A 55,893-nucleotide genomic window follows, 5' to 3' on the forward strand; every position below is an offset into this window, starting at 1 on the left:
GGGGCGAACGGGTCGGCCGGAGGCGGCGGGGCGACCTCGAGACCCAGCGGATGCACCGGAGCCGGCTCTTCGTTGACGACGTTGCGCGGTGTTGCGGAGGAGAGCGGCCCTCCGCAGCTCGGCCACGCGCCTTTGCCTTGTGACGCCAGCACCCGTTCGGCGACGGCGATCTGCTCGTCTTTGGTGGCCAGGTGCGCGGCGGGGGCGAACTCGCCGCCGCCGTGTCCGGACCAGGTGCCGGGCGCGAACTGCAGACCACCGTGGTAGCCGTTTCCGGTGTTGATCGCCCAGTTGCCGCCGGACTCGCAGCGGGCGACCTGATCCCATTCACTGTCTGTGGCCGCGCCGGCGTTACCGGCCATGGCCATGGCCCCGCCGGACAGCACGGCGCCACTGAAGGCGATCTTGGCGACGTTCACGGCTGAAGGGGCAGGCTTGCGATGCCGTCCACTCATGAGTGCGTGTGGTTCCTCTCGTCGAGCGCCCGCGAGGTCAGCTGTCGGGTTCGGGCCGGAGAGGTAGCCCGGCCGACGTCATGACGTCGGCTTCACCCCTAGGAGCCGTGAAGCTCCAGGTCCTGTTGGGTGGACCGGTGGGTCCCCCGCCTCCATCCAGGTGTGTCTCGGTGTCCCGCGCGCCAACGGATGGAGTTCGGCGCGGCTGGTGCGCGGCAGGCTCATCGTGTGGGGGATCGATGACCCGTTCAAGACGGTAACGGCTCTCTAGACGCCCGTCATCTTTTGCTCGCCGCCGTGTCGGAACGATCGGCAAATACTAAAAAAACTCTAAATACGCAGGACGGATCGTTGTTCCTGCAGGTGCGAGAGGCCTTGATCGGCATGTAGCCACCCCGTGATAGTTATGTCATGTGACACAAATCACGGAATAGGTGATGTTTATTCGACGGCCTAGCCGCCGGCGAACGGGGGGAGGACGTCGACGGTCTGACCGGCATCCAGCGGGCAGGTCAGGTCACGTACGGCGATTCCGTCACGCAGGTATGAGCACCGCTGCAGGACCTTGGCCAACCCGTCGTCGCGCGCCGACAGCAGCTCGATCAACTCGGCCACCGTGGTCCCGGAGTGCACCTCGACGCGCTCGGACTCCGCACCGGCTGCCGCGCGGGCCGCCGCGAAGTAGCGCACCGTGACCAGTACCGAAACGTCTGACCGCATTCTCAACCGCCTATCGCACTCATCGGCCGGGCCGGCTGCACGAAGTTCGGATCGTTTATGCCGTGCCCGGCGGCCTTGCTCCACATCGCCTGACGCCACGCTGCTTCCAGTGCCGCGTCGTCGGCGCCCGCACGCAGCAGCGTCTTGAGATCCGTCTCGTCCTGCGCGAACAAGCAGTTCCGTACCTGTCCGTCGGCCGTGAGCCGGCTTCGATCACACGCAGCGCAGAACGCCTGTGAGACCGAGGCGATGATCCCGACTCGGCCGAGGACCGTCGTCCCCTCGAAGACCTGCCACAACTGCGCCGGCGCGGACCCGCGCGGCGTCGGGTCCGGTTGCAGAGCGAAGTGCCGACGCAGCGCGTTCAGAATCATGTCGGCGCTCAGCACGCGGTCGCGCTGCCAGGAGTGGCCCGCGTCGAGCGGCATCTGCTCGATGATGCGCAACTGATAGCCGTGGTCCAGGCAGTACCGCAGAAGCCCGACCACATCGTCGAGCCCGGACGCCGGATCCAGCACGGCGTTCACCTTGACCGGGTGCAGTCCGGCGTCCTTGGCTGCGCGCAAGCCGGCCAGCACGTCGTCGAGCCGGTCGCGGCGAGTGATGGCCGCGAACCGCTCGCGATCGACGGTGTCCAGCGACACGTTGATGCGGTCCAGGCCGGCTCTCTTGAGTGCGGCGGCACGTCTGGCCAGGCCGACGCCGTTGGTCGTCAACGTGATCTCGGGTCGTGGACGCAGCGCCGCCGTGGCCGCCACGAGGTCCTCGAGATGCGGCACCACCAGGGGTTCTCCGCCGGTGAACCGGACGCTCGTGATGCCCAGGCGGGTCACGGCCACCGTCAGCAGGCGGATGAGTTCGTCCGGGTGCAGCTTCTGGTCCGCGGGCAGCCAGTCCAACCCCTCGGCAGGCATGCAGTAGGTGCAGCGCAGGTTGCACAGATCGGTCAGCGACACCCGCAGGTCCGTCGCGACGCGGCCGAAGGTGTCCACGAGGGGTCCTTCGGTCGGCGCGGGGCCGAGCGGTCGCTGCACCGACGGCACCCCGAGGGAGACGACAGTCACCGGGCGACTCCGTAATAGGTGTCGTTGACCGCGTTCACGGAGTCCACGGGCACGATCTCCTTACCCAGGGGCATGAGCGATACGGGGATCATCTTCAGGTTCGCCAGCGCCAACGGAATCCCGATGATCGTGATGGCCATCGCCGCGGCGCTGATGATGTGCCCGATGGCCAACCAGACGCCGGCGACGATGACCCAGATGACATTGCCGATCAGCGCGCCGGGCCGGGGACCCGGCTTGTCGACGATGGTGCGTCCGAACGGCCACAGCGCGTAGACGGCGATGCGCAGCGACGCGAAGCCGAACGGGATCGTGATGATCAGAACGAAGCAGATCAGCGCGGCGAGCAGGTATCCCAGAGCCAGCCAGAGCCCACCGAAGATCAACCAGATCACGTTGAGTATCAGGCGCATTATCTTCCTCCGGCGGTGTCAGCCAGCCTACCGACATAAGGGGGTGCTCGCCGCGCAGGCGTCCGAGTAGGATCTTGCACGGCGCGTCCCGGGAATGCGGGACGCTTACTTTATGTACCCGCCAGGTACAGAATGTTGGCTCCAGACAGACAGCAGGTGAGAGCAGTGCCGACCGGCCGGGTGAAGTGGTACGACGCGGAGAAGGGCTTCGGCTTCCTCTCACAGGAGGACGGTGAGGACGTCTATGTGCGTTCCTCGGCGTTGCCCGCCGGTGTCGAGGGCCTCAAGGCCGGTCAACGCGTCGAGTTCGGCGTGGCCGCGGGCCGACGTGGGCCGCAGGCGCTGAGCGTCAAGCTGATCGACCCCCCGCCGAGCCTGAGTCGCACCCGTCGAGAAGCCGCGGCCGCGGAGAAGAAGCACACGCCGGATGAGCTGCACGGCATGGTCGAGGACATGATCACGCTGCTGGAGAGCGCAGTACAGCCCGAGCTGCGCAAAGGCCGCTACCCGGATCGCAAGGTCGCCCGGCGCGTGTCGGAGGTCGTCCGCGCCGTCGCGCGTGAGCTCGACAGCTGATCTCGCGCCGTACACGCGAAGGTGCACTGACCGTAGTCGAACGCCGCCCGCGGCGACGCTGACGGCACTGTCGTGGGGTCGGAGCCCCCACGCGAAATGGGTATCACTGGGGTCATGAGTTATGTGGCCGACGCGTCGTCTGACGGCGAGTTCACCAGGGACACCGACTACATCACCACGCGGATCACCGCGGACGGGCGAGACGGATATGCCGTCGAGCGGGGCCGCTACCGGCTGGTCGTGGCGCGAGCCTGCCCGTGGGCCAACCGCGCGATCATCGTGCGCCGTCTGCTCGGCCTCGAAGACGTGCTGTCCATCGGTTTCTGCGGCCCCACCCACGACGAGCGCAGCTGGACCTTCGATCTGGACCCCGACGGCCGCGATCCCGTGCTGGGCATCCACTACCTGCGCGACGCGTACAACAAGCGCATCCCCGACTATCCGAAAGGGGTGACCGTTCCGGCGATCGTCGACATCCCCGGCGGGGCCGTCGTGACCAACGACTTCGCCCAGATGACCCTGGATCTGTCGACGGAGTGGACGGCCTACCACCGCGACGGAGCCCCGCAGCTGTACCCCGAACCGCTGCGCGACGAGATCGACGAGATCGCCCAGCGGATCTACACCGAGGTCAACAACGGCGTGTACCGCTGCGGATTCGCCGGCGCACAGCGCGCCTACGAGAAGGCCTACGACCGCCTGTTCACCGCCCTGGACTGGCTGTCGGAGCGACTGGCTGACCGCCGATACCTGGTCGGCGACACCATCACCGAAGCCGACGTACGGCTGTTCACCACCCTGGCCCGATTCGACCCCGTCTATCACGGCCACTTCAAGACCAACAGGACGAAGCTCTCGGAGATGCCGGTGCTGTGGGCGTACGCCCGCGATCTGTTCCAGACGCCGGGCTTCGGCGACACCATCGACTTCGTGCAGATCAAGCAGCACTACTACATCGTGCATTCGGACATCAACCCGACCGGTGTGGTTCCCAAGGGGCCGGACCTGTCCACCTGGTTGACGCCGCACGGACGAGAGACGTTGGGCGGCAAGCCTTTCGGGGACGGCACTCCGCCGGGTCCGGTCCGCGACGACGAACGCGTGCCGGCGGAGCACTCGGCAGGCTAGGACCAGACCGTCCGCACCGACCATTCGGCGTGCGGCACCGGGAACTCGTTGCCGTCCTGATCGCGCACCAGTGTCGGCAGTTGCACCGCGATGCCCGTGAGCCGTCCGCGGAACGGGTCGAGCGTCGGGATGGTCACCGCCAGCCGGGTACCGGGCCGAAACTCCTCGATGACGTCGTCGTCCTCGTAGGCGCTCAGCAGCACCCAGGGAGCGTCCGCGATCGCCGAGGGCAGTGAGAGCTGAACGGGGTCGCGTCCGTTCACCGGTAGTTCGCCTTGTTCGGCGGAGACGATGCAGTCGGTCGGGTTGAGCACCTTGCAGAACCGGTACGGCCCGACACGGGTGAGGTGGCCATGCGAGTAGGCCGAGATCTCCGGCAGGTCCGGACCGTGGTCGCGGGAAAGCTGCCAGATGAGCAGTCCGGTGGACACCGATGCGAGGACGGCAACCGCGATCAGCACGCTCAGAATGCGTTTCATTCGTGCGTCACCGCCGCCGCCTCGGTGCGCCCGCCTTCTTGTTCGGCGTGCACGGGACGGTTACCGCCGAGGCCGGGCACCAGGGATTCACCGCGGTAGCTCAACACCGTCTGGGCCAGCAGCAGGATCAGGATCGCGGTGATCGTGGTGAAGCCCGCGTAGAGCTCGGTGTAGATCAGCACCCCGGTGGCCCCGCCGGCCACCCAGGCCAGCTGCAGCAGCGACTCGGACCGTCCGAAGGCCGAGGCCCGCGACTCCTCGGGCAGATCGTCCTGCAGCGACGCGTCGAGCGACGCCTTGGCGATCGCGCTGGCGCCCGAGGTGACCAGCGTCGCGGCCGCGGCCACCAGCAGGTTGCCGGTCACCGCGGCAGCCAGGGCCATGCCCGTCACCGCCACGGCGCAGCGCACCACCAGCTGCGCCGGGTGGCCCAGCTCGAGCCGCGCCGCGGTGAAGTTGCCGATGAAGTTGCCGACGGCCGCCGCTGCGCCGATGAGCCCGAGGATGCGCAGCTGCTCCCAGCCGGTGGCGTCGTGGGCTTTGGCCACGAAGGCGGGATAGAGGAACAGGAAGCCGACCATCACCTTGATCGTGCAGTTGCCCCACAGCGCGGTGATGACGTTGCGGCCCAGCGGCTGCCGCGCTTTCTCCGGAGCCGGGGCAGGTGCATCGCGCCGGAGTTCACCGGTACGACCGTGGTAGCTCAAGGTGGCCGGCACTTCGCCTTCGGTGACCTCGACCCACTTCGGGATCCGCATGGCCAGCGCCGCCCCGGCCACCGATACCGCGACGACGATGTACAGGGCGCCCGGCATCGCGAAGAGCTGAAAGCCCCACTCGGCGGCCGCGGCGACCCCTCCGCCGATCATGGTGCCGCCCAACAGGCCGAACATGGTCAGACGGGAGTTGACCCGCACCAGATCGATGGTGGGCGGAAGCACACGTGGAGTGACGGCGCTGCGCAGCACCGAGAACGACTTGGACAGCACCATCATCCCGAGCGCACATGGGTAGAGCACCCACGACGGGAAACTGCCGGTGGCGCCGTCGTAGTTGGCGATCAGGACGAGCGCCAGCACGGTGCGCAACGCGAACGAGGTGGCCAGCGCGACGCGGCGGCCGTGCTGCAGACGGTCCAGGGCCGGACCGATCAGTGGGGCGATGATCGCGAACGGGGCGATGGTGATCAGCAGGTACAACGCGACGCGGCTCTTGCTCTCCCCGGTGGCCGCGGCGAAGAACAACGTGTTGGCCAGGGCCACGGCCATCGCGGCGTCGACAGCGAAGTTGGCGACCACCGGCCACGTCAACGCGGTCAGACCGGACTTGTCGGCGCCGTCGGCGGTGGCGGCCCGATGCACCAGGCCGTACATCTTCGACCCCATCTCGCGGCTGCGTTGCGCAGCGGCGCGCGTCACCGTCACCCGCTCGCCCGCTCCTGGGCGCGGGCGACCGGCATCGGCGTCGTATCTGCGGTAGGAGCGGTGCTCGCCGTGCTCGTCGAGCGGCGGCAACCACCGGTTTCCGCTGTGGTTGGGGCCGGGGCGTGGCCGGCGTGCGCCGGGGCCGGGCACCGGGTCGCTGGGGTAGTTCGCCATGCCGGGGTGCTCGCCCGCGGGTGGCCGCGGGGGATAGTAGCGAGCGCCGTGCCGACTCTCGGGGTCGTGATGGTCACGTCGCTCGCTCACGCGCTCGATTCTCCCCTATACCGACGACAGTCGGCGCGCAGCCGACCGGTGTGGCTAGGGCGGGTCGCCTTCGGGCAGTATTGGGGGCGATGGACAGCGTGACCGAGTCTCAGCCTGACGTGGCACCGGCCCCGGAGGTGTCGCCCGACCTGGCGACCGTGCTTCTGGGGGCGGTCGACGATGCACGCACCGCCATCGCGGAGCACAGCGGCGAAGACACCGTCGGGGAGTACCTCGGCGCCGGCTTCGAGGATCCGACCTCGGCGACCCATCGCTTCCTGGCCGAGTTGCCGGGCTACCGCGGTTGGCAGTGGGCGGTGGTCGTCGCCGCGTGTCCGGGCGCCCAGCGCGCCACCATCAGCGAGGTCGTGCTGGTGCCCGGCCCCACGGCGCTGCTGGCGCCGAAGTGGGTGCCGTGGGAGGAGCGCGTTCGTCCCGGTGACCTCAGCCCGGGCGACCTGCTGGCACCGCCGGCCGAGGATCCGCGCCTGGTGCCCGGCCATACGGCCACCGGCGACCCGCAGATCGACGACGTCGCTCTCGAACTCGGACTCGGCCGCCGTCAGGTGCTCAGTCTGTGGGGCCGCAACGACGCCGCGCAGCGCTGGCACGACGGCGACTACGGACCCAATTCGGCGATGGCCAAGTCCACGCGACGAGTGTGCCGCGACTGCGGCTTCTATGTGCGGCTCGGCGGAGCGCTCGGGGTGATGTTCGGGGTGTGCGCCAACGAGCTCGCCGCCGACGGACACGTCGTCGACGCCGAGTACGGGTGCGGGGCACACTCCGATACGCCGGCGCCGCACGGGGCGGGTTCGCCGCTGTACGACCCGTTCGACGACGGTGTCCTCGACCTCGTCGACCGCACCGAGAGCTAGCGTTCTGCGGCGGCCTTGATCCGCGACAGCGACGCGTTCATGCCTTCGACGAGCTCGTCTTCGAAGCTCGGCACCCCACCCATGAACTTGCTCACCAGGAAGTTCGACACTGCCGACGTGCCGTTCTCGGCGTTGCGGGTCTCGATCAGGCGCGTGCCGGCCTCGGTGGGCTCGAGCTCGTAGCTCCAGACGGTGTTGTTCTCGTTCACCCGGAACGCCAGCTTCTTCTCGGGGACGAACTCGGTGATGCGGCACGTGGTGGGCCAGAACAGCAGTCCGCGGCGGTTGAAGTTGATGGTGCGCGCACCGGGCCGCACACCGCCGATGGCCTTCATGTAGCGGCACTGCGGACTCCACTGCGGCATGTTGCTCACGTCCGATACCAGGCTCCAGACCCGTGCCACCGGCGCGTTGATGTCGATCTGGGCTTGCAGGATGGGTGCTGCCATGGGCTTTTCCTCCGCGTCGTCAGGTCAGGCCGCTCTGCGCGCCGCGCGAGCCGCGTCGCACGGCGTGACGTTGCCACAGAAATATCGATGTGCCAACCACCGCCACCCCGAGTCCGGCCAGCGTGACCGGCCGCCAACTGTGCAGCGCATCGACGGTGAACGCGAGCACCGCGGCCACCAGCCAACCCGTGCTGATCACCACGATCATCGGCCACGGCGACAGCAGGCGAGGCGGCAGGGCGGGCGGCTGCACGGTTTCGTCCATCGCGCACCAAGGTAACCGACGTCCGCGGCGGCCTGGGTAGTCTCGACGCCGTGAATCAGCCGGTGGCCTGCGAATCGTGATGACCGGCAAGCCCGTTGAGGTCGTCGACGTCGACGACCCCGCCGACCCCCGGCTCGACGACTTCCGTGACCTCAACAGCGTCGACCGCCGCCCGGACCTGCCGAGCGGCAAAGGCCTGGTGATCGCCGAAGGCGTGCTGGTGGTGCAGCGCATGCTGGTGTCCCGGTTCACCCCGCGGGCGCTGCTGGGCACCGACCGGCGCCTGACCGAACTCGGCGCCGACCTCGACGGCGTGGCCGCGCCCTTCTACCGCGCCAGCGCCGAGGTCATGGCCGAGGTGGTCGGGTTCCATCTCAACCGTGGCGTGCTCGCGTCCGCGTCCCGGGCGCCGGAGCTCACGGTGCCGGAGGTCCTCGACGGTGCGCACACCGTCGTTGTGCTCGAAGGCGTCAACGATCACGAGAACCTCGGCTCGATCTTCCGCAACGCCGCAGGGCTGAGCGTGGACGCCGTGGTGTTCGGCAGCGGCTGCGCCGACCCGCTGTACCGGCGCGCGGTCCGGGTGTCGATGGGGCACGCGCTGCTGGTGCCGTTCGCACGCGCGTCGAACTGGCCGTTGGATCTGGAGATACTGCGCGACAGTGGTTTTCAGATCCTCGCCATGACGCCGGACCCGCGCGCGGCGACCCTCGCCGAAGCGATGCCCACCCGGGCGGACCAGCCGGTGGCGATCCTGGTCGGCGCCGAGGGGCCGGGACTGCAGGAACGGACGATGCGCGCCAGTGACGCGCGTGTGCGGATCCCGATGTCGCGCGGCACCGACTCCCTCAATGTCGCGACCGCCGCGGCGCTGGCGTTCTACGAGCGCGACCGGCTCCGGACTACGGTGAGCCCGTGAGTGACGACGCCACCCCGTGGGGGACCGGGCTGACGGTCGCGGCCTTCGTCGCCGCGGTCGTCGCGACCGCGATCATCGTGCTCAGCGTCGGACTGGCCCGGGTGCACCCGTTGTTGTCGCTGGGGTTGAACCTGGTCGCCGTCGGCGGACTGGCCCCGACAGTCTGGGGCTGGCGCCGGCTGCCGGTGTGGCGGTGGTTCGTGCTCGGGGGCGGCGTGGGGGTGGCCGCCGGGTGGATCGCGCTGTTAGCGCTCGCCGCCACTGGAGCGAACGCCTAACAGCACGTCCTCCCAGGCCGGGACGGCGGGACGGGCCTTGCGGCCGCGTGCCGTCTTGGGCGCGGGGGCAGGTTCGGCTGCCGGCGCCGGCTCAGGCGTCGCCGACTGGGGCGTCGCCGGTTGGACGATCTCGGGCTTGGCTTCTGCGACCGGCTCCTGGGCCTCGGGCTCGGCTTCGGGCTCGCCGAGCGCGAGTTGAGCGACCGGCGCCAGTGGACGCAGCGTCCGGCTGAAGTTCGGGTCGATCAGTTCGGCGGCGTTCTGGTCGAACGCGGTCACGGTGCCCCCGTGGGCGCCGGGAGCGTAACGGAAGTGGGCCTGCAGATCGGACCGTCCGGCAGTCCAGGACAACTGCACCGTCCAGCGGCTGTCCTCGTTGCGCCAGGCGTCCCAGGAGGTCGCGTCGGGGTCCAGGCCCCGGGCGATCATCGCCGCGGTCACGGTTTCGAGCAGGGTCAGGACCGACGGGCCGTCGGCCAGTACCGGGTGGGCCGCGGTGGCCAGTTCCGCGGCGCGGGCGCGCTCGAGGAGCACCGGGTGGGCGAAGCGTTCCACTCGTGCGACGTCGACCCCGGCGGCCGAGGCGATCTGCTCGACCGATGCGCCGGCGCGGATCCGCGATTGAATTTCCCTGGGTCGCAACATGTTCGGGACCTCGACATCGAGCGTGGTTTGATTCGACGCGACCTTGTCACCCCGCACGGCGGCTCTGAGCCGCTCGTCGGAGCGCAGCACGAACTTCTCCGCGGGGTCGTCGGTCTCGCAGATGATGCGCGCGCCGTCGACATCGAGTCCGACGACTCTGAGTTCCCTCATTACGACCTCCTCCGGGCCGGCCGAGCCCGATACGTCGGTCACCCTACTGCGTTATCGATCCGTAACCGGGGTGACACGCGGCGGCGGCCTCACAGTCTTTCGACGACCCAGTCGATGCACGCGGTCAGCGCGCTGACGTCGTCCGGGTCGACGGCTGGGAACATGCCGACGCGCAGCTGGTTGCGGCCGAGCTTGCGGTACGGCTCGGTGTCGACGATGCCGTTGGCCCGCAGCGTCTTGGCGACGGCCGCTGCGTCGACGTCGTCGGCGAAGTCGACGGTGCCCACCACGGCCGAGCGCAGCGCCGCGTCGGTGACGAACGGGGTGGCGAACGACGACGCCTCGGCCCAGGAATACAGCCGCGACGACGAGTCCGCGGTGCGGTTGGTCGCCCAGTCCAGGCCGCCGTTGGCAAGCAGCCAGTCGATCTGTTCGGCCAGCAGCACCAGGGTGGCGATGGCCGGGGTGTTGTAGGTCTGGTTCTTGACACTGTTGTCGATCGCGATCGGCAGGGACAGGAACTCCGGCACCCACCGGCCGGAACTCGCGACGGCATCGACCCGCGCCAGCGCGGCGGGGGACAGGATCGCGATCCACAGGCCGCCGTCGCCGGCGAAGTTCTTCTGCGGCGCGAAGTAGTACGCGTCGGCCTCGGTGATGTCGACGGGCAGGCCGCCGGCGGCCGAGGTCGCGTCGATCGCGATGAGCGCGTCACCGGAACCGGCGGGCCGCGCCACGGATACCGCCACACCGGTGGAGGTCTCGTTGTGCGCCCACGCGATCAGGTCGACCGACGGGTCGGACTGCGGGGCCGGTGCGCGGCCCGGGTCGGCCTTGATCACGATGGGGTCGCCGACGAACGGGTTCTTGGCCACCGCGGAGGCGAATTTGGAACTGAACTCGCCGTAGGTCAGGTGCAGGGAGCGCTGGTCGATCAGCCCGAACGCCGCGGCGTCCCAGAACGCCGTCGACCCGCCGTTGCCGAGGATCACCTCGTACCCGTCGGGCAGCGAGAACAGCTGGCGGAGCCCGTCGCGCACGCGGCCGACCAGGTTCTTCACCGGTGCCTGCCGGTGCGAGGTGCCGAAGAGGTGGCCGGCGGCTGCCAGCGCCTGGAGTTGCTCCGGCCGCACCTTCGACGGTCCACAGCCGAAGCGGCCATCGCGCGGTTTGAGGTCGGCGGGGATCGTCAGGTTCTCGGCCATGACGGCCAGCCTAAAACCCACGGTCAGACGCAGGCCAATCGCCTCTCGGCGGGTGGCCGGCTGCGCGGTGACGCAGCTAACGAAGTGAACTGGGTCACATGTGAGCTGGGTAACGCGGTTCGCGCACAGCTGCGAGAAAGGCCTGGTTAATTCCTGGGACCGTGGGTACTGTCTTTAGACATCAAGCCGACGAATGTAAACCTCAGCCCGGAGGCTTAGGAGGCCAAGATGGCAGTCAAGACCCCGCGCACGCGCATCGTGCGCCGCTGGCGCAAGAACATGGAACTCGGTGACAGTCCGGAAGACCGCACGTACGCCGAGATGCTGCAGACCCTGTCCGAGGGATCGGTGCGGCGCAACTTCAACCCCTACACCGACATCGAGTGGGATTCGCCGGAATTCGCCGTCACCCCGGACGACGAACGCTGGATCCTGCCCGCGACAGACCCGTTCGGCAAGCACGAGTGGTACCAGTCGCAGCCCAAGGACAAGCAGATCCGGATCGGCATGTGGCGCCAGGCCAACGTGGCCAAGGTGGGCCTGCACTTCGAGTCCATCCTCATCCGCGGGCTGATGAACTATGCGTTCTGGCTGCCCAACGGCTCCCCGGAATACCGCTACTGCCTGCACGAATCGGTCGAAGAGTGCAACCACACCATGATGTTCCAGGAGATGGTCAACCGCATCGGCGCCGACGTGCCGGGCATGCCGCGCATGCTCAAATGGCTGTCCCCGTTCATCCCGATGGTGGCCGGCCCGCTGCCCATCCCGTTCTTCTTCGGCGTGCTCGCCGGTGAGGAACCCATCGACCACACGCAGAAGAACGTGCTCCGCGAGGGCAAGGCGCTGCACCCGATCATGGAGCGCGTCATGGCGATCCACGTCGCCGAGGAAGCGCGCCACATCTCGTTCGCCCACGAGTACCTGCGCAAGCGTGTCCCGCACTTGAAGCGCCGGCAGAAGTTCATGCTGTCGTGGGCCGTGCCGATCATCATGCGCGTGCTGTGCCAGGCGATCATCGTGCCGCCCAAGTCCTTCTGGCAGGAGTTCGACATTCCGCGCTCGGTGAAGAAGGAGATCTTCTTCGGGACGCCGGAGGCCCGGCAATTCCTGCGCGACATGTTCGGCGATGTCCGCATGCTGTGCCACGACACCGGTCTGATGAACCCGTTCGCCAAGCTGATGTGGCGGATCTGCAAGATCGACGGACCGCCCAGCCGCTACCGCAGCGAGCCCGCGCGTCAGCACGTCGTCAGCGCCGCGTAGGAGCGAGGAAGTCCCCGACATGCCTCATGTGATCACCCAGTCGTGCTGCAGCGACGGGTCGTGTGTCTACGCATGCCCCGTCAACTGCATCCACCCCACGCCGGATGAGCCGGGATTCGCCACCGCCGAGATGCTCTACATCGACCCCGACGCGTGCGTCGACTGCGGTGCGTGCGTCTCGGCCTGCCCGGTGGGCGCGATAGCCCCCGACACCAAACTGCAGCCGGAACAGCTGCCGTTCGTCGAACTCAACGCCGCGTTCTATCCCAAGCGGGATGGCAAGCTGCCGCCCACCTCGAAGCTGGCGCCGGTGCTGGAGGCCCCGGTCGTGCACCGTCGTCCCGACGGGCCGCTGCGGGTCGCGATCGTCGGATCGGGCCCCGCGGCGATGTACGCCGCCGATGAGCTGCTGACCCAGCGCGGGGTCGAGGTCAACGTGTTCGAAAAGTTGCCCACGCCTTATGGTTTGGTGCGTGCCGGCGTCGCCCCGGATCATCAGAGCACCAAGCGGGTGACCCGGCTGTTCGACCGCATCGCGCAATCGCCGGCGTTCACCTTCTACCTCAACGTCGAGGTGGGCACGCACATCACTCACGACGAGCTGCTGTCCCATCATCACGCGGTGCTCTACGCAGTCGGAGCGCCCAACGACCGCCGCCTCGACATCGACGGAATCGACCTGCCCGGCAACGCGACCGCGACCGAGGTCGTGGCCTGGTACAACGGGCATCCCGAATTCACCGATCTGACAGTGGATCTCAGCGGGGACCGCGTCGTCATCATCGGTAACGGAAACGTCGCGCTCGATGTCGCGCGCATCCTGACCACCGATCCGGACGAGCTGGCCGGCACCGACATCGCCGACCACGCGTTGTCGGCGCTGCGCGAGTCCCGCGTCGCCGAGGTCGTGATCGCCGCCCGGCGCGGACCCGAGGTGTCGGCGTTCACCTTGCCCGAACTGATCGGGCTGACCTCCGCGTGTGAGGTGGTCCTCGACCCCACCGACCACGAACGCGTGCTCACCGCGCTGGCCGAGACGGCCGACGAGCTGACCCGCAACAAACTCGAGATCCTGTCCAAGCTCGGCGACGCCTCGGCCCCGATCACCCGACCCCGGATCAGGTTGGCCTACCACCTGACCCCGCAGCAGGTCCTCGGCCCGCAGCGCGCGACGGGGGTGCGGTTCACCGTCACCGGCACCGGCCAGACCCACGACATCCCCGCCGGTCTGGTGCTGACGTCGATCGGCTACCGCGGCAAGCCGATTCGCGGACTGCCGTTCGACCAGACCGCAGCGGTGGTGCCCAACGAAGGCGGACGCGTCGTCGATCCCGCGAGCGGCCGGCCGGTTGCGGGGGCCTACGTCGCCGGCTGGATCAAGCGCGGCCCCACCGGTTTCATCGGTACCAACAAATCGTGTGCCGCCGAGACCGTGCGCAACCTGGTCGCCGACTACAACGACGGTCTGCTCGCCGCACCGGTGCACAGGCCGGGCGCGCTGGACCGCGCTGTGCGGAATCGTCAGCCGCAGCTCGTCGACAGGCAGGGGTGGGAAGCCATCGACGCCGCCGAGGTCGCCCGCGGGGCGGGACAACGCCCACGTGACAAGTTCACCTCGGTCGCCGATCTCGTCGCCACCGCCCAGACCGGACGTGAGACCCCGCTGCATCGACGGCTGCTGGCCGGTCTGCGGCGGTGAAACTCACGGCGCCCAGTCCTGCAGCACCCTGGTGAAGGCTTCGGGGGAGACCGACAGGGCACCCACATACGGGTGTTCGAGCGCGAAAATCAGGTAGAGCACGAACGCCAGCAGGGCGGCGGTCAAGCCGACCGCCAGAGCGTGCACCACGATGTCGCGCGTGCCGAACAAGAACGTGAACGCCATCACCACGCCGCCACCCCCGACCAGGAGCACCCACAGTTCCCCAGGCACGGCCGACTCGCTGGTCGACACCCGCAGCTTCCGCTCGGCGCCCAGGTCGTTGAGCCGTACGATGGCGTGATCGAAAAACGCGATCTCCGAGCGTGTTTCAGGCTGGACCGACAGGTAGGTCCGCCAGACGGCGAGGAGTTCGTCGGACTGCTCTTCGATGGTGTCCCCGCGCTGCATCCGCGGAAACTCGTCGGCGACGACATCGCGGGCGTAGGCGACCAGGCTGCGCTGCACCGTCAGTCGAGCCTCGTCGGGCAACGCTTCGGAGTCGCGCAACAGATCGGCGACCGCGGCGGCCTCGTGGGCGCTGGCATCCTCTGCCTCGGTGAACTGCTCCCAAACCACGACCACGACGAACGCGACGAGCACCGCGTAAAGCACCCCGGCCAGCTGGAACACCGGAGCAGACATCTCATTGGCGTTCTCCAACCGGCTGTGTGACACCAGCTTGCGGAACACCACGAGTCCGCCGACCGACACCCCTACGATCACGGTCACCCACAGCATGCCCACGATCACCGGCGGAAACTGCAGGAGCCAGACCACGTTTCACCTCGCTTGGGCGCCCACGCCCGGGGCGGCAACTCGGCCAGTATCCCTGCGGGGGCGCTCAAGAGGTGCGCAACACACCGACGCTCAGGGGGCGGGCCGGCTGCCCTCGGCCATCTCGGCGAGCACCTGGTTCATGTCGACCTCGCGGACCGTCTCGGCCAACGACCACTGGTGGCCGAACGGGTCGCGCACCACGCCGTAGCGGTCACCCCAGAACTGATCTTCGAGTGGATTGACCACGGTGGCCCCGGCGTCGAGGGCGCGCCGGAAGCGGCCTTCCACATCGGGCCCGTGCAGATGGATGGTCACCGACGAGCCGCCGAGCGCCGTCGGAGTGCCGGCCTTGCCGTCGTTGAACTCCGGGAAGTCGTCGTTGAGGAACACCATCGCGCCGTTGATTCGCATGGACGCGTGGATCAGCTTGCCGCCGGGACCGGGCATCCGCACCATCTCTTCGGCGCCGAAGGCCCTGGCGTAGAAGTCCAGCGCGGCTGCCGCGTCGTCGACGACGAGATGCGGTACCAGCATGGGGGTGTTGTCGATCGCCATGGGTTCTCCTGACAGTAGGTGGTCCCGTACAGACCCCCAGCCCAGCAGAAACTCATCGCGGCCGGAAGGTCACACCACCGAGAATCCGTCGGGCAACTCGGTGCGTCCGGTCAGCGCGAGCAGCAGAGTCGGCCCGTGGTCGAGGGCGACGCCGATGCGCGCAGCCAGCGCGGCCGCGTCGGCGAGCACATCGGCCGGCGGCGAGGCGTCGAGGCCGACAGCGCGCGCGATGTCGATGCCGTGCACGGCGAGCTCGAAGGTCCGCGTCGGCAGGTAACTGCTCAACCTGATGCCGTAGCCGCCGATCACCTCGATCAGCGGGTCGCCGGCGTCGGCGACATCGGCCAGCGCCCGCGCCGCCAGGTCGGCGACCGTGGCGGCCGGGTCGTCACCGAGGTCTCGGCCCGCTTGACGGCCACGTTCGACGACGGCTGCCGCCCCCAGACCGGAAGCCACGGACTGCATCTCGACGTAGTAGCCGACTGCGTCGGTCAGATCCTCCCGCGGTGCCGTCGTCTTCAGATAGGTGCTGACGGTGATGAGCGAGCGTGACGTGTGGCCCACCAGGTCCCGCACGCTCCACTCGCCCAGTCCCGGATCGTTCCAGCGGTCGCCCGGGATTCGCCGCGCCAGGGCGACGAAATGCTCTGCGGCCGAGGCGAACACCGCACGGGCGTCGGTCATGACCGGGAGAGCAGATCCCAGCCGTCGACCGACTCGGGGCTGCGCGGGGCGGGGCCGACGTAGACCGCCGACGGGCGCACCAGCTTGCCAAGCCGCTTCTGCTCGAGGATGTGGGCGCACCAGCCGGCGGTGCGTCCGCAGGTGAACATCGCCGGCATCATGTTCGGCGGCACCTGCGCGAAGTCGAGGATGACCGCGGCCCAGAATTCCACGTTGGTCTCGATGGCCCGGTCGGGACGTCGTTCGCGCAGTTCGGCCAGCGCGGCCTGCTCGAGCGCGGCCGCCACCTCGTAGCGGGGCGCCTGCAGGCGTTGGGCCGTCGCGCGTAGGACACGCGCCCGGGGATCCTCGGCCCGGTACACGCGGTGACCGAACCCCATCAACTTCTCGTTGCGGTCCAGGATTCCCTGGACCACGGCGCGTGCGTCGCCGCTGCGCTCGACCTCCTCGATCATCGGGATGACGCGAGCGGGCGCTCCACCGTGCAGCGGCCCACTCATCGCGCCGATCGCCCCGGAGAGCGCCGCGGCCACGTCGGCGCCGGTCGAGGCGATCACGCGGGCGGTGAACGTGGAGGCGTTCATGCCGTGCTCGGCGGCACTGACCCAGTACGCGTCGATGGCCTCGACATGGCGTGGGTCCGGCTCGCCCTGCCATCTCGTCATGAAACGCGCGGTGACGGTGTCGCAGGCGTCGACGGTGCGTTGCGGCACCGCGGGTCGGTAGATGCCGCGCGCGGACTGGGCGACGTAGGACAGCGCCATCACCGAGGCGCGCGCCAGCTGGTCGCGGGCAGTCTGATCGTCGATGTCGAGGATCGGCTGGTAACCCCAGATCGGGGCGAGCATCGCCAGCCCGGCCTGGACGTCGACGCGGACGTCACCGCTGTGGATCGGCAGTGGGAACGGCTCGGCCGGTGGCAGGCCATCGCCGAACCGGCCGTCGACCAGTAGCCCCCACACGTCACCGAAGGTGACGCGTTGCGCCACCAGGTCCTCGATGTCGACTCCGCGGTAGCGCAGCGCGCCGCCGTCCTTGTCGGGTTCGGCGATCTCGGTCTCGAACGCCACCACGCCGGACAAACCCGGCGTGAAATCCTCCGGCACCCCAGTCATGTGCCAGATTGTCGCACCGCATCACCTAGCGTTGTTGCGTGGACACCTCAGATGACCTGGCACGGATGCGGGTGGAGTACGGATCGGCGGAAAAGGACGGCAGCGTCGACCTCGATGCCGACTGGCTCGCCGACGGCTGGGTGGCGCTGCTGAACAGGTGGATCGCCGATGCTGTCGCGGCCGGCCTGTCCGAACCCAACGCCATGGTCCTGGGCACGGTGGACCAGGACGGTCGACCGTGCACCCGCAGTGTGCTGTGCAAGAGCGTCGAGGAGTCGGGCATCTCGTTCTACACCAACTACGACTCGGACAAGGGTCGGCAGCTGGCCGCGGTGCCCTATGCGTCGGCGACTTTCCCGTGGTTCGGGCTGGGCCGGCAGGTGCACGTACGCGGTCCGGTGACCAAGGTGGCTCCGGAGGTGACGGCGGCGTACTGGTCCAAACGCCCCCGCGGCTCCCAGCTGGGTGCCTGGGCGTCGGCGCAGAGCGCGCCGATCGCGTCCCGCGCCGCTCTGCTCGACCAGCTGGCCGAGGTCACTGCCCGCTTCGCCGACGTGGACGACGTCCCCGTCCCGCCGGGGTGGGGTGGCTATGTGATCGGTGCCGAGGTGGTCGAGTTCTGGCAGGGCCGCGAGAACCGCGTGCACAATCGCATCCGTGTGCGGGGGACTGTGGTGGAGCGGCTGCAGCCGTAGTTGCTGACGGAAAATCGTTCCCGGCCATGGCCTCGGCCGACGCTGCGCGTTCCTGCCGGTTTCTCATTATTTTCCCAGTCTGGCGGGATAGCATCCGGGAGTGGTTGAAGTTCGGGGGGACCGCACGCTCGGTTTGCGGGAGCGGAAGAAGCGGCAGACGCGCGCCTTGTTGCTGAGCGCGGCGGTGGAGCTCTGCGAACGGCAGGGTTTCGACCGCACGACCGTCGACCAGATCGCGGCGGTCGCCAATGTGTCGCCGCGGACATTCAGTCGGTATTTCCCTACCAAAGAGGCCATCGCGCTGGCCCTGATCGACGACGTGCTCGCCATCGTTGCCACCGAACTGGCCCGCCAGCCCTTGGATGTGAATCCTTACGAAGCGCTCCGACGGGCCTACATCGAAGCGGCCACAGCCTGCCGGACGGGCCGGCCGGGTGCGTTGCCGGCGGCCCGCCTGCTGCAGATCCTGCGCATCGTGATCACGTCAACGACGTTGCGCCAGGCCGCCGTCGAGTACCGGGCCAACGCCGTGGACAAGGTGTTGGCGCACCGCTTGGGCCTGACCCTCACCGATCGCCGGATCAAGCTCGTCGCGGCGGTGTCGGGAGCGGTGCTGATGACCGCTCTGGAGAGCATCGCCTACGACCTGCCGAGCGCGGCGGCGATGACCATGGACGACGTGATCGATGCGTTCGAGGCCACATATGTGCAATTCACGAGTGAAATCGTGGGTATCGGGCAACCCGTCTGACCGTCTGGCGCACCCCCGCGGGCGTGCCGGCGGGAATGGGACTACCTTCTGTAGTCAGACTCCGAGAGATCGCGTTGGACCTACAGACACCTGAAGGGATCGCAGTGGCCGATAACGCCGAAGCCGGGCAGGAGCACGCCACCCTGAAGTACCCCGGTGGAGAGCTCGAACTCGACATCGTCAAAGCAACCGAAGGGGCCCACGGCATCGCGCTGGGTTCCATGCTGGCGAAGAGCGGCTTTACGACCTTCGACGGCGGCTTCGTCAACACCGCGTCGACCAAGAGTGCGATCACCTACATCGACGGTGACGCCGGCATCTTGCGGTACCGCGGCTACCCGATCGAGCAGCTCGCCGAGAAGTCGACGTTCATCGAGGTCAGCTACCTGCTGATCTACGGCGAACTGCCCACCGCCGAGCAGCTCGAGGACTTCACCACCAAGATCCAGCGCCACACGTTGCTGCATGAAGACCTCAAGCGGTTCTTCGACGGCTTCCCGCGCAACGCACATCCGATGCCGGTGCTCTCCAGCGCGGTCAACGCCCTGAGCGCCTACTACCAGGACTCGCTGGACCCGTTCGATCCTCAGCAGGTCGAGCTGTCCACGATCCGTCTGCTGGCAAAGCTGCCGACCATCGCGGCGTATGCGTACAAGAAGTCCGAGGGGCAGCCGTTCCTGTATCCGGACAACTCGTTCACGCTGGTGGAGAACTTCCTGCGGATGACGTTCGGTCTGCCGGCCGAGCCTTACGAGGTCGATCCCGAGATCGTCCGTGCGCTGGACATGCTGTTCATCCTGCATGCCGACCACGAGCAGAACTGCTCGACCTCGACGGTGCGTCTGGTCGGGTCGTCGCAGGCCAACCTGTTCACGTCGGTGTCCGGCGGCATCAACGCGCTGTGGGGTCCGCTGCACGGCGGCGCCAACCAGGCCGTGCTGGAGATGCTGGAGAAGATCCGCGCGGGTGACGACGACGTCGCGACGTTCGTCAAGAAGGTCAAGAACCGCGAGGACAACGTCAAGCTGATGGGCTTCGGCCACCGCGTCTACAAGAACTACGACCCGCGGGCGCGCATCGTCAAGGAGCAGGCCGACAAGATCCTCGGCAAGATCGGCGTCAAGGACGAGCTGCTCGACATCGCGAAGGAACTCGAAGAGATCGCGCTGACCGATGACTTCTTCATCGAGCGCAAGCTCTACCCGAACGTCGACTACTACACCGGCGTGATCTACCGGGCCATGGGCTTCCCGACGCGGATGTTCACCGTGCTGTTCGCGCTGGGTCGCCTGCCGGGCTGGATCGCGCACTGGCGTGAGATGCACGGCGAGCCGAACAAGATCGGCCGCCCGCGCCAGATCTACACCGGCTACACCGAGCGTGACTACGCGGACCTGAAGTCCCGCTGAACTCCCCGCTGACTCGTCCCGCGAGGGCGCGTGTCTGTCGGCAGACGCGCCGCCCCGCGTGCGCATTTTCCGCGCGCTCGCACGCGTCGAATGTCACAGTCCTGTCCCTTGCCCAGGAACAGTTGTAGTTTCACAATCGTCGGGTGACTGATCCCGTCGGCGCGATGACGACACGGCGCAAGGCGATCATCCTGGCGTCCTGTTGTCTGAGCCTGCTCATCGTGTCGATGGATGCCACCATCGTCAACGTCGCCATCCCGGCGATCCGCGACGACCTGAACGCGTCGCCCTCGCAGTTGCAGTGGGTCGTCGACGTCTACACCCTGGTGCTCGCATCCCTGCTGATCCTGGCAGGTGCCACAGGCGACCGATTCGGGCGACGACGGGTCTTCCAGATCGGGCTGACGACCTTCGCCTTCGGCTCGTTGCTGTGCAGCCTCGCCCCCGACATGGAGACCCTGATCCTCGCGCGGCTCCTGCAGGCCGTGGGCGGCTCCATGATGAATCCCGTCGCGCTGTCCATCGTCTCGCAGGTCTTCACCGGCCCGGTGGAACGGGCGCGCGCCCTGGGCATCTGGGGTTCGGTGGTCGGCATCTCCATGGCGTTCGGACCGATCGTCGGTGGCTTCCTGATCGAGTTCGTCAGCTGGCGGGCGGTGTTCTGGATCAACCTGCCGATCTGCGCGACCGCGATCATCCTCACCGCACTGTTCGTCCCCGAGTCCAAGTCGGCGACGATGCGCAACATCGATCCGATCGGCCAGGTGCTGGCGGTGCTGTTCCTCTTCGGCATGGTGTTCACGTTGATCGAGGGCCCGGTGCTGGGGTGGACCAACCCGCGCACGCTGACCGCGGCCGTCGTCGCGGCGGTCGCGTTCGGATTGTTCGTGCGCTACGAGTCCCGTCGGCACGACCCGTTCATCGACCTCCGGTTCTTCCGCAGCATCCCGTTCAGCTCGGCGACGGTGACCGCGATCTCGGCGTTCGCCGGGTGGGGCGCGTTCCTGTTCATGATGTCGCTGTACCTGCAAGGGGAACGCGGATACTCGGCCATGCAGACCGGTCTGATCTACCTGCCGATCGCCCTCGGCGCGCTGCTGTTCTCACCGCTGTCGGGCCGGATGGTCGGCCGGTTCGGGGCGCGGCCGTCGCTGCTGATCGCGGGCGTGCTGATCACGACGGCGGCGGGCATGCTGACCTTCCTGACCTCCACCACCCCGATCTGGGCGCTGCTGGTGGTGTTCGCGGTCTTCGGCGTCGGCTTCTCGATGGTCAATGCGCCGATCACCAACGCCGCGGTGAGCGGGATGCCGCTGGAACGCGCCGGTGCCGCGTCGGCGGTGACGTCCACCAGCAGACAGATCGGCGTGAGTATCGGTGTGGCACTGTGCGGTTCGGTGGCCGGTGGGGCGCTGGCAGGCACCACGACGGACTTCGCCGACGCCGCCCGACCGCTGTGGTTTGTCTGCGTCGCTCTGGGCCTGGTGATCACCGTGCTGGCGCTGTTCTCCACATCGGGTCGCGCGCTGCGCTCTGCCGAGCGGCTGGCGCCGCTGATCTCCGGCGACCCCTCGATGCGAGGAGCGTCCCGTGCCGCATGACGCCGTCGCCGACCAGGTGTGGCGTGACCTTGTCGCGCTGGTCGTGGAGCACCGCGACGGCTGGAAGCGGGCGGTCATCGCTCGTTCGGGATTGCCGTTCAGCCGGATCCGCATCCTGAAGCGGTTGAGCCGTGCACCGATGACGGTCAAGGAACTCGCGGTCGCAGCCACCATCGATGCGCCGGCGGCGACGGTGGCGGTCAACGCTCTCGAGGAACGGGGACTGGTTGTGCGTCAGGTGGATCCGCGCAACCGGCGGTGCAAACAGGTCTCACTGACCGACGCCGGCCACGCGGTCGTGCACGCGATCGACGAAGTGTACGACCCGGCGCCGGACGTGTTCTCCGCGCTGGACGCCGACGATCTGGCGGCTCTGCAGCGCATCCTGCAGAAGCTGACCGGACGCTAACTCTCCAGCGCGGCCATTGCCGCGTTGTGGCCGCCGATCCCCGAGACGCCGCCACCCCGTCGAGACCCCGATCCGCACAACAGGATTCGCTCATGCGGTGTGGCGACTCCCCAGCGCTGAGCAGGTGTGGTCAGCGGTTCGTCGTCCTCGGCGAACGGCCACCGCAACTCGCCATGGAAGATGTGGCCGTGCGTCATCCCCAACGTGTGCTCGAGGTCGCCGGTCGTCTTGGTTTCGATGCACGGACGCCCCGCCGGGTCGGCGAGAATGACGTCCTCGATGGGTTCAGCCAGAACGGAATTCAGCGACGCCAGCACCGCGGAGGTGAGGTCTTCGCGAAGTTGGCCGGGTTGGTGTGACGCGGTCAGCGAGTGCGGCGTGTGCAGACCGAACACCGTGAGCGTCTTGGCGCCGTTCGCGCGCAGGTCCTCCGACAGGATTGTCGGATCGGTCACCGAGTGGCAGTAGATTTCGCAGGGGAGGGGATCAGGGATGCGGCCGTCGGCGGCCTGCAGGTAGGCGGTGTCGAGTTGGCCGAACGTTTCGTTGATGTGGAAGGTCCCGCCGAAAGCCTGCTCGACGCTTATCGTTTCGTCTCTCAGCCGCGGCAGGCGGCGCAACAACAGGTTGACTTTGACCTGCGAGCCGACGGCGAGTTCCGGTTCGGTGTCGCCGAGCATGCGGGCCAGCGCCACGGGCGTCACGTTCGACAAGATCTGTTCGCAGGTGACGCGATGCTCCTCGGCGCCGCGTCGGTAGCGCACCTCGCCGTCCGGGTCGATGGCGTAGACGTCGGCGCCGGTGACGATTTCGGCGCCGAACCGCGTGGCCGCGGCCGCCAGCGCGCCACTGACGGTGCCCATGCCGCCCACCGGTACATCCCAGTGGCCGGTTCCGCCGCCGATCACGTGGTACAGGAAGCACGTGTTCTGTACGAGTGACGCGTCGTCCAGTCGGGCGAACGTCCCGATCAGCGCGTCGGTGGCCATGACGCCGCGCACCACGTCGTGATCGACGGCCCGGGTGATCGCGTGCCCGATCGGTTCCTCGACCAGCGTGCGCCACGCGGTGTCGTCGGCCACCAGGGCGCGCATCTGGCTGCGCGTCGTCAACGGCGCCAGCATCGTCGGCCACACGCGCGCCGCGAGAGCGCCGTACCGGCGGTAGAACTCGGCGAACCGTGCCTCGTCATCAGCAGCGCCGATCGCGCCGAACGTCGATGACGGGCCCACCAGCAGGCCGGTGCGGCCACCGTCGGACGGGTCGGGCGTGTACGACGAATAGCGGCGGCGCACCAGAGAGACCCGGGCGCCCAGGTCGTCGACGATGCGCCGGGGCAGCAGGCTGACCAGATACGAATAGCGCGACAGCCGCGCGTCGACTCCGTCGAAGGTATGCGCCGATACCGCCGCGCCACCGACCCGGTCGAGCCGTTCGAGCACCTGTACCCGGCGGCCGGCGCGGGCCAGGTACGCCGCGGCGACCAGACCGTTGTGCCCGCCGCCGACGATGACGACGTCGAAGTCGGTGTGCCGCATGCCGTCGCTACGCCCGGGTTCCCGCTTCGGCGCAGGCCTTCTGCACCGCTTCGGTGTCCGCGTTGATCCGGGTCGCGTTGTCGTTGAACCGGTCGACGTCGACCCGCAACCCCATGAGCACGATCAGCTTGGTCGCACCGAGCGCCCAGGAGCGCATCGGTGCCGCGATCTGCGGAGCGAGTCCGGGCGTGCGCGACGCACCCAGAGCGACGCTGACGGCCTCACGCAGGCCGGTGCGGCCGTAGGTGTTGCTCGACGACACGATGGGGTCGGCATAGTTCGGCCGGACTTCGCCCAACGCCAGGGCGTTGGCGAAATCGGAGTAGCTCACCGAAGCCAGGTCGAGCGCGCGCGCGAACTCGGTACACGCGGTGGCGGCTTCGGGCGCAGCCTCGGCGGGTTGGGCCGACGCGGGTGCTGCCGGCAGCCCGATGACGGACAGGGCCATGGCGACGACGAGCGCGCGGTTGCCGGTGATCGCTGCCTCCCCTCGATGGCTCCACAGGACGAGTGACAGCAGATCACACCGATGCGGCCGGCGAATAGATTTACCCCCACGAAACCCTGGCGTGTGTGTTCCGTCTCCGTATCTCGCGAACAACCCGTATCCTTAGCACCTCAAAGGAATTGGCGTGTCGGAAGGCGCTGGTACATGCGAATATTGTCGGTCGTCCTGGTTACGGCCGGTGTGCTGGCTACCTTCGGGGCGTCGCCGCACGGGGTGGCGCAGCCGGCGCCGGAGACCGATCCGGTGGCCGCCGAGGCGGCGCCGTCGCCCCCGTCGGCCGTGCCGTCGTCGCCGCCGGGATACCTGAAAACCCCGGACGGCTGGGAGTTGACGGTGGCCGCCAAGGACGAGACCCATCAACCGGTCGCCCCGCTGACCACCGCACTCACCTCCCGCGAATACCTGGTGGGTGGAACCTTCACCGGCACGGTCACCGGCGCGGGAAGCACCGAACTGTCCGGCGGTGATCTCGTCGTCGGCTACCGCATCGGGTGCGGCATCGTCGGCGGCCCGGTGGAGTTGTTGGGCAGCGTGGGCGCCAATCCGCGGCTCAGTATCGACCCGGCCGTCGAGTTCCCGGTGAACGGTCAGATCAAGGTGAACCTGCGGCCGGGCACCGTCACCCTGGTCCCGGTCGGGGAGAAGCGGTTCAAGGGTGACCAAGCGCGGGTCACCGTGACCGGGTTCCGGGTGCGGGTGGACGGTTGTGTCGGCCAGTCGTTCCTGCAGTCGTATGCGACGTTCACCAGTTCGACCGCGGATACCTCGGACATCGTCACCTACGCCGGTCACGTCACGGTGGTGTGAGATGTCGCTGAGCGCACGAACACTGACCCTCGCGGCCGTCGTCTGTCTCCTCGGTGCGCCTGCCGCGCCGGCCGCATCGGCCCAGCCGGACCCGGGCCCACAGCCCGACACCTCGGTGCAGGCGGTGGCCGGAGCGGCGCCGCCACCGGACGGCGCGGTACCGTCCGGTCCGCCCGGAACCGTCGTCACCCCGGACGGTTGGGAGATCACGGTGGCCGGACGCGACGAGGTCCAGGTCGCGGTGACGCCGTTGACGACGGCCCTGTCCTCTCGCGAGTACCTCGTCGCTGGGACCTTCACCGGGAGCGTAAAAGGCACGGGCAGCAGCGAATTGAGCGGTGGAACGCTCGAAGTGGGTTACCAGATCGGCTGCGGTATCAGCCTCAACGTCGTGAAGCTGAACGGCTCGGTGGGGTTGACGCCGTCGCTGAATGCGCTGGGTGTCCTGGACTCCACCCGCTTTCCGGTGAGCGCGCAGATCGAGGTGTTCCCGCAACCCGGTGAGGTCGTCACCGTCCAGGTCACGCAGAAGAGCTTCACGGGCACCGACCCCAGGGTCACCGTCAAGGACGCCCACATCAAGATCGACGGCTGCGTGGGTCAGTCGTTCCTCCGGTCGTACGCGATCCTGACCAGCTCGACCGACACCGCAGACGACATCGTCGCCTACTACGGCGTCCCGAAAGCGGTGTGACATGGCGCCGACCGGGAGGCTGGTCCTCCTGATCCCGCTGTGCGGACTGCTGTTCGCGGCGCCCACAGCTACGGCCCAACCCCCACCTCCGGTTGTCCCGGCACCCGCGCCGGCGCCCGCCCACCCACTTCTCCCGTTGGCGCAGAGCGGGTCACCCGCCGGTGTGGCCGGCCTGCCGCCGCACCTCGGTCCGGGAAGCGAGCTCCTGCTCGGTCAGCATGCCCAACCCTCCGTGCCCGGGGCGACGCTGGCGATTCCGCCGAACCTGAGCGCGCTGAACAACCAGTATCTGCTGCCGCAGAACCTCGTCCCGTCCGCGCCCGGCGAAGGCACGCTGTTCGGGGTAGCGCCAGGTCAGGAGAACGCGGAGGTTCGGGGCATCGACTACATGCGGCGGCTGTGGGAGATGTACCAGGCCGGTGGACTCGAGGGCGGATTGCTCGGGCAACGGCCGGTCGAGACGGTCAACCAGCCGCATCCACCTGCGGTGCCGCCCGCTCCGGGCGCATGATGGACCGCATGGCTCCGACCGCGCGAGGGACCACCGCGCTGCTGGCGGTGTGTGCATGGATGGCGTCGGCCGCCGTTGCGGGCGCGACACCACAAGCGGGATCTCAGTCGCCCGCCGACACGATGCGCGAGCTCACCGATCAGGGCTTCACCGTTCACGTCAACTGGGTTGCCGGCACCCCGTCGAACATCCCGCTGTCCCAGTGCACCGTCACCAGCATCGACACCTCGGCCCCGCCGGCGGCATACGTGTCGATCAGCTGTCCGCCGGACGGCTCGCAGTAGCGGTCAGTTCAGGTAGCCCTCGACCTCGTCGGGTGGACGCAGCTGCGCCTCGCGCGGGTCAGCTCCGGCATCTCGCAGGGCGCGACGTTGCCGCAACAGATCCCAGCACTGATCGAGCTGGACCTCGACGGCGCGTAGCCGCCGGTGTTCCTCGGACTCGTCGATCTCGCCGTGCTGCAGTTTGGACCGCAGCTCCTGCTCTTCGGCGACCAACTTGTTCACCCGGTCGAGAATGTCTTCGTCTTTCACCACACCTCAGTCTGCCCCGGTACCGGTCGATCGACACCTGCAAAATGGCGGCAACAGGTGGAGGTGACTTCCGATGGTCGACGAGATGGTGGAATTCCCGGCCGGCGACAACGTGTGCGCCGGTCGATTCGTGGCGGTGCCGGCGGCCGAGCCACGACCGTGCGTCGTCCTCTGCACCGGATTCGGCGGCACCCAGGACACCCCGTCGATACGGGCCGCCGCCGAGGCGTTCGCCGAGCGCGGGCTGGCCGCGCTGACTTTCGACTACCGCAATTTCGGGCGCAGTGGCGGCCGACCCCGCCAGCTCGTGGACCTCCACGGACAACTCGAGGACATCCACGCGGCCGTCCGGTACGCCCGCGGCCGCGCCGACGTGTCCGGCGACCGGATCGTGTTGTGGGGCACGTCGCTGGGCGGTGGTCACGTCATCACGGCGGCTGCTGCGGACCGTCAGATCGCGGCGGTCGTCGCGCAGGTGCCGTTCAACGGTTTCCCGCGACGAGTCGAAGATCGTTCCACCACAACGACTTTGCGGCTGTTGGCGGCGATGGTCCGCGACCGGGTGCACGGCTGGCTGGGGCGCGAACCCTTCTACATCCCGGCAGTCGGGCCGTCCGACACGCTCGCGGTGATGGCGAGCGAAGAAGCCCGCGACGTCATCGCCGCGATGGACAGCCCGACATGGCAGAACCGCGTCGCCCCTCGCGCTCTGCTCGACATGATGCGGTACCGGCCCGCAGACCATGTGTCCGCGCTGGCGATGCCGCTGCTGGTCTGTGCCGGAACGCGAGACCGCGAGACACCCGTGACCAGCGCGGCGCAGCTCGCCGAGCGAGCCGCTCGCGGAGAACTCCGGGAGTATCCGTACCGGCACTTCGACTTCTACCTCCCGGAATTCCGCCGGCAGGTCCTCGAAGACCAGGTCGAGTTTCTCGAACGGGTTCTCGGGCGGCCCTGAATCTGAGGCGCACCGCTCAGTAGGGTGAGCTGGTGACTTCCTCTTCCGGGCAGAAGCCCGAGATCGAATTTCCCGACGGCCCCGCACCCACCGAGCTGGTCATCACCGACCTGGTCGTCGGCGACGGTCCCGAAGCGGTCCCCGGCGCGAACGTCGAGGTGCACTACGTCGGCGTCGAATACGACACCGGTGAGGAGTTCGACAGCTCCTGGAACCGCGGCGAGTCGATCGAGTTCCCGCTGCGCGGGCTGATCCAGGGCTGGCAGGACGGTATCCCTGGAATGAAGGTCGGCGGCCGTCGCAAGCTGGTCGTCCCGCCCGCGCTGGCCTACGGACCCGCGGGTGGTGGACACCGCCTGTCGGGGAAGACGCTCATCTTCGTCATCGACCTACTCGGCACCCGCTAGCCCCTCACCGTCGCCGAAATTGCATTCCACGCGCGTCAAACGGCGTTTTGACGCGCGTGGAATGCAATTTCGGCGGGGATGGAGGGCAGGCCTCAGCGATGTCCCGGTAGCCGCAGCAGCAACCGGGCCCCGCCCAGCGGGCTGGCCTCCAGCGAGGCCGTCCCGCCGTGCAGGTCGGCCTGCTGGGCCACCAGTGCCAGGCCCAGCCCCGAGCCGGAGTGCGACGCGGTCGACCCACGCGAGAAACGGTCGAACACCACCTTGCGCTCCTCCTCCGGCACGCCGACACCGTCGTCGTCGATCGCTATCTCGACGCCCTCCCGCGAGCTGACCGCCGAGAGCTGCACGCGGGTGGCGCCGCCGTGTTTGACCGCGTTGGCGATCGCGTTGTCGACCGCCAGCCGCAGCCCGGCCGGCAGGCCGAGGATGATCACCGTCGGCGCCGGCACCAGCGAGACCTCAAGGTCGGGGTAGACGCGCATCGCGTCGTGGGCGGCCCGGTCGAGCAGCTCGGTGATGTCCACGGGCACGTGGTCGTCGGAGGTGGAGAGCTCGCCCTGGGCCAGCCGTTCCAGCGCCCCGAGGGTGGCCTCGATGCGGGTCTGGGTGCGGATGACGTCGTTGACCACTTCCTTGCGCTGCTCTTCGCCGAGGTCCAGTGTCGACAGCACCTCGAGGTTGGTGCGCATCGCCGTCAGCGGCGTGCGCAGCTCGTGCGCCGAGACCGAGGCGAAGTCGCGCGCGGAGGCCAGTGCCGCCTTGGTGCGGTCCTGCTCCTTCCAGATGCGCTCGAGCGTGCCTTTGAGCGCGTCGGCGATCTCGACGGCTTCGGTGGCGCCGCGGATGTCGATGTCGGGGGGCTCGTCACCCGCATCGATCTGGCGGGTCTGCTGGGCCAGTCGTTTGAACGGGCGCACTGCGAACGCGGCCAGCAGCCAGCCACCGAGCGTTCCGGCCCCGACGGCCAGCGTGCAGATGACCAGCACACGACGGTGCAGATTGTTGGTGTCGGCGATGGTCGCGTCGTAGGTGGCGCCGACCGCCACCGACATCGGTTCCGGCACCGACAGATCCACGGTGCGTACCCGGTAGCGCACGCCGTCGACGTAGGTGTCGGCGTAGCCCGGTTCGAGTTGGGGCAGGATCACGTCGGAGTTCGAGGTGACGGTTCCGGCGCGGCGCACGGTGATGACCGCGTCCTGGTCGTTGGGGGACTTCGGGATCTCGTCGAGTCCGCGCGGCAGGAACGGGATCGCGAAGCCGGCGGCTTCGTCGAGGCGGCGGTCCAGGCGTTCCTTGCGGTCGCCGGTGATGCCGATCCACACCACGGTGCCGACGATGCCGACGACGATGGCGGCCGCGATGGCGGTGGCGAAGGCGACCCGCGTACGCAGGGACGGGGTTCGGCGGAAGATGCGCGTCAACATGGCCGGGGTCTACTGCTGTCGGAGCACGAAGCCGACGCCGCGCACCGTGTGCAGCAGCCGGGGCGCGCCGTTGGCTTCGAGTTTGCGCCTCAGATAGCCGATGAACACGTCGACGACGTTGGTGTCGGCGGCGAAGTCATACCCCCACACCAGCTCGAGCAGCTGGGCCCGCGACAGCACCGCGGTCTTGTGCTCGGCCAGCACCGCCAGCAGGTCGAACTCGCGTTTGGTGAGGTCGACGTCGACGCCGTCGACGCGTGCGCGCCGGCCCGGGATGTCGACCTCCAGCGGTCCGACGGTGATCGTCTCCGAGGAGAACGTCGCCGTCGAGCCGCGGCGTCGCAGCAGCGCCTTGACCCGCGCCACCAACTCGGCCAGCACGAACGGTTTGACCAGGTAGTCGTCGGCGCCGGCTTCCAGCCCGGCCACCCGGTCGTCGACCGAGGACCGCGCCGACAGCACGCAGACCGGCACGTCGTTGTCCATCGCGCGCAGCGCGGTCACCACCGAGACGCCGTCGAGCACCGGCATGTTGATGTCGAGCACGATGGCGTCGGGTTTGGTCTCGGTGGCGCTGCGCAGCGCCTCGGCGCCGTCGACCGCGGTGGACACTTCGAATCCGGACAGCCGCAGGCCACGCTCGAGCGAGGCCAGGACGTCGGGATCGTCGTCGACCACGAGCACCCGGGGCGAACCCATACCACTGTCCATGTCCGCAATCTTGCCTGATGATGCGGTCCGCCCGCGGGATGCCGTGCCGAGGGCGCAGGGAAGGCTTTGACCTGACCCTTTGTTGAGGTTCTACGGTGAATTCATGAGTTTGGAAGCGGTGGCTCGGCAGACGCTGTACCGCCAGACCCGTGCGCGGGGCGGAGATCTGCATTCGGTGGTGGACCGTCGCCTGATGGGCCGGATCTGGCGGTTTGCGGCGCGACATCATCGCCGGTTGGCGGTGTTCCTGGCGGTCAGCGTGGTCGGTGCGGTGCTGACGGTGACGACGCCGCTGCTGGCGGGCCGGGTGATCGACGAGATCACCGAAGGGGGCCGGGTCGGCGTCGTGGTGGCGCTGGCGGCGGTGATCGCGGTGGTCGCGCTCGCAGAAGCGGCACTGTCTTTGACGACGCGGTGGCTGTCGTCGACGATCGGTGAGGGTCTGATCCTCGACCTGCGCACCGTGGTGTTCGACCACGTCCAGAAGATGCCGGTCGCGTTCTTCACCCGCACCCGTACCGGCGCGCTGGTGAGCCGTCTGGGCAACGATGTCCTCGGAGCGCAGCGCGCGTTCTCCGACACGTTGTCGGGCGTGGTGTCCAATCTGGTGACGTTGGCGCTGACGTTGGCGGTGATGCTCAGCATTTCGTGGCAGATCACGCTGCTGTCATTGGCGTTGGTGCCGCTGTTCTTGATCCCGGCGCGCCGGATCGGCACCGCGATGGCGTCGCTGTCGCGGGAGGCGTCGGTCCACAACGCGACGATGAACACCCAGATGACCGAGCGGTTCTCGGCTCCGGGCGCCACCCTGGTCAAGCTGTTCGGCGACCCGGCCACCGAGTCCCGGGAGTTCCGGACTCAGGCCGGTCGGGTCCGCGACATCGGTGTGCGCAGGGCGATGCTGCAGTCGACGTTCATGAACTCGCTGACGTTGATGTCGGCCCTGGCTCTGGCCTTGGTCTACGGGCTGGGCGGGGCGTTGGCGCTGGGCGGCCACCTGCAGGCCGGCGCGATCGTGTCCTTGGCGCTGTTGCTGACGCGCCTCTACGCCCCGTTGACCGCGTTGGCGAACGCTCGCGTCGAGATCGCCAGCGCGCTGGTCAGTTTCGAGCGGGTCTTCGAGGTGATCGACCTGGTACCGCTGATCCGTGAGAGCCCGGACGCCGTCGACATCCCGACCGGCACCCCGGATGGCGGCGTCCGCGTCGAGTTCGACGACGTCCGCTTCTCGTACCCGTCGGCCGACAAGGTCTCGCTGGCCTCGTTGGAGGAGGTCGCCGAACTCTCCGATGCCGACGTGCGCGGCGGCGAGGAAGTGCTGCACGGCGTCACCTTCACCGCCGAACCCGGGCAGATGGTCGCGCTGGTGGGCCCCTCGGGCGCCGGCAAGTCCACCATTGCGGCGCTGTTGGCGCGCCTCTACGACGTCGACGACGGCGCGGTGCGGCTCAACGGTCTCGACGTGCGGGACGCGACGTTCGCGTCTCTGAAGAGAACCGTCGGCATGGTCACCCAGGACGGGCACTTGTTCCACGAGTCGATCCGGTCGAACCTCCGGCTGGCCGCGCCGGAGGCGACGGACGACGAGCTGTGGGAGGCGCTGCGACGGGCCCGTCTCGGCGACGTCGTCGCCGCGATGCCCGACGGGTTGGACACCATCGTCGGCGAACGCGGGTACCGGCTCTCCGGTGGGCAGCGGCAACGCCTGACCATCGCCCGCCTCCTGCTGGCCGCCCCGCAGGTGGTGGTTCTCGACGAGGCGACCGCATCGCTGGACTCCGAATCCGAAGCGGCGGTCCAGCAGGCGCTCGCCGAGGCGCTGGCCGGCCGGACCTCCCTGGTGATCGCGCACCGGCTCTCGACGGTGCGGGCCGCCGACGTGATCCTCGTCGTCGAGGACGGCCGGATCGCCGAACGCGGCACGCACACCGAGCTGCTGGCCCGCGGCGGGCGGTACGCCGAGCTGTACCGCACCCAGTTCGGGCACACCGATCGGCGGACGTGCTGCTCCTCGCCGACGCGTTATCCGGTTGCGCACAATGGGAAGATTCTCTAAGTGACTGACTCCCGGCCCGAGGCGCTGCGCGCGGCACCGGCGGTCGCGCCGCCGCGCGACCGGCCGAGGGCCAGCGCGGACCTGTGGCGGCTGTTGCCGTACCTCATGCCCTACCGGGCGCGGTGGATCGCGATGATCGTGGTGGCGCTGGCCAGTATGGGGGCGACGATCTCCATCCCGTTGATGACCAGAGCGGTCATCGACGGGCCGGTGTCCAACCGGGACCAGCAGGGGCTGTGGCTGCTCGGCGCCGCGGCCCTCGGTGTCGGCGTCACCGAAGCGGTGCTGTGGTTCATCCGCCGCTGGTTGGCTGCCCGCGCGACCATGGGCGTGGAGGCCGACGTCCGCAAGGACCTGTACGCGCGTCTGCAGGTGCTGCCGATGTCGTTCCACGGCCGGTGGGACTCCGGGCAGTTGCTGTCGCGGGTCATGAACGACCTGGGCACGATTCGCCGATTCATGTCGTTCGGCATGCTGTTTCTGCTGTTGAACATCCTGCAGATCACCGTCGTCACCGCGATCCTGCTCGCGATGTACTGGCCCCTGGGGGTGGTGGTCTGCGTCTCGATCGTGCCGATCACATTGACGGTGCTGCACTTTCAGCGCGAATACACGCGGCTGTCCCGGTTGGCGCAGGATCAGGCCGGCAATGTCGCAACCCACGTCGAAGAGGCCGCGCATGGTCTGCGGGTGGTGAAGTCGTTCGGCCGTGAGGACCACATCTACCGGCGGTTCGACGAGCAACTGACTGCTCTCTACGACACCCAGATCCGCCGGGTGGGGGTGTCGGCGAAGTTCTGGACACTGCTGGAGATCATCCCGAACCTGACGCTGATCGTCGTGCTCGGCGTCGGTGCGTACGCGGCTGGGCACGGCCACGTCACAATGGGCACGCTGGTCGCGTTCATCACCATGATGCTGTCCCTGGTGTGGCCGATCGCGTCGCTGGGATTCCTGTTGTCGATGACCCAGGAATCGTTCACCGCGGCCAACCGCATCACCGAGATCTTCGACGCGCCCCGCGAGATCACCGACGGACCGCGGGATCAGGCGCCGCGCCGCGGCCGGCTGGAGCTCGTCGACGTCGGCTTCCGCTTCCCGGACTCCGACGATTGGGTCCTCCGCCACGTCGATCTCACCGTCGAGCCGGGGGAGACGCTGGCGTTGGTCGGCGCCACCGGTTCGGGCAAGTCGGTCCTGGTGGGTCTCCTGTCGCGGCTCTACGACGTGACCGAGGGCGAGATCCGCATCGACGCCCAGGACATCCGTGAACTGTCGGTCGACGCGCTGCGTCGCACGGTGGCCACCGCGTTCGAGGATCCGACGCTGTTCTCCATGTCGGTGGCGGAAAACCTCCGGCTGGGCCGCCCGGATGCCTCGGACGCCGACCTGCACCGGGCGATCGAGGTCGCCGCTGCGCAGTTCGTCTACGAGCTGCCGTTCGGTCTGGACACCCGCATCGGTGAGCAGGGCATGAGCCTGTCAGGCGGTCAGCGTCAACGGCTTTCGCTGGCCCGCGCGATCCTGGCCGAACCCAGGATCCTGGTGCTCGACGACACGCTCTCGGCGCTCGACGTGCACACCGAGGCGGTGGTCGAGGAGGCGCTGCGCCGTGTGCTGGCCGACGTCACGGGCATTGTCGTCGCGCATCGAGCCTCGACGGTCCTGCTCGCCGACCGGGTGGCGCTCCTGCAGAACGGCACCGTCACGCACGTCGGCACACACGCCGAGCTGCTGGCCGACGTCCCCGCGTATCGCTACCTGCTGGCCGCCGACGACGAGGGCGTTGACGTCGGTGACGGCCGATCTCTGCAGGCCGTGGAGCAGTGGCGATGACGACGCAGGACTGGCGCGGCCGGTTCGACGAACACGCCGACCTGCCGATCGACGAAACCCGGCCGCGGCGCCGGGAGGCTCGCGCGCTGCTGGGTTCTCTGTTACGCCCCTACCGTTGGAGTCTGGTCGTGCTGGCCGCGGTCGTGGTGGTGGAAAACGCTGCGCGGCTGTCGGTTCCGTTGTTGGTGCAGCGGGGTATCGACCTGGGCATCCCGCCGTTGCTCGAGGGTGGGTCGGCGCAGACGTTGATGACGATCGTGGCCGTCCTGGGTGCGGTGGTGCTGATCCAGGCGCTGAGCCGAATGTTCTTCCTGCGCCGCTCGGGGCGGATCGGACAGAAGGTGCTGCGCGAGCTGCGCCGCCGGGTGTTCCGGCACTTCTCCCGCCTGGACATCTCCTTCCACGACCGCTACACGTCGGGGCGGGTGGTCAGCCGGTCCACCAACGACGTCGAAGCGATCCAGGACATGCTCGAGACCGGTTTCGACAGCCTGATCACCGCGGTGCTCACCCTGGTCGGCACTGCGGTCCTGCTGGTGACGCTCGACCTGCGGCTCGGTTTGATGTGTCTGGTCGCGTTCCCGGTGCTGGTGGGTCTGGTGCTGTGGTTCCACCGGGAGTCGTCGAAGACCTATCGCGAAGTTCGTGAGGCCGCGGCTCTGGTGATCGTGCAGTTCGTCGAGACCATGACGGGCATCAAGGCCGTGCAGGCGTATCGGCGCGAGCCGCGCAACCAGGAGATCTTCGAGGACCTGGCCGACCGTTACCGCGCCATCAACGAGCGCACGTTCCAGTTGCTCGCGGTGTTCATGCCCGGGGTCAAACTCGTCGGGAATCTGACCACCGGTCTGGTGCTGCTCTACGGCGGCTACCGGGTGCTGCACGGTCAGATGACGATCGGCACGCTGACCGCGTTCCTGCTGTACCTGCGGATGTTCTTCGAGCCAATGCAGGAGATCTCGCAGTTCTTCAACACCTTCCAGTCGGCGGCCTCGGCGCTGGAGAAGCTGGCCGGTGTGCTGGCCCGCAAGCCGGGCATCGCGGACCCCGCTCAGCCGGCCGAGCTCACTCGCGTCAAGGGCGAGATCGCGTTCCGCCAGGTGCGTTTCGAGTACGTGCCGGGGCGGCCGGTGCTGCCCGAACTGGACCTGGTGGTGCCGGCGGGGCAGACGGTGGCGCTGGTCGGCACCACCGGGGCAGGCAAGACCACGCTGGCGAAACTGGTCACCCGGTTCTACGACCCGGTCGCCGGCGCGGTCACCCTCGACGGGGTCGACCTGCGGGACATTCCGCAGACCGAATTGCGGCGCCACGTCGTCATGGTGACGCAGGAGAACTTCATGTTCGGTGGATCTGTCGCCGACAACATCCGGTTCGGCCGCCCTGACGCCACCGACGACGAGGTGCGCGCCGCGGCCGAAGCGGTCGGCGCGCAGACGTTCATCGAAGCTCTGCCCGACGGCTACCACACCGACGTCGCCAAGCGGGGCGGTCGATTGTCGGCAGGCCAGCGACAACTCATCGCTTTCGCGCGGGCGTTCCTGGCCGATCCCGCCGTGTTGATCCTCGACGAGGCGACCTCGTCGCTGGACATTCCGAGTGAACGGCTGGTTCAGCGTGCGTTGGAGACGGTGCTCGCCGACCGGACCGCGCTGGTGATCGCCCACCGGTTGTCCACGGTGCAGATCGCCGACCGGGTGCTGGTCCTCGAGCACGGTCGCATCGTCGAGGACGGCCCGCCGGACGAGCTGGTCGCGCGTGCGGACGGGCACTACGCCGCTTTGCACCGTTCGTGGGTCGACTCCTTGGCCTGACCCGGACAGGTGTCAATACAGCAACGTCAATAACAGGTCTGATGGATTCGCCAAACCCCTGGCGCTGAACGGGTTTCGTACCCTAGGCTCTCGCTCGACGCGAGGGGGGCCAATTCATGGCGCAGGGCAGGCATGTGGGTCGGGTCGGTGCGCTAGCCGTTGCTCTGGGCATCGGCACCGCGGTGGGACTGACTCCCGGTGTGGCCGCAGCGCTGCCGGACGACACCGCATCGACGCGTGCCGGAACGGACACCGACGAGTCGAGCCAGCGCGTCCGCGGCGAAGCCTCCGAGCGACGCTCCGCCCGGGCGCACACGAAGACCGATGCGGTCTCCGGGGACGAGTCCGATTCCGCGAACGCCGACGTCGCCCTTCCGGACGTCGACGAGCCCGCATCGACGCCGACGCGGCGGACGCGTTCGAGCAGCAACACCGACACCGCCCAGAAGGCGGATGCCGTGGGGGCATCCACCGCGCGCGACAGGGCCAAGCGGATCGAGCTCGACAACGCCGTCGCGGTCGAGGCGTCAGAGGTGCCCGAGCGGAAAGCTCCCGCGCCTCAGGATCGTCCGGTCGCCACCGAAAACCCGGCCGTGACAGTCGATGTCGTGGTGGTGCCGGACGGCGCGAACACGCCGGCGGGCCCCTCGGCGCCCGACTTCGTCAAGGCTGTCTTCGCGCCGCTGACGGCGCCGTGGAGTTCGAGGGGTCCGGACTCTCCGGCCGAATCTCCGTTGGCCTGGGCCGTTCTCGCATACGCGCGGCGCCAGATCGGCCAGCTCGATGCCGGCGAGAACGCCGCTCCGGAACCCGGGGACGTGACCAAGACGAACCCGGGCTTCTTCACCGGCTCGATCAGTGGCCGTGTCAGCGCCACCGATCCCGACGGGGACCGGTTGACCTACTCGGGGTCGACGACCACCGACAAGGGCCGGGTAACCGTGCTGTCCTCCGGACGCTTCGTCTACACGCCCACCTCGGCGGCACGCCATGCGGCGGCCACCGACGACACCCACGCCAAGACCGACACCTTCACCGTCACGATCACCGACAGCGCCGGAAACGCCGCCACAGAGCAAGTGGTGCTGGATATTTCGCCGACGAACTCGGCCCCGTTCGGTGCCCGCGCCCGCGCGGGTTCCGGTGACCTGCGCACCGGAGCCGTTGTGATCACCGTCAGCGCCAACGACCTCGACCGGGACACCTTGACGTTCAGCGGGCCGATGTCGACCGACAAGGGCACGCTCGTCCACGCCGGTGGCGGCACCTTCGTATACACACCGACCGTCGCTGCCCGTCAGGCCGCAGCCCAGCCGGGTGCCCCCGCCGACGCCAGGACCGACACGCTGACCTTCTCGGTCGACGACGGCCACGGCGGAATCCGAACTGTATCAATCGATGTCGACGTCACACCGGCCATCGAAGTCGGCGCCTCCACCCCCGGGCGGGCGGCCGGGCCGGTCGTCGTGGGGGCCGACGGCACTGTCTACCAGGTCACCTACGACGTCGACCCCGACACGAACCTGCCCACTCGGACCAGGGTCAGCATCCTCGACGAAGACGGGCAGGTGCTCCAGACCACCGCCGACATCACCGGGGCGCCGGTGGAGCAGACGCTGCCAGTGGTCCGCCCGGACGGCAGCCTCGTCCTGGCCACCTACCGCACCTCCTCGAACAGGACCACGATCTCGATCGTGGACGGCTCCGGAACGGTGAAGACCGTCGGCACAGTGATCGGTCAGCCGTCCGTGGCGCTCGACGTGGCCGAAGACGGCACCGTGTATCTGCAGACCAGCCAGTTCCCGTCAGGTTCCGGGCTTGCCTCCGACCGGCTCGTGCGGATCTCGGTGACCGATGGCATGCGGATCTATCAACTCGGAAGGTCGGGAGGCCCCCTCACGCTGGCTCCGGACGGCAGCGCCTACCTCATGCGGGCCGGATCCTTGTTCCGTGCTCCGTCGCTACTCGCGATTGGGCCGCAGGGTAATTGGCGTACGGTGTCGCTCCCGTCGAGGACCCTGCCGCCGCAGGAGGTGGTCATCGGGGCCGACGGGCGCGGGTATCTTGTGTCGGCTCGCACGACGTTCGGCAACACCGTGACGCGCGTGTACACGTTGAGCGGCACGTCGAGCACGGTGCGGGACATCGCCGGTGCCCCCGCGGGTTCGCTGGTAGCGGCACCCGACGGGGTCTATCAGGCGACGTTCGACGCCTCGACCGGCCAGTCGTACGTCTCGAAGATCACCGCGGGAGGGATCGACACCTCCGATCCCCTCGATGGTTCGGTGGTGAACACCCTCACGGTGAGCCCTGGCGGCACCGTCTATGTGTCCCTGCGCAATTCGGCCGCCGGACGTGACAGCGTCGCGGTCATCCGGCCCAGCGGGCTTGTCGCGACGGTCGATATTCCGGGAACGATCGTGCCGGTCGGGCGGGCGACGGCGGACCGCGGACTCAACGAGAACATCGGGGAGAACGGCTATGTCGCCTACACCGCCGACGGCACCACCTACCTTGCGGTGATCGACCCGGACGGCGCCATCGACCGCACGGTCGAGCTGCCCGAGGGGGCAGTCATTTCGAGGGCCGTGAGTTACGGTCCCGACGGCTCGGCGTACCAACTGATCGAGTACCGCGACAGCGAAGGCAGGGTGGCAGGCCAGGCTGTGCTGGCGCTGGCCACCGACACCGTGACGCCGGCGCTCACCGGATCGCCGCTGCGGCCGAATTACGATGCGCTGCAGTTCGGTCCGGACGGCACCGGATACCTCGTCACGGTGGAGGCGGCCACGTTCACCCACCACTTCCTGGCGTTCGATGCGAACGGTGCCACGGTCGCCAGTTTGGATGTCACGGGTCCGCTGGTGCCTCAGCAGGTCGACGGCCACACCTACCTGGCGCCGCTGGCGTTCGGTCCGGACGGCACGGCCTATGCGACCCTCTCTGGTGCCGACGCCGGGGTGTGGGCCCTCGGACCTGGGGGCGCGACGCAGGTCGTCGACGTGGACCTGGCGCCCGGCGAAACCATCAGTCCCGTGGCGTTCGGACCCGACGGCACACCGTATGTGACGCTCACCCAGCGCGACGGTGACGAGTACGTGACGACGGTGCAGACGTTCACGTCGCCCGTCCTGCTTTAGGGCGATCAGGGTGCTCTGCGGCTGTCGGATCAGGGGATGAGGCCCGCGGCGCGGGCCTTGGACACCGACTCGAATCGCGTCGAGGTGCCGAGTTTGCCGGCCGCACTGCGCAAGTAGGCTTTGACGGTCTCGGTTTTCAGCGAAAGTCGTTCTGCGGCCTCGCTGTTCGTGCAGCCCAGTGCCACCTGGGCCAGCACATCGATCTCGCGCGCGGTCAGCGCCACTGCGTCCTCGGGGACTCCGGTCAGGGCCTGGGCCAGCCGGTCGGCCATCGAGCGCAGTTGGTGCTGCAACGGTGCCGGCGACGCTGCCGCCAGATGGCGCAGCTGGGCGTACACCTGGCGGATCTGTTCGGTGTCCGGTCCGTGGCGGGCCGCATCGGTGGGGCTGTGGGCCTCGCGCAGTCGTAGTCGCCGATCAACCTCGTCGCGGATCTTGAGCTCCTCGCCGAGCGAGCGAGCGGTGGCGAGCATGCGCCGGGCGGTGCGACTGCCGAAGGGGGCGTTGTCGCGGTAGGCGCCGTAGAGCATGGCTCGGGTCTGCCCGTCGACCAGGACGGGCACCGCGAGCACCGAGCCGATTCCTTCGGACAGCACCGGCTCGTCGTAGTCGTGCGTGATCGAGGCCGCGTTGCGGTAGTCGGCCACCGACAGGGGTCGCCCGGCCGCCATGCTGGCTCCACCGAGGCCGTACCGCGACTGCACCGCCAACCCGCGCAGGCTCCGCGTCCGGGTGCCCACGAACTCCGTCAGCAGCAGGGTGTCGTCTTGGACTTCCCCGCCGAACAACACGGGTACCTCGCCGAGTTCGGCGATTTCGCGCAGCGCCGCCCGGACCGCATCGGAATCACGCGGTCGCAGCAACGACGACGGCCTCGGCATCGTGCATACCCTCTTCCGGGGGTAGTGGACAGGCGACTGTGACCTCGATCCTAGAGAGCGTGACGACGAATACCGAGCAGTATCGTGCTGCGCGCGATCAGCTGGTCGACATGATCGGCGACTACGACAAGGCCGTCGCGACGTTCGAGTGGCCGAAGATCGCCGGCACCTTCAACTGGGCGACCGATTGGTTCGATGTGATCGCAGGTCAATGCTGGTCCGATGGCTCCGTCGAATACCGCAACGACCGCACCGCCCTGTGGATCGTGGAGGAAGACGGCACAGATACCAAGGCGTCGTTCGCCGATCTGGCTCGTCGCTCCGACCAGCTGGCCACCTGGCTGCGACGCGTCGGTGTCCGAGCCGGTGACCGGGTGATCCTCATGCTCGGCAACCAGATCGAGTTGTGGGAGTCGATGCTGGCGGTGGCCAAACTCGGCGCCGTCATCATGCCGACCACGTGCGCGTTGGGGCCCGCCGACGTGGCGGACCGCATCAGCCGCGGCCGGGCTCGTTTCGTCATCGCGAACTCGTCTGACGCGGTGAAGTTCGACGCACTCACCGAGGAGTTCACCGGTATCGCGGTCGGAGCGCCGGTGCCGGGCTGGCAGCCGTACTCCCAGGCGGCCGAGGTCGAATCGGCCGGACCGTTCGAGCCGCGGACCAGCACGGCGGACCCGCTGCTGATCTATTTCACCTCCGGGACCACGAGCAAGCCCAAACTTGTCGAGCATTCGCAGGTGAGCTACCCGGTCGGGCATCTGACCACGATGGCGTGGATCGGCGTGCGACCCGGCGACGTCCACCTGGCGATCAGCTCGCCGGGATGGGCCAAGCACGCGTGGAGTTGCTTCTTCGCCCCATGGATCGCCGAGGCCACGATCTTCGTCTACAACTACGCGCGCTTCGACGCGGCGGCGCTGCTCGAGCAGTTGCGGCGCGCCCAGGTCAGCACGTTCTGCGCGCCCCCGACGGTGTGGCGCATGCTCATCCAGGCCGACCTCGGCGACCGTCCGCCGCGTCTGCGTGAGATCCTCGGCGCCGGTGAGCCGCTGAACCCCGATGTGATCGCCAAGGTCGAGCGCGCCTGGGGATTGACCATCCGTGACGGCTTCGGGCAGACGGAGACGACGCTGCAGATCGGCAACACGCCGGGTCAGCCGGTCAAGCCCGGATCGATGGGACGTCCGATGCCGGGGGTGCCCGTGGTGTTGATCGACCCGGTCACCGGTCAGGCGGGAGATGAGGGCGAGATCTGCCTGGATCTGAGTGCGCAGCCGGTCAATTTGATGAACGGTTACCTCGACGACGGCAAGCGCAACGCCTTGGTGATGCGCGACGGCTGCTACCACACCGGCGACGTCGCGGTGCGCGACGCTGACGGTTACATCACCTACATCGGACGTACCGACGATGTGTTCAAGTCGTCGGACTACAAGGTGTCGCCGTTCGAGCTGGAGAGCGTCCTCATCGAGCATCCCGCGGTGGTGGAGGCTGCGGTGGTGCCCCAACCCGACGCGACCCGCCTCGCGGTGCCGAAGGCATATGTATCGCTGGCGCACGGGTGGCCTGCCGATGAGGAGACGGCCCGTTCGATCCTGGAGTACAGCCGAGATCATCTGGCGCCGTACCTGAAGATCCGTCGCGTGGAGTTCTGCGAGCTGCCGAAGACCATCTCCGGCAAGATCCGTCGTGTCGACCTGCGGCGTCGCGAGGATGAGGCGAACGGTGCGTCGATCCCGACCGAGTACCGCTATGAAGACCTCATCGGCTGATCCGTCAGTTGGCGAAGCCCCCGAAGAATTCGGCAACGTCCTCGACGAACAGCTCCGGCTGCTCGAATGCCGCGAAGTGCCCGCCGCGGGGCATCGTCGTCCAGCGGGTGATGTTGTAGTTGGCTTCGCACCAGTGCCGCGGTGAGCGCAGGATCTCACGGGGGAACGCGGCCACCCCGGTGGGAAGCCGCACCGGTTCACCGCCGCCGAAACTGCCGAAGCTCTCCCAGTACAGGCGTGCCGACGACGCGCCTGAGGCCGTCACCCAGTACAGCATCACGTTGTCGAGCAACTCGTCCTTGCTCAAGACATTCTCGGGGTGCCCGTCGCAGTCCATCCAGGACCAGAACTTCTCGACGATCCAGGCCAGTTGGCCCACAGGGGAATCGGTGAGCGCGTAGCCGAGAGTCTGGGGGCGGGTCGACTGCTGCTTGGAATAGCCGGAGTCCCAACGCTGGTAGTAGGTCAGCCGTTCGAGTGCGGCGCGTTCCTCTTCGGTCGGTTCGCCGAGATCGTCGGGCCGTCGACCCAACGGCATGTTGGTGTGGATGGCCACGCAGTGGCCTTGGTTGCGGCCGATCTGCGTGGTCACCGCGGCACCCCAGTCACCGCCCTGCGCACCGTAGCGCCGGTAGCCGAGCCGGACCATGAGTTCGTCCCACGCGGTCGCGATGCGCTCGATGCCCCAACCCGTGGTCGCAGGCTTGCCGGAGAAGCCGTATCCGGGCAGCGACGGGCACACCACGTCGAAACCCGCCTCGGTCAGCGGCGTGATCACCTTGCAGAACTCGACCACCGATCCGGGCCAGCCGTGCGTGATGAGCAGCGGGAAGGCGTGTTCGCGGGCCGACCGCTGATGAATGAAGTGGATGGGCAGGCCGTCGATGTCGGTGGTGAACTGGTCGAACCGGTTGAGCCTTTCTTCCCTTGCGCGCCAGTCGTATTCGTCGGCCCAGTAGTCGACGAGTTCACGGGTGTAGGCCAGCGGGATGCCTTGGCTCCAGTCGTCCACGCATTCGGCGTCGGGCCATCGCGTGCGCTTCAAGCGGTCGCGCAGGTCGGTGAGGTCGGCGTCGGGGACGGAGATCGTGAACGGACGGATGTCGGCCATGGTTCATGGTGGCATCTCGGTCGGGCGTGGACGTCACACTTGAGTCCACGTCGACACCCCTGTACTCCCGCCCCCGATGTGATGGGATGGCCGGGTGACTGACTCGACGGTCGCTGGTGAACCCGCCATCAGGGCCCGCACGCTCGCCGTGCGCGGGCCGCACGGTCCGGTCTACGGACCCGTAGACCTCGATGTCGACCAGCCCGGTGTCACCGTGCTGGTGTGCCCTCCCGGCCTGGCCAGCGCGGCCTTGCTGCTCACCCTCGCCGGCCGGATGCGACCCACGTCGGGGCAGCTGACGGTCTTCGGTAAGACGCGCGCCGCCGACATCTTCGCCCGGTCAGCCGTCGCCGGTATCGACGACGTCGACGATCTCGACGAGGACGTCACCGTCGGTGACGTCCTGGCCGAGCAACTGCGGTGGAATTCGCCGTGGTACAGGATGATTCGTCGCGCCGGCAAAGCCGATCGCGATCGGGTCCTCGGCCCGGTGTTCGGCGCGTTGCCCCTGCCGGGCCTCGATCAGTACGTCGACGGGCTGTCTGAACTCGAGAACCTGTTGCTTCGCATTGCGTTGGCCAACACCGCCCGGCCACCGCTGCTGGTGGTGGGCACGCTCGAACAGGTCGCCGACAACTCCCAGCGTGACCTGCTGGTGGAACGGCTCGTCGAGTTGGGGGAGACCCAGACCGTCGTCGCGGCCAGCGTCAACGGAGTGCCAGGACAACTCGTGGTGCACCGCCACCTCGACAGGGAAGCAGGTGTATAGCCGTGGTCGCTGGTTTGCCCGTGGGGACCGATCTGAAGAGTTACGCCCGCGGGGTCATGCCCCGCGTCGCAGTGGTCACCATCATCCTGATGCCGTTGCTGTACGGGGCGATGTACCTGTGGGCGTTCTGGAACCCGTTCGCGGAGATCGACAAGATCCCGGTCGCGTTGGTCAACCAGGACCGCGGCATACAGGCTCAGGGGCAGTCGGTGCGGGCCGGGGACGAGGTGGCCACTGCACTGCGGGACTCTGGTCAGCTGAATCTGACCGAGATGTCAGCCCAGGACGCAGCGGCCGGAGTGGCCGACGGGCGGTACTACTTCTCGATCACGCTGCCGGAGAATTTCTCGGAGCGTATCGCGTCCCCGTCGGGCCCGGATCCCGAACAGGCACAGCTGCGCTTCACCTTCAACGAGGCCAACAACTACCTGGCCTCGATCATCGGGCAGAACGCCGCTCGCGAGATTCTCAACCAGATCAACGCCGAGGTGGGCGAGCGCGCCATCGGCACCGTCGTCTCAGGTCTCACCGACGCCGGTCAGGGGCTCGATCAGGCCGCCGACGGCGCCCAGCAGTTGGCCTCCGGGTTGACCACCGCCAACGACGGTGCGCACCAACTGTCCACCGGCGCAACAGCACTGTCCGCGGGATTACGGACCGCGCAGTCGGGTTCGGCGCAGCTGGCCGCGGGCACCCAACAGTTGTCCGGTGCCGTGGACAAGGCGACGGGCCCGCTGCTCGACGTGCTGGACCGCGTCGGTGAACTCAACATCAATCCCGACGACGTCGCCGTCACCGCGCAGCATCTCAGCGGCGCCGTGCGTTCGACCACCGACCGCATCGCCGCGCTCAACATCAACAGCGCTCAAGCGGCCGCCGTCATCGACCAGGCGGTCGCGTTCCTGGAGAACAATCCCGACCCGACCATCCGCGACGCCGGCCGCGCACTGGCCGGCGCCCAACGGTTGCTGCGGGCCGAAGGCATCGATCCGGCCACCGACGACGGCCTGATCAGGCTGCGTGACAGCGCTGCTCGTCTGGAAAACGAACTCGGCGATCCGAACAGTCAGCTGCGCGTCTTTCTCACCAACGCGATCAACGGCGGCCTGCGCGCGGACGTGGCACAGTTGCGCGACGGTGTCGACGAACTCAACACAGGGGCGCATCAGCTCGACGACGGGTTACGGCAACTCAACGCAGGCGGTGACCGGATCGCCGACGGCGCAGCAGAACTGGCAGATGGGACGCAGCGGCTGGAGGCCGGCGGCCAGGAGCTGGCCACGCGGCTGCGTCAGGGCTCCACACTGGTTCCCGACTGGTCTCCACAGCAACGCACGGAGGTGGCGCGGACGCTCGCGGCGCCGGTGGGCCTGGATCTGGTCACCGAGAACCCCGCCGCGACGTTCGGCACCGGCTTCGCCCCGTTCTTCCTGCCGTTGGCTCTGTTCATCGGCGCGTTGATCATCTGGATGCTGTTGAAGCCTCTGCGTTCACGACCGGTCATGGCCGGCCTGGGTGCTGTGCGTGTCGTGTTGGCGTCCTACTGGCCCGGACTGCTGATCGCGGTGTGCCAGGTCGTTGTGATGTACGCCGTTGTCCACTTCGGTGTCGGGCTCCAAGCCAAATACCCGTTGGCCACTGTCGGGTTCCTGATTCTGGTGGCAGGCACGTTCCTGGCGTTGATCCAGGCGTTCAACGCGTTGTTCGGCGAGGCCATCGGCCGTGTGGTCACCCTGGCCTTCCTGATGCTGCAGCTGGTGTCGGCGGGTGGGATCTATCCGGTCGAGACGACCGCCAAGCCGTTCCAGATCATCCACCCATTCGACCCGATGACCTACGCGGTCAACGGTCTTCGGCACCTCATCGTCGGTGGCATCGATGCGCGGTTGTGGACAGCGATCGCCGTGTTGACCGGCGTGCTGGTGGTGTCGCTGGCGGCCAGTGCGTGGGCCGCTCGGCGGAACCGCCAGTACACCATGGACCGGCTACACCCACCGATCGAGGTATGACAGAGGCCAGGCGACAGATGACAGATGACACGGACACCAAGCGGCTGAAGGATTTCGGCGGGACGGTGCTGTTCCTGCTGTTGCAAGGCTTCTGTTGGCGTGCAACGTTATTCCTCACCGCGGGCTCGGTACGTGGTTTGATCTATGCCGGGCTGGTGTTGCTGTTCGCGACCATCGCGGTGTCGGTGTGGCGGGTGGCCCGGAACCAACCGGCTGCCCTGATCGCGCTCGGCGCAGCCGTGGCGCAGCTGGTTCTCGGTGGCGTCGCGTTGTTTCTCACGCCCTGAGTTCGCCGAAATTGCATTCCACGCGCGTCAAGTCGCCAGTTGACGCGCGTGGAATGCAATTTCGGCGGATCAGGGCAACCCGATGCGGCGGTAGCGCTCCAGCCGGGCAGTCAGCCGGTCCTCGGCGGAGGCGGCCCTGAGCCGGTGCAACTCCGCGGCGATCGTGTCCGAGAGCCGTTGGGTGAAGGCTCGCGGCTCGTCGGCCGCGTCGGGTTCCTCGGGCACCACGACATCGACGATGCCGTGCCGCAGCAGGTCGATCGACCGAATGCCCTGTGCTGCAGCAAGTTCCGGCGCATGGACGACGTCACGGTAGACGATGGCGCTGGCACCCTCGGGCGGTAGCGGCGCCAGCCAGCCGTGCAGCGCCGCCAGCACCCGATCGGCGGGCACCATCGCCAGGGCCGGCCCGCCGCTGCCCTGCCCCAGCAACACCGACACCGTCGGCGTGTCCAGCGTGACGAGGTCGGCCAGGCACCGGGCGATCTCCCCGGCCAGCCCACCCTCTTCGGCTTCGGTCGACAGCGCCGGCCCCGCGGTGTCGATCACCAGGACCAGCGGCAGCTGCAGGCTGGCGGCCAGCGCCATCCCGCGGCGGGCCTCGCGCAGCGCCGCCGGACCGACCAGCCCGCCTACCACGCGCTGCTGTCCGAGCACGACCGCCGGCTGCCCGCCGAAGCGGGCCAACGCCAGCAGCATGGTCGCCGCCTCGCCTTGCCCGGTACCCGACAGCAGCACCCGCTCGGTCGAGCCGTGCCGCAGCAGATAGCTGACCCCGGGCCGGTCGGGCCGGCGCGACACCTCCACCGATTCCCACGCCCCGGCGTCAGGTAAGGGCCCGAAGGTCGGCTCCGAGGGCGCGGCACCGGGTTCGTCCCAGACCACCTTCAGCGCCCGGTCCAGAGTGGCCCGCAGCAGCTCGAGCGGAACCACCGCGTCGATCACACCGTGCCGCTCCAGGTTCTCCGCGGTCTGTACATCCGACGGAAACGGCTCCCCGTACAGATGTTCGTAGACCCGCGGTCCGAGGAACCCGATCAGCGCGCCGGGCTCGGCGGCGGTGACGTGGCCCAGCGACCCCCACGACGCGAACACCCCGCCGGTGGTCGGGTGCCGCAGATACACCAGGTAGGGCAGATGGGACCGTTTGTGCAGCTCCACTGCGGCGGCGATCTTGACCATCTGCAGGAACGCGACCGTGCCCTCCTGCATGCGCGTGCCGCCCGAGCTCGGCGACGCCAGGAGCGGCAGCCTCTCGGCGGTGGCGCGGTGCACGGCGGCGATGATGCGCTCTGCTGCGGCCACCCCGATCGATCCGGCCAGGAAGTCGAACTCGCAGACCACCACCGCCACGCGACGGCCGAAGATACGTCCTTCGCCGGTGATGACGGACTCGTCGAGGCCGGTCGCGGCGGTCGCATCGGCCAGTTCTCGCCGGTAGTCGTCCGAAGTCGCCACCTCCAGCGGGGGGCCATCCCAGGAGATGAACGAGTCCTCATCGAGGACGGCGTCGCGCAGCGCCAGGGCACGGATCCGACTCACACGAAAAGGCTAATAGTGTGGACCCATGATCGGAGTGACCCGAGACGGCCACGTGCTGACCCTGGAACTGCAACGACCCGAGCGACGCAACGCGCTGAACGCCGAACTCGTCGACGGACTGCGGGAGGCGATCGAGCAGGCCACCGCCGAAGACGTCCGTGCGATCGTGATCACCGGCCAGGGCCACGTCTTCAGTTCAGGAGCGGACCTGTCCGGCGGCCAGGGCGTCGCCGACGAACTGCCGGAAAAGGCCAGGGCGCTCAACCTGGCGATCGACTCCGCGCCGATTCCGGTGATCGGCGCCATCAACGGCCCGGCCATCGGCGCGGGGGTGATCCTGGCGATGATCTGCGATCTGCGCGTCGTCGCACCCGAGGCCTATTTCCAGTTCCCGGTCGCCAAATACGGTATCGCTCTGGACAATTGGAGCATCCGCCGTTTGACCTCGTTGGTGGGTGCGGGCCGCGCCCGGGGGATGCTGTTGGCGGCCGAACGTCTGACATCCGAGGTCGCCCTGCAGACCGGGATGGCGAACAGGATCGGCACGCTGGCTGATGCGCAGGCCTGGGCGCAGGAGATCGCCGGGTACGCGCCGTTGGCGCTGCAGCATGCCAAGCGCGTCCTCAACGACGACGGCGCCTACGAGGAGCCCCGGCCGATCCACCAGGAACTCTTCGACCGCGCCTGGGCCAGCTCGGACATCATCGAGGCGCAGGTGGCGCGCATCGAGAAACGCCCGCCGAGGTTCCAAGGAGCTTGATGGAGATACACACCGCGCTGCGGCTCGGATTCGGGACAGCCTCGGCGTTGGCCGGGGGATGGGTTCTGCGGGCGTTGCAGGGCACTCCTGCCTCGCTGGGCGCCACGCCGGCCGAGATCGCACCGGTGGCCCGCCGTTCGCCGCACTACCGCGAGGGCAAGTTCTCCAACCTGGAGCCACCGTCGGGGATCACGATGAATCGCGACATGCAGCGCATGTTGCTGCGGGATATGGCCAACGCCGGGTCGACCGGTAAACCCGCGGGCCCGATCCCGCTGGTCAGTCCGTCCACCACGGAGTCCGACCAGGACGGCATCGCCGCGAGCTGGTACGGACACTCCAGCGTCCTGATCGATGTCGACGGCTATCGGGTGCTGGCCGACCCGGTGTGGAGCCGGCGGTGCTCGCCGTCGCGCACGGTCGGCCCCCAGCGGCTGCATGAGGTCCCGGTGTCGTTGGAAGCGCTGCCGGCGTTGGACGCGGTGCTGATCAGCCACGACCACTACGACCACCTCGACATCGACACCGTCGTCGCGCTGACCAAGACGCAGCGCGCGCCGTTCGTGGTGCCGCTGGGTATCGGCGTGCATCTGCGCAAGTGGGGCGTCCCGGAGGCCCGGATCGTCGAACTGGACTGGAACGAATCCCACCGCATCGACGGCCTGACCTTGACCTGTACACCGGCACGGCACTTCTCCGGCCGGCTTTTCAGCCGCGACACCACCCTGTGGGCGTCCTGGGTGGTGGCCGGTCCCCGCCACCGCGCCTACTTCGGCGGGGACACCGGATACACGAGGAGCTTCGCCGAGATCGGCGCCGAATACGGCCCGTTCGACCTGACGCTGCTGCCGATCGGCGCCTACCACCCTGCGTTCGCCGACATCCACATGAATCCGGAAGAGGCGGTGCGCGCCCACCTGGACTTGACCGACCGGGACTTCGGCGTGATGGTGCCGATCCATTGGGCGACGTTCCGGCTGTCGCCGCACCCGTGGGCCGAACCCGCTGAGCGGCTGGTCGCCGCCGCCGACACCGAGAAGATTCGGATCACGGTGCCGATGCCCGGCGCGCGGGTTCAGCCCGGGTCGACATTCGACCCGTGGTGGCGGTTCTAGAGCTGCGCGGCGCGTTACGGTGCTGACCATGAAAGCCCCGACCCGCTGGGCCGCACTCGTCCTGCTGGTCACGCTGTTCGCCGGCTGTAGTACCGAGCGCGAGGATCCGGCGGAAACCGACGGACCGACCACCAGCGCGGCGCCGTCGGCCGGCCCGGCCGAGAAGCTGCCTCCACCGCTGGTGCCGGCGATGCCGCTGCCGGAGAACGCGGTGCGCGACGCGGTATCCCGGCTCGACGGCATGGTCGAGGAGCTGATGACGAAGTCGGGTCTGCCCGGGATGGCGGTCGCCGTGGTACACGGCGGAGAAACCGTCTACAGCAAGGGGTTCGGCGTCAAGAACACCCAACTCGGTGACGAACCTGGCAACCGCGTCGACCCCGACACCGTCTTCCAGCTCGCGTCACTGTCGAAACCGTTGGGCGCCACCGTGGTGGCCCACCAGGTCGGTGAGGGCAGCATCAGCTGGGACACCCCGCTGGTCGAGCACCTGCCCTGGTTCGCACTGGCCGACAGCGCTGTCACCCGCATGGTGACGGTCGGCGACATGTATGCCCACCGGTCCGGGCTTCCCGATCATGCCGGCGACCTGCTCGAGGATCTCGGTTACGACCGGCGCCTGGTGTTGGAGAAGCTGCGCGAGTACCCGCTCGACCCGTTCCGGGTGTCCTATGCCTACACCAACTTCGGGCTGACCGCCGGGGCCGAGGCCGTTGCCGCCGCTGCCGGCCGGTCGTGGGAGGACCTCAGCCGGCAGACGCTCTACGAACCGCTGGGGATGTCCTCGACGAGTTCGCGGTTCGACGACTTCGTCGTCCGGCCCAACCGCGCCCTCGGGCATCTGCACGTCGACGGTGCTTACCGCCCGGACCATGTGCGGGACCCACAAGCCGAAGCCCCCGCAGGCGGGGTGAGCAGCTCGGTCAACGACCTTTCCCGATGGCTGACCATGATGCTGGCCGACGGCACTTATCAGGGCCGACAGCTCATCGATCCCGCGGCGCTGCGTCCCGCGCTGACCCCGCAGAGCGTGTCGGACCGCGCATCAGACCCGGCGGCCCGATCAGGGTTCTACGGCTACGGGTTCAACGTGGGCACGACCGCCGCCGCGCGCCAGCAACTCAGCCACTCGGGTGCATTCGAACTCGGCGCCGGCGCCAACTTCGTCATGCTGCCGTCCGCTGACGTCGCGATCGTGGCGCTGACCAACGCCACGCCATCGGGGGTGCCGGAGACGCTCACCGCTCAGTTCGCCGACCTCGTGCAGTTCGGCGAGGTCCGCGAAGACTGGTGGGAGCTCTACCACGGAGCGTTCGCGGAGATGGAGAAGCCGGTGGGTTCGCTCGTCGGTGCCCGGCCGCCGGCCCAGCCCACCCCGCCCGCACCGCTGGCCGACTATGTGGGGCAGTACAGCAACTCGTTCTGGGGGCCGGCGCGGGTGCTGCAGACCGACGCCGGCCTGGAGCTGGCGCTCGGCCCGAAATTCGTTGTCCCTCTGAAGCACTGGGACGGTGACGTGTTCACCTTCTCGTTCGTCAGCGAAAACGCCCCGCCGGGCAGCCTCTCCAAGGCGAGCTTCGACGGCGACTGGCTGACCCTCGAATACTTCGACCAGGATGGAAAAGGGACCTTCACTCGATGAGTACCTCACTCGTCGTTGGCCTCTCCGAAGCCGAGGTGGCCGAGCGTGTCGCCGCCGGCCGCACCAACGACGTCCCCGCCCGCGCCGCTCGCAGCGTCTCGGAGATCATCCGCGGCAACGTGTTCACGCGAATCAACGCGATCCTCGGTGTGCTGTTCGTGATCGTGCTGTCGACCGGCTCGATCATCAACGGCGCGTTCGGCCTGCTGATCATCGCCAACAGCGCGATCGGCATCATTCAGGAGCTGCGCGCCAAGAACACCCTGGACAAGCTGGCCATCGTCGGGCAGGCGAAACCGCTGGTGCGTCGGCTCGGATCGTCGGGACCGAGCTCCCGACGGCTGCTGCCCAGCGAGGTCGTCCTCGACGACGTGATCGAACTCGGCCCCGGTGACCAGATCGTCGTCGACGGCGAGATCCTCGAGGAGGCCAACCTCGAAGTCGACGAATCGCTGCTGACCGGTGAAGCCGATCCGATCGCGAAAGACGCGGGCGATGTGGTGATGTCGGGCAGCTTCGTCGTCGCCGGCACCGGCGCCTACCGCGCGACGAAGGTCGGACGGGAGGCCTACGCCGCCAAGCTCGCCGAGGAAGCCAGCAAGTTCACCCTGGTCAAATCCGAACTGCGCAGCGGGATCAACAAGATCCTTCAGTTCATCACGTACCTGTTGGTGCCTGCCGGGTTGCTCATCATCTACACCCAGTTGTTCACCACCGGCGCCGGATGGAGCGCGTCGGTGCTGCGGATGGTCGGCGCGCTCGTGCCGATGGTGCCCGAGGGCCTGGTGCTGATGACGTCGATCGCGTTCGCGGTCGGGGTGATTCGGCTCGGCCGACGCCAGTGCCTGGTCAACGAACTGCCCGCGATCGAGGGCCTGGCCCGCGTCGATGTGGTCTGCGCCGACAAGACGGGGACGCTGACCGAGAACGGCATGCGGGTCTGCGACCTGCGCGCCGCCGACGAAGGAGCCGACGTCGGCGCCGTTGCCGATGCGCTGGCTCAACTGGCCGCCGACGATCCGCGTCCCAACGCCAGCATGGCGGCCATCGCCGAGGCGTACCCGGCCCCGCCCGGCTGGGTCTGTACCGCCACCGCACCGTTCAAGTCCGCGACCAAATGGAGCGGTGCGTCGTATGCGGGGCACGGCAACTGGGTGATGGGCGCGCCGGACGTGCTGCTCGATCCCGATTCGCCGATGGCCGCGACCGCCGAACAGATCGGCGCGACCGGGATGCGGGTGCTGCTGCTGGGGTCCAGCGACGTCGCAGTCGACGATCCCGTCGCCCCCGGGACCGTCACACCCCGAGCGCTCGTCGTGCTCGAACAACGTGTGCGTCCGGACGCCCGCGACACGCTCGACTACTTCGCGTCGCAAAAGGTCTCGATCAAGGTCATCTCCGGCGACAACGCCGTGTCGGTCAGCGCGGTGGCGGGCTCGTTGGGTCTGCAGGGTGAGGCGATGGACGCGCGCAACCTTCCCGAGCAGCCCGACGCTCTCGCCGAGACCGTGGAGGAGTGCACGACGTTCGGGCGGGTGCGGCCCGACCAGAAGCGGGCGATGGTGCACGCCCTGCAGTCGCGCGGTCACACCGTGGCCATGACCGGCGACGGCGTCAACGACGTGCTGGCACTCAAGGACGCCGACATCGGCGTCGCGATGGGCTCGGGCAGCTCGGCGTCGCGGGCAGTGGCTCAGATTGTGCTGCTGGACAACAAGTTCGCGACCTTGCCGTACGTCGTCGGTGAAGGCCGGCGGGTGATCGGCAACATCGAACGCGTCTCCAATCTGTTCCTGACCAAAACGGTCTATTCCGTGTTGCTGGCGGTGCTGGTAGGGCTGGGGGGTCTGGCCTCGGAGATGTTCGGCACCGACCCGTTGCTGTTTCCCTTCCAACCGATTCACGTCACCATCGCCGCCTGGTTCACCATCGGGATTCCGGCGTTCATCCTGTCGCTGGCGCCGAACAGCGAGCGCGCCCAACCGGGGTTCGTCCGCCGCGTGATGACCGCGGCGTTGCCGTCGGGACTGGTCGTCGGGGTCGCGACGTTCGTCTCGTACCTGCTTGCGTACCAGGGGCGCGACGCGTCGGAACTGGAGCAAACCCAGGCCTCGACCGCGGCGCTGATCACCCTGCTGGTGGCGGCGGTGTGGGTGCTGGCGTGCGTGGCTCGCCCCTACGAGTGGTGGCGGGTCGCCCTGGTCGCGATGTCCGCGTTGGCCTACGTGGTGATCTTCTCGATCCCGCCGGCCCGCGAGCTTTTCATCCTGGACACGTCGAACGTGCAGCTGACGGCCATGGCGCTGGGTGTCGGTCTGGTCGGCGCGCTGGCGATCGAGGTGATCTGGTGGCTGCAGGGCGCAGTCCTGGGAGAACGTCGCCGGTTGTGGCGTGAGCGGTAGGCTCGCGAACATGTCGTTCCTGGACAAACTGAAGAACTGGGTGTCGAAGAATCCCGACAAAGCCAGCAGTGCGATCGACAAGGCCGGCGACCTCTTCGACCAGAAAACCCGGGGTAAGTACGCGCAACACGTCGACAAGGCGCAGAACGCCGCGCGCAACTACGTCGACAAGAACAATCCGGCCGGGCCGGGCACCGCGCAACAGCCCCCGGCGCAACCTCCACAACCGCCGCACCAGCAGCGGCCGGCCGACCCACCGGTCTCGTAACGCGATGGCCAAACTGTCGGTCTCGGTCGATGTTCCGCTGCCGCCGGAGAAAGCCTGGGAGTGCGCGTCGGATCTGTCCCGCTACAAGGAGTGGCTGTCCATCCACCGGGTATGGCGGTCCAAGTTGCCCGAGGTCATCGAGAAGGGCACCGAGCTCGACTCGATCGTCGAGGTCAAGGGCATGCCCAACCGGATCCACTGGAAGATCGTGCACTACAAGCCGCCGGAGTCCATGACGCTCAACGGTGACGGCAAAGGCGGCGTCAAGGTCAAGCTGATGGGCAAGATCAAGCGCGCTGCACAGGACCCCACCGGCTCCACGGTGACGTTCGACGTGCACCTGGGCGGTCCGGCGCTGTTCGGGCCCATCGGCATGGTCGTCGCCGGTGCGCTCAAGGGCGACATCCAGGAATCGCTGAACCGATTCAAGGCCGTTTTCGCGCCGTCCTGACCGACGGCTCCAGTCGCGCCCGCGCGACGTCAGCTTTCTAGTCGCGCCCGCGCGACGTCAGCCGCCCCGTTTCCGGTGATCAGCCACAGAGTGGTGAGGCTGTCCACGAGCTGTTCGACGGTGACCTTCGCGCGGCCGTCGACATAGGCCAGGATCGCATCGGCGGTCCCGCCGATGACGAACGCGGGCGCGACCTCGGCCAGCGGATCCTTCTCCAACTCGACCCCGTGCACGGTGCGCGCGTTGGCGACGAGCACCGCGGTCAGTCCGCGCATCACGGCTTCGCGGTGGTGGTGCAGGGCCGGCGACGCCGCCACGCCGCCGAGCAGGACGCGGGCGCGCCGCGGGTCGGTCACCAGGTGCTGCACCACGGCGCCGACGGCTGCGGCGGCCTGTCGGTCGAGTGGCTCGTCGACGGCCGCGGCGGCTGCTGACAGCGTCGCCGCGCTGACCTCGGCGGCGATGTCGTCGACCGCGGCGGTCGCGACGGCGTCGAGGTCGGTGAAGCTCTCATAGAAGTACCGCTTGTTGAGTCCCGCTGTGGCGCACAGCTTGTCGACCGAGACCGCCCGCCATTGGTTGGCCGACATCACGTCCAGTGCGGCGTCGATCAATCTGGCCCTGCGCTCGGTGCGCCGCTGCTCGGCGGACCGGCCGCCGTAGCTGCGGGGCGTGGGCTGGGGCATCGGACCATCGTCGCACCATGACGGCCGACTCTTGACACCCATCCCGTAATTCTGGCACGGTTTCGTACCAGACGGCTCGAGGAGGATGCGGTGACGACTTTCGAGCGGATCGACCGGACGGTTGGGGCCGCCGCCAAGGCGCGGGTACAGGCGCTGGCAGCGTCTGTCACCGAGCGCTACCCGAGCCGAGAGCGCCCACTTGCGCGACCGCCCGCGGATTCGGGTCTCAAGCCGGTGCTGGGTAATTACGGCTTTCCGGTGCTGGGCCACATCGTGAGCACCCTGGTAGATCCGCTCGCGTTCGCCCGCGAGCGTTACGAACGCTACGGCCCGGTGTGGTGGGCCGGTGGAGTCGGATTCCGCGTGGTGTCGGCGATGGGGCCCGAAGCGCTGGAAACGGTGTGGATCAACAAGGACAAGGCCTTCTCCAGTGAACGCGGCTGGGCGCCGGTCATCGGACCGTTCTTCCACCGCGGCATCATGCTGCTGGACTTCGAAGAGCATCGCGACCACCGCCGCATCATGCAGCACGCCTTCACCCGCAGCGCACTTGAAGGCTACCTCGAGCTGATGCGCCCGGGCATCGAGCGCGCCGTCACCAATTGGTCTCCGGCGCAACGCTTCCCGTTCTACCCGGCGGTCAAGAAGCTGTTGCTCGACCTGGCCGCCGAAGTCTTCGTCGGCGCCACCCTGGGCGACGAGTCCGAGCAACTCTCGGCCGACTTCCACGACACCGTGTGCGGCGGGCAGGCGATCATCCGCGCCGACGTTCCCGGCGGAATCTGGGCGCGCGGACTTCGCGCGCGCGAACGCCTGGAACGGTATTTCGCCGCACAACTCCCGGCGCGGCGTGCCGGTGACGGCACCGATCTGTTCTCGATGCTGTGCCGCAGCCGCAGCGATGACGGCGCCGGCTTCAGCGACGACGACATCGTCAACCACATGATCTTCCTCTTGA

Annotated in this window: 56 protein-coding genes and 1 riboswitch (1 of these 57 only partly in view); of the genes, 33 read left to right on the forward strand and 23 right to left on the reverse strand. The window is 68.3% G+C overall.

Going from position 1 to position 55,893, the window contains the following annotated elements; all coding sequences use genetic code 11:
- The 4 genes from ACQI46_RS06735 to ACQI46_RS06750 all read right to left on the reverse strand — a co-directional run.
- Positions 1 to 455: transglycosylase family protein (locus tag ACQI46_RS06735; RefSeq protein ID WP_427093208.1), on the reverse strand; the 455-nt coding region annotated here is incomplete at its 3' end.
- Between the two features lie 10 nt (positions 456 to 465).
- Positions 466 to 628: riboswitch (cyclic di-AMP (ydaO/yuaA leader) on the reverse strand.
- 280 nt (positions 629 to 908) lie between these two features.
- The gene (locus ACQI46_RS06740; protein ID WP_427093209.1) at positions 909 to 1,175 is read right to left on the reverse strand and encodes a MoaD/ThiS family protein; all 267 of its coding nucleotides are present in this window, start codon (positions 1,173 to 1,175) and stop codon (positions 909 to 911) included.
- Between the two features lie 2 nt (positions 1,176 to 1,177).
- Positions 1,178 to 2,239 carry a GTP 3',8-cyclase MoaA gene (gene moaA, locus ACQI46_RS06745; RefSeq protein WP_427093210.1) on the reverse strand — a complete coding sequence of 354 codons (1,062 nt, stop codon included), beginning with the start codon at positions 2,237 to 2,239 and terminating at the stop codon, positions 1,178 to 1,180.
- Positions 2,236 to 2,652 carry a YccF domain-containing protein gene (locus ACQI46_RS06750; RefSeq protein ID WP_427093211.1) on the reverse strand — a complete coding sequence of 139 codons (417 nt, stop codon included), beginning with the start codon at positions 2,650 to 2,652 and terminating at the stop codon, positions 2,236 to 2,238. The genes moaA and ACQI46_RS06750 overlap by 4 nt, the downstream gene beginning before the upstream one ends.
- A 165-nt stretch (positions 2,653 to 2,817) precedes the next feature.
- On the opposite strand from ACQI46_RS06750, the gene ACQI46_RS06755 reads away from it, so the two are divergent.
- Complete coding sequence (locus tag ACQI46_RS06755; RefSeq protein WP_427093212.1) at positions 2,818 to 3,228, forward strand: cold-shock protein; 411 nt, start codon at positions 2,818 to 2,820, stop codon at positions 3,226 to 3,228.
- Between the two features lie 114 nt (positions 3,229 to 3,342).
- On the forward strand, positions 3,343 to 4,356 hold the full coding sequence (locus ACQI46_RS06760; RefSeq protein WP_427093213.1) for a glutathione S-transferase family protein: 1,014 nt from the start codon (positions 3,343 to 3,345) through the stop codon (positions 4,354 to 4,356).
- Here the strand turns inward: ACQI46_RS06760 and ACQI46_RS06765 are convergent.
- Together ACQI46_RS06765 and ACQI46_RS06770 are read right to left on the reverse strand one after the other, a co-directional pair.
- Complete coding sequence (locus ACQI46_RS06765; RefSeq protein WP_427093214.1) at positions 4,353 to 4,835, reverse strand: DUF2771 domain-containing protein; 483 nt, start codon at positions 4,833 to 4,835, stop codon at positions 4,353 to 4,355. The two genes, ACQI46_RS06760 and ACQI46_RS06765, sit on opposite strands and share 4 nt — an antisense overlap.
- A complete protein-coding gene (locus ACQI46_RS06770; RefSeq protein WP_427093573.1) occupies positions 4,832 to 6,433 on the reverse strand; it encodes an MFS transporter in 1,602 nt (533 codons plus the stop codon). The genes ACQI46_RS06765 and ACQI46_RS06770 overlap by 4 nt, the downstream gene beginning before the upstream one ends.
- 179 nt (positions 6,434 to 6,612) lie before the next feature.
- On the opposite strand from ACQI46_RS06770, the gene ACQI46_RS06775 reads away from it, so the two are divergent.
- Positions 6,613 to 7,401, forward strand: coding sequence for a DUF3027 domain-containing protein (locus ACQI46_RS06775; protein ID WP_427093215.1), 789 nt, complete (start codon positions 6,613 to 6,615; stop codon positions 7,399 to 7,401).
- Here ACQI46_RS06775 and ACQI46_RS06780 read toward each other — a convergent pair.
- Complete coding sequence (locus ACQI46_RS06780; RefSeq protein ID WP_427093216.1) at positions 7,398 to 7,850, reverse strand: SRPBCC family protein; 453 nt, start codon at positions 7,848 to 7,850, stop codon at positions 7,398 to 7,400. The two genes, ACQI46_RS06775 and ACQI46_RS06780, sit on opposite strands and share 4 nt — an antisense overlap.
- Positions 7,851 to 7,869: 19 nt before the next feature.
- Positions 7,870 to 8,115 carry a DUF2530 domain-containing protein gene (locus ACQI46_RS06785; protein ID WP_427093217.1) on the reverse strand — a complete coding sequence of 82 codons (246 nt, stop codon included), beginning with the start codon at positions 8,113 to 8,115 and terminating at the stop codon, positions 7,870 to 7,872.
- Positions 8,116 to 8,194: 79 nt separating this feature from the next.
- On the opposite strand from ACQI46_RS06785, the gene ACQI46_RS06790 reads away from it, so the two are divergent.
- Both ACQI46_RS06790 and ACQI46_RS06795 read left to right on the forward strand, forming a co-directional pair.
- A complete protein-coding gene (locus tag ACQI46_RS06790; RefSeq protein WP_427093574.1) occupies positions 8,195 to 9,034 on the forward strand; it encodes a TrmH family RNA methyltransferase in 840 nt (279 codons plus the stop codon).
- Positions 9,031 to 9,312, forward strand: a complete 282-nt coding sequence (locus ACQI46_RS06795) for a DUF2537 domain-containing protein (RefSeq protein WP_427093218.1) — start codon at positions 9,031 to 9,033, stop codon at positions 9,310 to 9,312. The genes ACQI46_RS06790 and ACQI46_RS06795 overlap by 4 nt, the downstream gene beginning before the upstream one ends.
- Here the strand turns inward: ACQI46_RS06795 and sepH are convergent.
- Complete coding sequence (gene sepH / locus ACQI46_RS06800; RefSeq protein ID WP_427093219.1) at positions 9,280 to 10,128, reverse strand: septation protein SepH; 849 nt, start codon at positions 10,126 to 10,128, stop codon at positions 9,280 to 9,282. The genes ACQI46_RS06795 and sepH overlap by 33 nt on opposite strands.
- 89 nt (positions 10,129 to 10,217) lie before the next feature.
- On the reverse strand, positions 10,218 to 11,333 hold the full coding sequence (gene serC, locus ACQI46_RS06805) for a phosphoserine transaminase (protein WP_427093220.1): 1,116 nt from the start codon (positions 11,331 to 11,333) through the stop codon (positions 10,218 to 10,220).
- 228 nt (positions 11,334 to 11,561) lie between these two features.
- Here serC and ACQI46_RS06810 point away from each other — a divergent pair, with 228 nt between their 5' ends.
- Together ACQI46_RS06810 and ACQI46_RS06815 are read left to right on the forward strand one after the other, a co-directional pair.
- On the forward strand, positions 11,562 to 12,599 hold the full coding sequence (locus tag ACQI46_RS06810; RefSeq protein ID WP_427093221.1) for an AurF N-oxygenase family protein: 1,038 nt from the start codon (positions 11,562 to 11,564) through the stop codon (positions 12,597 to 12,599).
- A gap of 19 nt (positions 12,600 to 12,618) precedes the next feature.
- Positions 12,619 to 14,298, forward strand: coding sequence for an FAD-dependent oxidoreductase (locus ACQI46_RS06815; protein WP_427093222.1), 1,680 nt, complete (start codon positions 12,619 to 12,621; stop codon positions 14,296 to 14,298).
- A 3-nt stretch (positions 14,299 to 14,301) separates the two neighbouring features.
- Here ACQI46_RS06815 and ACQI46_RS06820 read toward each other — a convergent pair whose 3' ends face one another.
- From ACQI46_RS06820 to ACQI46_RS06835, 4 genes are all read right to left on the reverse strand, one after another.
- Complete coding sequence (locus tag ACQI46_RS06820; protein ID WP_427093223.1) at positions 14,302 to 15,078, reverse strand: DUF4239 domain-containing protein; 777 nt, start codon at positions 15,076 to 15,078, stop codon at positions 14,302 to 14,304.
- A 90-nt stretch (positions 15,079 to 15,168) separates the two neighbouring features.
- Positions 15,169 to 15,633, reverse strand: coding sequence for a VOC family protein (locus ACQI46_RS06825; protein ID WP_427093224.1), 465 nt, complete (start codon positions 15,631 to 15,633; stop codon positions 15,169 to 15,171).
- A 69-nt stretch (positions 15,634 to 15,702) separates the two neighbouring features.
- Positions 15,703 to 16,317: a maleylpyruvate isomerase family mycothiol-dependent enzyme gene (locus tag ACQI46_RS06830; protein WP_427093225.1), complete on the reverse strand. Its 615-nt coding sequence runs from the start codon at positions 16,315 to 16,317 to the stop codon at positions 15,703 to 15,705.
- Positions 16,314 to 17,432, reverse strand: coding sequence for a citrate synthase 2 (locus ACQI46_RS06835; RefSeq protein ID WP_427093226.1), 1,119 nt, complete (start codon positions 17,430 to 17,432; stop codon positions 16,314 to 16,316). The genes ACQI46_RS06830 and ACQI46_RS06835 overlap by 4 nt, the downstream gene beginning before the upstream one ends.
- 38 nt (positions 17,433 to 17,470) lie before the next feature.
- Here ACQI46_RS06835 and pdxH point away from each other — a divergent pair, with 38 nt between their 5' ends.
- From pdxH to ACQI46_RS06860, 5 genes are all read left to right on the forward strand, one after another.
- The gene (gene pdxH / locus ACQI46_RS06840; RefSeq protein ID WP_427093227.1) at positions 17,471 to 18,127 is read left to right on the forward strand and encodes a pyridoxamine 5'-phosphate oxidase; all 657 of its coding nucleotides are present in this window, start codon (positions 17,471 to 17,473) and stop codon (positions 18,125 to 18,127) included.
- 100 nt (positions 18,128 to 18,227) lie between these two features.
- Positions 18,228 to 18,878 carry a TetR family transcriptional regulator gene (locus ACQI46_RS06845; protein WP_427093228.1) on the forward strand — a complete coding sequence of 217 codons (651 nt, stop codon included), beginning with the start codon at positions 18,228 to 18,230 and terminating at the stop codon, positions 18,876 to 18,878.
- 104 nt (positions 18,879 to 18,982) lie between these two features.
- A complete protein-coding gene (locus ACQI46_RS06850; protein WP_427093229.1) occupies positions 18,983 to 20,287 on the forward strand; it encodes a citrate synthase in 1,305 nt (434 codons plus the stop codon).
- Positions 20,288 to 20,451: 164 nt separating this feature from the next.
- Complete coding sequence (locus ACQI46_RS06855) at positions 20,452 to 21,888, forward strand: MFS transporter (RefSeq protein ID WP_427093575.1); 1,437 nt, start codon at positions 20,452 to 20,454, stop codon at positions 21,886 to 21,888.
- Positions 21,878 to 22,297: a MarR family winged helix-turn-helix transcriptional regulator gene (locus ACQI46_RS06860; RefSeq protein ID WP_427093230.1), complete on the forward strand. Its 420-nt coding sequence runs from the start codon at positions 21,878 to 21,880 to the stop codon at positions 22,295 to 22,297. The genes ACQI46_RS06855 and ACQI46_RS06860 overlap by 11 nt, the downstream gene beginning before the upstream one ends.
- On the opposite strand, the gene ACQI46_RS06865 is transcribed toward ACQI46_RS06860, so the two are convergent.
- Together ACQI46_RS06865 and ACQI46_RS06870 are read right to left on the reverse strand one after the other, a co-directional pair.
- Entirely contained in the window at positions 22,294 to 23,835 is a 1,542-nt protein-coding gene (locus tag ACQI46_RS06865) for a phytoene desaturase family protein (RefSeq protein WP_427093231.1), read from the reverse strand. The two genes, ACQI46_RS06860 and ACQI46_RS06865, sit on opposite strands and share 4 nt — an antisense overlap.
- A gap of 7 nt (positions 23,836 to 23,842) precedes the next feature.
- The gene (locus tag ACQI46_RS06870) at positions 23,843 to 24,283 is read right to left on the reverse strand and encodes a hypothetical protein (RefSeq protein WP_427093232.1); all 441 of its coding nucleotides are present in this window, start codon (positions 24,281 to 24,283) and stop codon (positions 23,843 to 23,845) included.
- A 210-nt stretch (positions 24,284 to 24,493) separates the two neighbouring features.
- Between ACQI46_RS06870 and ACQI46_RS06875 the strand changes: the two genes are divergently transcribed.
- From ACQI46_RS06875 to ACQI46_RS06890, 4 genes are read left to right on the forward strand one after another with little or no spacing between them, the layout of a single operon-like run.
- A complete protein-coding gene (locus ACQI46_RS06875; RefSeq protein ID WP_427093576.1) occupies positions 24,494 to 25,150 on the forward strand; it encodes an MspA family porin in 657 nt (218 codons plus the stop codon).
- A 1-nt stretch (position 25,151) separates the two neighbouring features.
- Complete coding sequence (locus ACQI46_RS06880; RefSeq protein ID WP_427093233.1) at positions 25,152 to 25,844, forward strand: MspA family porin; 693 nt, start codon at positions 25,152 to 25,154, stop codon at positions 25,842 to 25,844.
- A gap of 1 nt (position 25,845) precedes the next feature.
- Complete coding sequence (locus ACQI46_RS06885) at positions 25,846 to 26,355, forward strand: hypothetical protein (RefSeq protein ID WP_427093234.1); 510 nt, start codon at positions 25,846 to 25,848, stop codon at positions 26,353 to 26,355.
- An 8-nt stretch (positions 26,356 to 26,363) separates the two neighbouring features.
- Complete coding sequence (locus ACQI46_RS06890; protein WP_427093235.1) at positions 26,364 to 26,639, forward strand: hypothetical protein; 276 nt, start codon at positions 26,364 to 26,366, stop codon at positions 26,637 to 26,639.
- A gap of 3 nt (positions 26,640 to 26,642) precedes the next feature.
- On the opposite strand, the gene ACQI46_RS06895 is transcribed toward ACQI46_RS06890, so the two are convergent.
- Positions 26,643 to 26,891 carry a DUF2630 family protein gene (locus ACQI46_RS06895; RefSeq protein ID WP_427093236.1) on the reverse strand — a complete coding sequence of 83 codons (249 nt, stop codon included), beginning with the start codon at positions 26,889 to 26,891 and terminating at the stop codon, positions 26,643 to 26,645.
- Between the two features lie 70 nt (positions 26,892 to 26,961).
- Between ACQI46_RS06895 and ACQI46_RS06900 the strand changes: the two genes are divergently transcribed.
- Together ACQI46_RS06900 and ACQI46_RS06905 are read left to right on the forward strand one after the other, a co-directional pair.
- On the forward strand, positions 26,962 to 27,846 hold the full coding sequence (locus ACQI46_RS06900) for an alpha/beta hydrolase (RefSeq protein WP_427093237.1): 885 nt from the start codon (positions 26,962 to 26,964) through the stop codon (positions 27,844 to 27,846).
- A 32-nt stretch (positions 27,847 to 27,878) separates the two neighbouring features.
- Complete coding sequence (locus ACQI46_RS06905; protein WP_427093238.1) at positions 27,879 to 28,253, forward strand: FKBP-type peptidyl-prolyl cis-trans isomerase; 375 nt, start codon at positions 27,879 to 27,881, stop codon at positions 28,251 to 28,253.
- Between the two features lie 92 nt (positions 28,254 to 28,345).
- On the opposite strand, the gene ACQI46_RS06910 is transcribed toward ACQI46_RS06905, so the two are convergent.
- Both ACQI46_RS06910 and prrA read right to left on the reverse strand, forming a co-directional pair.
- Complete coding sequence (locus ACQI46_RS06910) at positions 28,346 to 29,680, reverse strand: HAMP domain-containing sensor histidine kinase (protein ID WP_427093239.1); 1,335 nt, start codon at positions 29,678 to 29,680, stop codon at positions 28,346 to 28,348.
- Positions 29,681 to 29,689: 9 nt separating this feature from the next.
- On the reverse strand, positions 29,690 to 30,400 hold the full coding sequence (gene prrA / locus ACQI46_RS06915) for a two-component system response regulator PrrA (RefSeq protein ID WP_427093577.1): 711 nt from the start codon (positions 30,398 to 30,400) through the stop codon (positions 29,690 to 29,692).
- Positions 30,401 to 30,494: 94 nt separating this feature from the next.
- Here prrA and ACQI46_RS06920 point away from each other — a divergent pair, with 94 nt between their 5' ends.
- The 4 genes from ACQI46_RS06920 to ACQI46_RS06935 all read left to right on the forward strand — a co-directional run bounded on the left by ACQI46_RS06920 (position 30,495) and on the right by ACQI46_RS06935 (position 39,237).
- Positions 30,495 to 32,447, forward strand: a complete 1,953-nt coding sequence (locus ACQI46_RS06920) for an ABC transporter ATP-binding protein (RefSeq protein ID WP_427093240.1) — start codon at positions 30,495 to 30,497, stop codon at positions 32,445 to 32,447.
- The gene (locus tag ACQI46_RS06925) at positions 32,448 to 34,283 is read left to right on the forward strand and encodes an ABC transporter ATP-binding protein (protein ID WP_427093241.1); all 1,836 of its coding nucleotides are present in this window, start codon (positions 32,448 to 32,450) and stop codon (positions 34,281 to 34,283) included.
- Entirely contained in the window at positions 34,280 to 36,097 is a 1,818-nt protein-coding gene (locus ACQI46_RS06930; RefSeq protein ID WP_427093242.1) for an ABC transporter ATP-binding protein, read from the forward strand. Before ACQI46_RS06925 ends, ACQI46_RS06930 begins: the two co-directional genes overlap by 4 nt.
- Before the next feature lie 116 nt (positions 36,098 to 36,213).
- Positions 36,214 to 39,237, forward strand: a complete 3,024-nt coding sequence (locus ACQI46_RS06935; protein WP_427093243.1) for an Ig-like domain-containing protein — start codon at positions 36,214 to 36,216, stop codon at positions 39,235 to 39,237.
- A gap of 29 nt (positions 39,238 to 39,266) precedes the next feature.
- On the opposite strand, the gene ACQI46_RS06940 is transcribed toward ACQI46_RS06935, so the two are convergent.
- Positions 39,267 to 40,118 (reverse strand): LuxR C-terminal-related transcriptional regulator, encoded by an 852-nt coding sequence (locus ACQI46_RS06940; protein ID WP_427093244.1) that lies wholly within the window; start codon positions 40,116 to 40,118, stop codon positions 39,267 to 39,269.
- A 59-nt stretch (positions 40,119 to 40,177) separates the two neighbouring features.
- Between ACQI46_RS06940 and ACQI46_RS06945 the strand changes: the two genes are divergently transcribed.
- Complete coding sequence (locus tag ACQI46_RS06945; protein WP_427093245.1) at positions 40,178 to 41,893, forward strand: AMP-binding protein; 1,716 nt, start codon at positions 40,178 to 40,180, stop codon at positions 41,891 to 41,893.
- Between the two features lie 4 nt (positions 41,894 to 41,897).
- Here the strand turns inward: ACQI46_RS06945 and ACQI46_RS06950 are convergent, their stop codons facing one another.
- Positions 41,898 to 43,004, reverse strand: coding sequence for an epoxide hydrolase family protein (locus ACQI46_RS06950; protein ID WP_427093246.1), 1,107 nt, complete (start codon positions 43,002 to 43,004; stop codon positions 41,898 to 41,900).
- Positions 43,005 to 43,098: 94 nt separating this feature from the next.
- On the opposite strand from ACQI46_RS06950, the gene ACQI46_RS06955 reads away from it, so the two are divergent.
- From ACQI46_RS06955 to ACQI46_RS06965, 3 genes are read left to right on the forward strand one after another with little or no spacing between them, the layout of a single operon-like run.
- A complete protein-coding gene (locus ACQI46_RS06955; RefSeq protein ID WP_427093247.1) occupies positions 43,099 to 43,773 on the forward strand; it encodes a hypothetical protein in 675 nt (224 codons plus the stop codon).
- 2 nt (positions 43,774 to 43,775) lie between these two features.
- Complete coding sequence (locus ACQI46_RS06960; protein WP_427093248.1) at positions 43,776 to 45,782, forward strand: YhgE/Pip family protein; 2,007 nt, start codon at positions 43,776 to 43,778, stop codon at positions 45,780 to 45,782.
- Positions 45,783 to 45,799: 17 nt separating this feature from the next.
- Positions 45,800 to 46,069, forward strand: coding sequence for a hypothetical protein (locus ACQI46_RS06965; RefSeq protein WP_427093249.1), 270 nt, complete (start codon positions 45,800 to 45,802; stop codon positions 46,067 to 46,069).
- Between the two features lie 69 nt (positions 46,070 to 46,138).
- On the opposite strand, the gene ACQI46_RS06970 is transcribed toward ACQI46_RS06965, so the two are convergent.
- A complete protein-coding gene (locus ACQI46_RS06970; RefSeq protein ID WP_427093250.1) occupies positions 46,139 to 47,611 on the reverse strand; it encodes a carboxyl transferase domain-containing protein in 1,473 nt (490 codons plus the stop codon).
- A 25-nt stretch (positions 47,612 to 47,636) separates the two neighbouring features.
- Between ACQI46_RS06970 and ACQI46_RS06975 the strand changes: the two genes are divergently transcribed.
- The 6 genes from ACQI46_RS06975 to ACQI46_RS07000 are packed head-to-tail and all read left to right on the forward strand — an operon-like array spanning position 47,637 to position 54,249.
- The gene (locus tag ACQI46_RS06975; protein ID WP_427093251.1) at positions 47,637 to 48,371 is read left to right on the forward strand and encodes an enoyl-CoA hydratase; all 735 of its coding nucleotides are present in this window, start codon (positions 47,637 to 47,639) and stop codon (positions 48,369 to 48,371) included.
- Entirely contained in the window at positions 48,371 to 49,486 is a 1,116-nt protein-coding gene (locus ACQI46_RS06980) for an MBL fold metallo-hydrolase (protein ID WP_427093252.1), read from the forward strand. Before ACQI46_RS06975 ends, ACQI46_RS06980 begins: the two co-directional genes overlap by 1 nt.
- A gap of 28 nt (positions 49,487 to 49,514) precedes the next feature.
- On the forward strand, positions 49,515 to 51,128 hold the full coding sequence (locus tag ACQI46_RS06985; protein WP_427093253.1) for a serine hydrolase domain-containing protein: 1,614 nt from the start codon (positions 49,515 to 49,517) through the stop codon (positions 51,126 to 51,128).
- Positions 51,125 to 53,530, forward strand: a complete 2,406-nt coding sequence (locus tag ACQI46_RS06990; protein WP_427093254.1) for an HAD-IC family P-type ATPase — start codon at positions 51,125 to 51,127, stop codon at positions 53,528 to 53,530. The genes ACQI46_RS06985 and ACQI46_RS06990 overlap by 4 nt, the downstream gene beginning before the upstream one ends.
- A 10-nt stretch (positions 53,531 to 53,540) precedes the next feature.
- On the forward strand, positions 53,541 to 53,798 hold the full coding sequence (locus ACQI46_RS06995) for an antitoxin (protein WP_427093255.1): 258 nt from the start codon (positions 53,541 to 53,543) through the stop codon (positions 53,796 to 53,798).
- Positions 53,799 to 53,802: 4 nt separating this feature from the next.
- Positions 53,803 to 54,249 (forward strand): type II toxin-antitoxin system Rv0910 family toxin, encoded by a 447-nt coding sequence (locus ACQI46_RS07000; protein ID WP_427093256.1) that lies wholly within the window; start codon positions 53,803 to 53,805, stop codon positions 54,247 to 54,249.
- A gap of 29 nt (positions 54,250 to 54,278) precedes the next feature.
- Here the strand turns inward: ACQI46_RS07000 and ACQI46_RS07005 are convergent, their stop codons facing one another.
- The gene (locus ACQI46_RS07005) at positions 54,279 to 54,935 is read right to left on the reverse strand and encodes a TetR/AcrR family transcriptional regulator (RefSeq protein WP_427093257.1); all 657 of its coding nucleotides are present in this window, start codon (positions 54,933 to 54,935) and stop codon (positions 54,279 to 54,281) included.
- 90 nt (positions 54,936 to 55,025) lie between these two features.
- Here ACQI46_RS07005 and ACQI46_RS07010 point away from each other — a divergent pair, with 90 nt between their 5' ends.
- Positions 55,026 to 55,893: the 5' portion of a cytochrome P450 gene (locus tag ACQI46_RS07010; protein WP_427093258.1), read on the forward strand. It continues 581 nt past the right edge of the window; only the first 868 of its 1,449 coding nucleotides appear in the window; it begins with the start codon at positions 55,026 to 55,028; its stop codon lies beyond the right edge, outside the window.

Origin of the sequence: Mycobacterium sp. SMC-4, from assembly GCF_050205565.1 — a bacterium.
GTDB lineage: Bacteria > Actinomycetota > Actinomycetes > Mycobacteriales > Mycobacteriaceae > Mycobacterium.

Excerpts from the sequence above, each read along its gene's own strand:
- ACQI46_RS06750 (WP_427093211.1), bottom strand. The coding sequence starts at position 2,652 with ATGCGCCTGATACTCAACGTGATCTGGTTGATCTTCGGTGGGCTCTGG.
- ACQI46_RS06990 (WP_427093254.1), top strand. The coding sequence starts at position 51,125 with ATGAGTACCTCACTCGTCGTTGGCCTCTCCGAAGCCGAGGTGGCCGAG.
- ACQI46_RS06980 (WP_427093252.1), top strand. The coding sequence starts at position 48,371 with ATGGAGATACACACCGCGCTGCGGCTCGGATTCGGGACAGCCTCGGCG.
- sepH (WP_427093219.1), bottom strand. The coding sequence starts at position 10,128 with ATGAGGGAACTCAGAGTCGTCGGACTCGATGTCGACGGCGCGCGCATC.
- ACQI46_RS06870 (WP_427093232.1), bottom strand. The coding sequence starts at position 24,283 with ATGGCCCTGTCCGTCATCGGGCTGCCGGCAGCACCCGCGTCGGCCCAA.
- ACQI46_RS06865 (WP_427093231.1), bottom strand. The coding sequence starts at position 23,835 with ATGCGGCACACCGACTTCGACGTCGTCATCGTCGGCGGCGGGCACAAC.
- ACQI46_RS06765 (WP_427093214.1), bottom strand. The coding sequence starts at position 4,835 with ATGAAACGCATTCTGAGCGTGCTGATCGCGGTTGCCGTCCTCGCATCG.
- ACQI46_RS06920 (WP_427093240.1), top strand. The coding sequence starts at position 30,495 with ATGAGTTTGGAAGCGGTGGCTCGGCAGACGCTGTACCGCCAGACCCGT.
- ACQI46_RS06950 (WP_427093246.1), bottom strand. The coding sequence starts at position 43,004 with ATGGCCGACATCCGTCCGTTCACGATCTCCGTCCCCGACGCCGACCTC.
- ACQI46_RS06825 (WP_427093224.1), bottom strand. The coding sequence starts at position 15,633 with ATGGCGATCGACAACACCCCCATGCTGGTACCGCATCTCGTCGTCGAC.
- ACQI46_RS06890 (WP_427093235.1), top strand. The coding sequence starts at position 26,364 with ATGGCTCCGACCGCGCGAGGGACCACCGCGCTGCTGGCGGTGTGTGCA.
- ACQI46_RS06985 (WP_427093253.1), top strand. The coding sequence starts at position 49,515 with ATGAAAGCCCCGACCCGCTGGGCCGCACTCGTCCTGCTGGTCACGCTG.
- ACQI46_RS06740 (WP_427093209.1), bottom strand. The coding sequence starts at position 1,175 with ATGCGGTCAGACGTTTCGGTACTGGTCACGGTGCGCTACTTCGCGGCG.
- ACQI46_RS06835 (WP_427093226.1), bottom strand. The coding sequence starts at position 17,432 with ATGACTGGGGTGCCGGAGGATTTCACGCCGGGTTTGTCCGGCGTGGTG.
- ACQI46_RS06880 (WP_427093233.1), top strand. The coding sequence starts at position 25,152 with ATGTCGCTGAGCGCACGAACACTGACCCTCGCGGCCGTCGTCTGTCTC.
- ACQI46_RS06900 (WP_427093237.1), top strand. The coding sequence starts at position 26,962 with ATGGTCGACGAGATGGTGGAATTCCCGGCCGGCGACAACGTGTGCGCC.
- ACQI46_RS06855 (WP_427093575.1), top strand. The coding sequence starts at position 20,452 with ATGACGACACGGCGCAAGGCGATCATCCTGGCGTCCTGTTGTCTGAGC.
- ACQI46_RS06775 (WP_427093215.1), top strand. The coding sequence starts at position 6,613 with ATGGACAGCGTGACCGAGTCTCAGCCTGACGTGGCACCGGCCCCGGAG.
- serC (WP_427093220.1), bottom strand. The coding sequence starts at position 11,333 with ATGGCCGAGAACCTGACGATCCCCGCCGACCTCAAACCGCGCGATGGC.
- ACQI46_RS06975 (WP_427093251.1), top strand. The coding sequence starts at position 47,637 with ATGATCGGAGTGACCCGAGACGGCCACGTGCTGACCCTGGAACTGCAA.
- ACQI46_RS06815 (WP_427093222.1), top strand. The coding sequence starts at position 12,619 with ATGCCTCATGTGATCACCCAGTCGTGCTGCAGCGACGGGTCGTGTGTC.
- ACQI46_RS07000 (WP_427093256.1), top strand. The coding sequence starts at position 53,803 with ATGGCCAAACTGTCGGTCTCGGTCGATGTTCCGCTGCCGCCGGAGAAA.
- ACQI46_RS06810 (WP_427093221.1), top strand. The coding sequence starts at position 11,562 with ATGGCAGTCAAGACCCCGCGCACGCGCATCGTGCGCCGCTGGCGCAAG.
- ACQI46_RS06780 (WP_427093216.1), bottom strand. The coding sequence starts at position 7,850 with ATGGCAGCACCCATCCTGCAAGCCCAGATCGACATCAACGCGCCGGTG.
- ACQI46_RS06965 (WP_427093249.1), top strand. The coding sequence starts at position 45,800 with ATGACAGATGACACGGACACCAAGCGGCTGAAGGATTTCGGCGGGACG.
- ACQI46_RS06995 (WP_427093255.1), top strand. The coding sequence starts at position 53,541 with ATGTCGTTCCTGGACAAACTGAAGAACTGGGTGTCGAAGAATCCCGAC.
- ACQI46_RS06885 (WP_427093234.1), top strand. The coding sequence starts at position 25,846 with ATGGCGCCGACCGGGAGGCTGGTCCTCCTGATCCCGCTGTGCGGACTG.
- ACQI46_RS06785 (WP_427093217.1), bottom strand. The coding sequence starts at position 8,115 with ATGGACGAAACCGTGCAGCCGCCCGCCCTGCCGCCTCGCCTGCTGTCG.
- ACQI46_RS06910 (WP_427093239.1), bottom strand. The coding sequence starts at position 29,680 with ATGTTGACGCGCATCTTCCGCCGAACCCCGTCCCTGCGTACGCGGGTC.
- ACQI46_RS06830 (WP_427093225.1), bottom strand. The coding sequence starts at position 16,317 with ATGACCGACGCCCGTGCGGTGTTCGCCTCGGCCGCAGAGCATTTCGTC.
- ACQI46_RS07005 (WP_427093257.1), bottom strand. The coding sequence starts at position 54,935 with ATGCCCCAGCCCACGCCCCGCAGCTACGGCGGCCGGTCCGCCGAGCAG.
- ACQI46_RS06770 (WP_427093573.1), bottom strand. The coding sequence starts at position 6,433 with ATGGCGAACTACCCCAGCGACCCGGTGCCCGGCCCCGGCGCACGCCGG.
- ACQI46_RS06790 (WP_427093574.1), top strand. The coding sequence starts at position 8,195 with ATGACCGGCAAGCCCGTTGAGGTCGTCGACGTCGACGACCCCGCCGAC.
- ACQI46_RS06760 (WP_427093213.1), top strand. The coding sequence starts at position 3,343 with ATGAGTTATGTGGCCGACGCGTCGTCTGACGGCGAGTTCACCAGGGAC.
- ACQI46_RS06940 (WP_427093244.1), bottom strand. The coding sequence starts at position 40,118 with ATGCCGAGGCCGTCGTCGTTGCTGCGACCGCGTGATTCCGATGCGGTC.
- ACQI46_RS06935 (WP_427093243.1), top strand. The coding sequence starts at position 36,214 with ATGGCGCAGGGCAGGCATGTGGGTCGGGTCGGTGCGCTAGCCGTTGCT.
- ACQI46_RS06930 (WP_427093242.1), top strand. The coding sequence starts at position 34,280 with ATGACGACGCAGGACTGGCGCGGCCGGTTCGACGAACACGCCGACCTG.